This window comes from Amycolatopsis minnesotensis (assembly GCF_039529815.1).
Classification (GTDB): domain Bacteria; phylum Actinomycetota; class Actinomycetes; order Mycobacteriales; family Pseudonocardiaceae; genus Amycolatopsis; species Amycolatopsis minnesotensis.
On sequence record NZ_BAAANN010000019.1, the window covers coordinates 55,512 to 112,473 of the forward strand.

The window sequence follows — 56,962 nt, forward strand, 5'->3', positions numbered from 1 at the left end:
CCCTGCTCGGTTTCGCCAAGGAATCCGCCCCGGACCAGGCAAAGGTGCACCTGCTGCTCCGCGGCCTGGTCGACCGCTTCACCGACCTGGCAGGCAACGCGCAGGCGTTCATGGGCTCGCTCCAGCGCACGATCGATCTGCACGATGCCGACGTCGACGCGTTCCGCGCCTACAAGGACCGGCTGATCGACTACCTCGAACGCTTCATCCGCGACCTGGTGGGCACCGGCGGGAAGATCGCTTCGCTGATCGAGGAGATCGAGCACCTCGGCATCGGCAAGCTGCTCGACGTCGCGGCCTGGCGTGAGGCGGAGGACGCCGCGCCCGGCCAGGGGGACGGCGCGGACGATCCCCGGCGGCAGGAGTTCGAGCGGGTCCGGCCGCTCTGGCAGGACAGGTGGCAGGGCGTGCGAACGTGGTTCGTCAGCGCCCCGCACCACCCCAGCCAGGCGAAGCTGCTGCGGTCGCAGGCCCGCGCGGCGATCCCGCAGTTGCTGCAGGTGGTCGCGGCACTGAACGAACGGCGCTCGGGGCGATCCGATCGCTCGGCCGATTTCCGCAGCCTGGCGAGGTGGTTCGCGCAGGCCCCGGACGACGCGTCGGTGCACCGCCTGTGGCGATCCGCGTTCGGGCTGTCCGCATCACGCCACTTGACCGTCGACGCCGACACGCTCGAAGCGCGTGCCGAGGACCCGGTTCCGGCAAGCACCCCGTGGGCCGAGGCGCCGCCGCTGGAAATCAGTCCTCGCCTGAGGAAAACCGGGAGCTACGAACGGCGCGGCAAGCCCAACCGCGTGCTCGACCGCACGGAACAACGCCGCTATCTCGCCGAGCTGGCGAGCAGAGAGGCCGCCGAGACCGCGGCCGCCCGTGCCGCACTGGTCACCAGCAGGCCGACCAGGCTCGCCGATCTCGGCGAGTTGGACCCGGCGGCCTTCCGGTTGTTCCTCGCCCTGCTCGGGGACGCGCTCTCCGCCAGGACACCGGGCACGCGAACGGTCGAGACCAGCACCTCGGACGGCAGCATGGCGATCCGGCTCACCGCGCTGGAAGACGCCGGACGGGCCGAGATCCACACACCGCACGGGGTGTTCCGCGGGCCGGAGCACCTGGTGGAGATCGTCGACCTCACCGCGGCGACCGTCGAGGAGGTCAGTGCGTGAGTTCGCTCGCTGACGCGCTGTCCGCGTCCCGCACCGACGAATACCGGCGCGCCGCGCGTGCGTTGCTGCGGCGGCCGATCGTCCGGGCGGCCGGGCCGGGATCCGACGATTTCACGCTGATCCGGCGGCACGTGAGCGAGCTGCGCGGCTGGTTCGACCGGAACACCGGCTGGCGGCTGCTGGTGGACAGCGAGGTCGCGCGGCTGGTCAAGACGGTGGCGACCACGGCCGAGCACACCCACCCGGCCAGGGACGTCCGGTCGAAGCAGCCGTTCGGCAGGCGACGCTACGTGTTGCTGTGCCTCGCGCTGGCGACCTTGGAGCGCGCCGACTCGCAGATCACGCTCGGCAAGCTCGCCGAGCAGGTCGTGCTGGGCGCGGCCGATCCGGAGCTGGTGGCCGCCGGAATCGCGTTCACCCTGCAAGGCCGGGAAGAGCGCGGCGACCTGGTCTCGGTGGTCCGGCTGCTGCTCGACCTCGGTGTGCTCAGCCGCGTCGCGGGCGATGAGGACGCGTTCGTCAAGGACACCGGTGACGTCCTCTACGACGTCGAACGCCGCGTGCTCGCCGCGCTGCTGGCCGCGCCACGAGGACCGTCCACAATAGACGCGGACGGCTTCGAAGAACGGCTCGCCGCACTGACCGCGGAGCTTCCCCCGACCACTGACGACCTGCGCAACCAGCGAATCCGCCAACACCTGACCCGCAGGCTGCTGGACGAACCGGTGCTCTACTACGACGAACTCACCGAAACTGAACTCGCGTACTTGACCGGCCAGCGAGCCGCGATCACCCTGCGCATCTCCGAGTTGACCGGGCTGAAGGCCGAGGTCCGCGCCGAGGGCATCGCGATGGTCGACCCTGCCGACGATCTCACCGACGTCCGCATGCCCGAAAGCGGCACCGAAGGGCACGCCACGCTGCTGCTCGCCGAGTACCTCGCGGGCACCGGCGGCCGAGCGGTGCCGCTCACCGAGTTGTACGGCAAGGTCCGCGAATTCGCCACCGAAAACCGCACCTTCTGGCGCCGCAACGCCACCGAGCCCGGCGCCGAAACCGAGCTGACGACGCTCGCGCTGACCAGGCTGGAAGCACTGCGCCTGATCGAGCTGACCGAAGACACGGCGTCCGCCCGCCCCGCACTGAGCCGGTACGCGCTGGCCGAACCGACGATCCAGGAAAGCCGATGACCAGGGAACTTCCCGAACCCGCCCTCGAACGCTGGCAGCCGCTGCGCGCCGGGCTGGTCGACCTCTTCTACTACGACACCGAAGAGTTCTGGTTCCGCGACGGCCGATTGCTGTTGCGCGGCAACAACGGCACCGGCAAGTCCAAGGTGCTCGCGCTCATGCTGCCGTTCCTGCTCGACGGCGAACTGTCGCCGCACCGGGTCGAGCCGGACGCCGACCCGAAGAAGAAGATGGAGTGGAACCTCCTGCTCGGCGGCGCCCACCCCTATCCCGAACGGCTCGGTTACACCTGGCTGGAGTTCGGCCGCGTCGACGAGCACGGCGAGCCGCGGTTCCGCACGCTGGGCTGCGGGCTGAAAGCGGTGTCCGGCAAGGGAATCGCGCGCCACTGGTACTTCGTCACGGAGCAGCGGATCGGCGCCGGGCTGGAGCTGGTCGACGCGACTGCCACCGCGCTGAGCCGGGACAGGCTCGTCGACGCGATCGGCGAGCGCGGCACGGTCTACGACCGGGCGCGGAACTACCGGCGCGCCGTCGACGAAGCCCTGTTCGGCTTCGGTGAGCAACGCTACGGCGCGCTGGTCGATCTGCTCGTCCAGCTCCGGCAGCCGCAGTTGTCCAAGCGCCCCAGCGAAAAGGCGCTGTCCGCGGCCCTCACCGAGGCGCTGCCGCCGTTGGACCAGGCCGTCGTCGCCGATGTCGCGGAGGCGTTCCGGAGCCTGGAGGAGGATCGCGAATCGCTGCGGTCGATGACCGAAGCACATGACGCGGCGAAGTCCTTTCTCGGCCACTACAGCCGATACGCGCGGGTCGCGTCACGACGTCGCGCCGCCCGCCCGCGCCAAGCCCAGGCCGAATACCGCCGAGTCGGCGAAGACCTCGCGAAAGCCGAGACGGCCCATCAGGAGGCCGAAACCGCGCTGGCGAACGCGGAATCCCGGATCGCGGAACTCGCCACCGACCGCACCCGGTTGCAGACCCGGGACAAGACCCTGCGTGAAAGCCCGGAGATGCGCAAAGCGGAGAACTTGGAAGCCGCGGCCATCGACGCCCGCAAGCTCGCCGAAGAATCCAAGCAGCGCGCGGGCGAACTCGGCAAGGCGACTACGAAACTCGCCGCGCGCCAAGAGAACCACCGAAAAGCCACCGAGCGCCTGGCATCGGCCACCACGAATCTCGATACGGCACGCTCGTCTGCGACGGAAGCCGCGGGCACGGCACGAATCGCCGGGCCGCACGCCGAACGAATCGACGCCGCGCTCGCCTCGGGCCCGGACGTCCCCCGGCTACGCACGGAAGCCAACGAACTGGCGGTGCGCCAGCGGCACGCGGTGGAGCAAGTGGCGGGCCTGATCCGCGCTGCCGAGACGGCGGGTCAGAAGCTGACCGCCGCACGCCAGAAGGTCAATGAACTGGAGGCCGAGGCGGACGATCTCGCCGAACGCCGAGCCACCGCCGAAAACGACGTCACCGAACGCGGCGACGAACTGGTCACCGCCGTGCGAAGCCATTTCGACACGGCGACCGAACTCCGACTGGACGACCCGGCCACGACCTTCGCCGAACTGGAACTGTGGGTCGAGACCCTGGACGGCCCGAACCCGGCCACCGCCGCGGCAAGCACGGCGGGCCACGCGGCGACGAGCGCGCTCGCGCACGCCGAAGCCGAGCGCGCCGCCGAAGAACGCGTCGCCCGCCTTCGCCGCGAAGAACTGACCACCGAGATCGCGAAGCTGGAACGCGGCGAGGACAACGCCCCACCGGTGCCGCACACCCGGCAGGACGCTGACCGGACCGACCGCCCCGGTGCGCCGCTCTGGCAGCTCGTGGACTTCGCGGCCGACGTCGATCCGGCCGATCGGGCAGGTCTCGAAGCCGCGCTGGAGGGCGCAGGCATCCTCGACGCGTGGGTGACCCCGGCAGGCGAGCTGCTGGCGCCAGACACCGAAGACATCGTGCTGAGCCCGCGCGGCCAGGTCTCCGGCCCGAGCCTGGCCACGGCGTTGACACCCGCGGTGGACAGGGCGAATTCGCGAGCGAACGCGGTTTCCGACGAGACCGTGCTCGAACTGCTCGGCGCGATCGGGCTCGGCGGCGACAGCGAAACCTGGGTCAGCGCCGACGGCACGTACCGGATCGGCGTGCTCACCGGTGCCTGGCACAAACCGGTCGCCGAGTACGTCGGCCGTGGCGCCCGCGAAGCCGCCCGGCGCGCCCGGTTGGCCACGCTGCGCGCCGAACTGTCCACTGTGGAATCCGAACTGACCCGGCTCGACGAAGCGCGCCGCCTCCTGCGCACCCGCCAGGAAACCCTGGCCACCGAGGTGTCCGGCCTGCCATCCGACTCGGCGCTGCGCGAAGCACATTCCGACGTCAAACGCCTCGCCGACGAGCTGCGCCGGTTGTTCGTGAAGCAGACCGACGCCGCCACCGCGGTCAGCACCGCCGCCGAAACCGCGAACGCGGCGGACACCGCGCTCCAGGAAGGCGCGACGGACACCGGGCTCCCCGCCACCACCACGGAACTGTCCGAAGTGGAGAGTGGCCTGGCGGCCTACCGGGAGGCGCTGGCCGGGTTGTGGCCGACGATCGGTGCGAAGACCGAGGCCGACCGCGGAGCCGCGCAAGCGGCCGAAGACCTCGAAGAAGCCGAAGCCACGCTCGAAAACGCGGCCGAGCGCGCTCACACCGCGGAACAGGAAGCCACGGCCGCGGCCGAGCGGCATCAGACGTTGCGAGACACCGTCGGCGCCGCCGTCGCGGAACTCGAAGCACATCTCGCCGAGGTAGCACAAGCCTTACGCGCCAACGAAAACGACACCAAAGCCGCGAGCACTGAGCGGGACAAGGCAATCGACGCGCGAGGAAAGGCGGAGGGCCGCCGGGAAACCCTCGCCGCGGACCTGGAGGTCGCGACCACCAACCGCGCCGAAGCAGCGGACTCCCTCCGCCGGTTCGCCGCGACCGGCCTCCTTGCCGTGGCGCTGCCGGACCTGTCCGTCCCGGATCCCGGCGAGCCGTGGGCGCCGGACCCGACCGTCCGGCTGGCCAGGCGCATGAACGACGAACTCGCCGACACCCCGGACGACGACAACGCCTGGGATCGTGCGCAGAAGCGGGTCAACGACGAGCTGAAAACCCTCACCGACACGCTTTCCCGGCAAGGCAGCAGGGCATCGGGGGAGCTGCTCGAAGACGGCCTTGTCGTCGAGGTCGAGTTCCGGGGCAAGCCCGCGACCGTGCCCGAACTCGCGGGCGCGCTGGGCACCGAGGTCGGCGACCGGGAACGGCTGCTGAGCGAACGCGAACGCGAGATCCTGGAGAACCACCTGGTCAACGAGGTGGCCAGCACCCTTCAGGAACTGATTTCGGCCGCCGAAGCCCAGGTCGCGAGGATGAACACCGAACTCGACGACCGGCCGACGAGTACCGGGATGCGCCTGCGGTTGCAGTGGCGTTCGCGGGAGGACGGCCCGGCCGGGCTCGCCGCCGCGCGGGACCGGCTGCTCCGGCAGACCGCGGACGCGTGGTCCGAGGAGGATCGCGCCGCCGTCGGGGAATTCCTGCAGGCCAGGATCGCGGAGGTTCGCTCGCGAGACGCCTCCGGTACCTGGCTGGAACAGCTCACCGAAGCGCTCGACTACCGGACCTGGAGCCGGTTCGTCATCCAGCGGCACCAGAACGGCCAGTGGAAACCCGCGACCGGCCCCGCCTCGGGCGGCGAACGCGTCCTCGCCGCCAGTGTGCCGTTGTTCGCCGCCGCGTCCTCGCACTACGCGTCGGCGGGCAGCCCGCACGCGCCGCGCCTGGTCACCCTGGACGAAGCCTTCGCCGGGGTCGACGACAACGCCCGCGCGAAGTACCTCGGCCTGCTGGCCGCGTTCGACCTGGACGTCGTGATGACCAGTGAACGCGAATGGGGCTGCTATCCGGAGGTTCCGGGCCTGGCGATCTCCCAGCTCGCCCGCACCGACGACGTCGCCGCGGTACTGGTGACCAACTGGGAGTGGGACGGCCGGAAGCGCACGAAGATCAGCGCCGAGCCAGCGGCCGCGCAGGGAGGGTTGTGGAGCGGCGAATGATCACGCGGCCTCGGGCGGATCGACCCACACCACCCGCGCGGACACTTCCGGCCGCTGGACGAACCCCACCAACGCCCGCTCCGGGCTACCGACGGACATCCGCAACCCACCGTCGACGCTGATCACCTCGGCGCCGTCTTCGTCGTCGAAAGCGATGCCCCACGCGGCAATCCTGGCGTCGACGTGTTCCCCGTACTCCTGCACGACGGCGAACAACCGCGGCGCGAACGTGGCGACCATGTTCCTGACCAGGTCCTCGAACTCCGCCTCAGCACAAAGTGGACCATCCCCATCGGCTACCATCCCGACCTCCCACGGACTGTGTTTGCACCGACACCCGGTGTGCATCTAACCTGACATGGTCGACACCACGAAAAAACTGGAAATTCCATTGTTCACCCGAATGGAGGTCCACCTTGGCACAAGGAGCGGAGGGTGGCGTGTCGATCGTCCGTCGCTGGCAGCTCGCCACGACAGTGAAAGCTCTTCGGGAGCAAGCAAATCTCACCCAGGACGACGCGGTCGATCGTCTCCGGGAGGGCGGCGGCAACTGGTCGCGATCAAAGCTGTCCCGAGTTGAAAATCGCGAGCACACTCTCAAGCCTCGCGAGGTCGAGCATCTCCTCACTGCCTATCGAGTCGACGATCCTGAACTGCTGAAAGCCTTGACACAGCTCGCGATTGACTCCCGCCAGCGCGACTGGTGGCATCAATACAGGGACTCGATGCCCATCACGATCCAGCCGCTCCTGAGCCTGGAGAGTGGCCTGGTGGCTCAGCGCGACTTCCAGAACCAGCTCGTCCAGGGACTCTTGCAAACTTCCGACTACGTTCGCGCACTGATCTTGTCGATGAACTACCAGCAGTTCAGTCCTGGGGAGCTGGAACATCGTGTCGCAGTGCGGATTGCCCGGCAGCAGATCCTGTCCAAAGACAACCCGCCCACGTTTCATTTCATCCTCGACGAGTTCATCCTGCACCGGATCGTCGGCGACCGCATAGTGATGCACGATCAGCTGCGCAAGCTGCTCACGGTCGCCGAGTACCCCAATGTCACCATCCAGGTCCTGCCGAGAGACTGCGGAGGTGGCCCGGGGCTGACCGGTCCATTCGCACTGTTCACGCTGCCTGACCCGATCCCGGACGTCGGCTACTTCGAAGGGCCACCAGGGACGTTCTACATCGAGGACCGCGATCGGATCCGTTCCTGGACTCTGCGCTTCGGTATGCTTACCCAGCAAGCATTGTCCGCTGAGAAGTCCGCTGCGGTCATTGCTGAGGCGCTGAAGCAGTACCGCTAGCAAGTGCAAGGAGGTCATCACGTTGCCGCTGGTGGATTCTTTGGCCAATGTGACTTGGCGTAAGAGCAGCTACACCGATGATGACCCGGGTAACGGCAGCACCTGTGTCGAGGCGGCCGCTCTGCCCGATGGCCGGATCGCGATCCGCAACAGCAACCACCCCGACGCCGGGGTCACCTACTTCACCCGCGCCGAGATGAGCGCTTGGCTCAAGGGCGTCAAAGCGGGCGAGTTCGACGATCTCGGCTGACCCGGCCCGCCTGGCCCGCCTGCTCGGCGGCGACCTGACCTGGCTCGTCGACCGCGTCCGGCGGCGACTCGAGCGCAACGAATCCCTGGACACTTCGGTCACGCTGTCCAACGCCACCCCCGCCCAGCGCGACGCCGTGCACCGCCTGCTCGGCCGCCGCCCACGCGCCGGGACCGCACTCACCGTGTCGCTGCCCGCCGTCGACGAGGTTCTGCGCCGCTCCGGCGCCAGCCCCGACGGGCTCGCCGCCGCCGTAACCGCCCTGACCGGCCCGATCACCGACCGCGCCGCGCACACCTCCGCCCTCGAAACCGCCTGGCGACGCGCTTTCGCGCCGCTCGCCGCCATCATCGAGTCCCGCCCGCCGCTGGCGGATTGGTACGAACGCCTGCACGCGACCGGCCTGGTCCGTCGTCTCGCGGGTACTCCCGAATCCGCCGAGCCCATGCTCGCCGACCTGGCCACGGTCATCGCCGAACTGCCCGCGCCCGGCGAGCCACTCGGCACTTTCGCCGCCCGAACCGTCCGCGACGCACACGGTCTCGACGACGGCCGCCCCCTGACCACCCTCGCGCTCGGCGCCGCCCGCGCGCTCGCCGGTCTGCCGGACGCGGCCAGCCGCGAAACCTGGGCCGCGGTCGGCGTCCTCCGCGACGACGTGTCCAGCACGGTGCTCACCCTCGGCTTCCCCGGCGACCCGCACACCGCCACCGGCCGCGCGCTGGCCGCGTTCCACGCCGCCGGCCAGCCGGTCGTCCTCACCCTGCGCCAACTCGTCCGCGATCCACCCCGCCTGGTCGCCCAGCCGATCTCGATCTGCGAAAACCCCGTCGTCGTCACCACCGCCGCCGACCGCCTCGGCCCCGCCTGCACGCCACTGGTGTGCACGAACGGCCAACCCGGCGCCGCCGTGATGCTGCTCCTGCGCACCCTCGCCGACACCGGCGCCGACCTGCGCCACCACGGCGACTTCGACTGGGGCGGCATCCGCATCGCCAACGTCCTCTTCGACCGCCTGCCCGTCCGCCCATGGCGTTTCGACACCGCCACCTACCGGAACGCCGCCACACGAACCGGCGCCACCCTCACCGGCACCCCGGCCACCGCGAGCTGGGACCAGAACCTCACCCCGGCGATGACCGAACTCGGCACCAAGATCGAAGAAGAACTCGTCCTCGAAGACCTCATCACCGATCTCGGCTGAGCCAGACGGATGATTCCGCGAAGATCAGGTGAAGGGCGCCACAAACTCGGCCTTCACAGGGCAAGCCGCCGGTCCGAGCCGCGTACTCGATCAGCTCCGCGGTGGTCAGCGGCACCATGACGATGCGGGCGACACCGGAGCCGGACAGCTCGCGGTTCGCGGCTTCGCGATCGCCGACAACGGTTCGGCATAGTCGGAGAATTGCGCGAGTTCGGTGCTCACTCCGGCAAGGTAGCCAGCGCTGGTCAAGAGGTCGGCTTCGGGATGTCGAAGTAGCTCGAAAGCCGTACGGCGGGGGCGTATTCGCCCTTCACGCGCACCCGCCCGGTGACGAACATGGTGGCGACGGCCGCGTTCCCGGTGGCCATTCTGATGAAATCGTCCGCGGCCACCGTGATCGTGGTGTCCGGGGAGCGGCCGAGATCGGTGCTGGAAACGCACATGCCGTCCTCGATCACCGTCTGGAACCGATCGAACCCGTCTTCGCCGTCGCCGTTGGAAAAACGCCAGCTGACCACCAGGTCCACATTCTTCGCGCGCTCGGGCGCGAAATGCTCCGACATCCTCCTGAATATCTCGTCCAGGAAAACGGAGCGCAGTTCGGCGTGGTCCGCGATCGCTTTGAGCTGGTCCTTCGACGCGCGCTGAACGAGGTCGACGAGCGTTTCGGTGGACAGCGAGGTCAGCTCGACGCCCGCACCGGCCGAGCCCAGCATGTGCAGGGTTTCCAGGAGCTGGATGAACTGCTCCGGCGACAGCTTGCCGAGGTCGACCTTGTCCGCGAACGCGTTCACGGCGTGCCGCTCACCCGCGTGGGTGGCACGGCCGCGTCGGCCACGCGAAAAGCGCAGCCGCGTACGCCACGTGTGTTCTTCGGATCGGGAGGACACGGGAACGGAGTCTACCGCGCCGTCACGGTTTGGGGAGATCGAAGAATCCGATCAGCCCGGCGGCGAATGCCAGGTCACCCTTGATCTTGATCTTTCCGGTGACGAACAATACGGCGGGCGTCGCCTGGTGCGTGATGAGTTTGAAGAAATCCGCGGGCGCGATCGTGATGGTCACCCTCGCCCGTTCGGTCATCTCCCGGTTGACGGTGCATTCACCGTCGTCGATGACGGTTTCGTAGCGGTCGTAGCCGCCGTCGCCGTCGCCACCGGAGAGCCGCCAGTGGATGACCGCGCGCAGGCCGCGCGAGCGGTCCTTCTTCAGGTGCGCGCTCATCCGGCCGAAGATCTCCCCGAGCACGCGCGTGCGGAGCGGCTTCTCCGCGACGACGCGTTCGAGCTGGGTCTTCGACGCGCGCGACACGAGTGTGGCGAAATGCTCGGGATCGACCTTGCTCAGGTCGAGTTCCGGCGCGCGCTCGGACAGCCTGAGCAACGCCGCCAGCAGCCTGCGGAAGTCGTCCTTGCCGAGATCGCGCGGGTCGATGGCGCCGGCGAGTTCGTTCACGTCGAGCGTGGCCGGGCCCAGGTCGGCGGGCTGCAGCCGCTCCAGCGCGTCGACCAGCGCGGCGCCTCGCATCCCGCGCAGACCGGTCTCAGTGTGCTCCGACATCCGACCCCTCCATTACACCTACTGACGCGTAGGCTACGCGCCAGTAGGTTACGCGGCAAGCTGCTTGAACGCGGGGAAAATACACCTCGACCTCGTGTCCGGGTAGCGTTCACCCCCGGAAAGGAGGTCCGCGTGACCGAGGAAGTACAGCGCGCACGACGGCTGCCGAGGGCGGTTCGGGAACGGCAGATCCTGGACGCCGCGGTGCAGGTGTTCTCGCGCTACGGCTACCACACCGCGTCGATGGACGAGATCTCCGAGGTCGCGGGTGTCTCCAAGCCGATGATCTACACCTACCTCGGCTCCAAGGAAGACCTCTTCGCCAAGTGCATCCGGCGCGAGGCCACCCGCCTGCTGGAGGCCATCCAGGACGGCGTCAAACCGGAGCTGCCGCCCGACATGCAGCTCTGGCACGGCCTGCGCTCGTTCTACCGGTTCGTCGCCGACTTCCGCGAGTCGTGGACCGTGCTGCACCGCCAGGCGCTCACCGTCGGCGGGGAGTTCGCCGCCGAGATCACCGCGATGCGCACGCGCGCGATCGAACTGGTCGCCGCGCTCGTGGTCAACGCCGGCGCCCGCAAGGGCCTCGCCGAGCAGGCGGAGTTCTCCGGCGAGGGCCTGTCCGCGGCGCTCGTCGGCGCGGCCGAATCCCTCGCCGACTGGGCGCTCGACCACCCCGACGTCTCCGACGGCGTGCTCGCCTCCTGGCTGATGAACCTGGTCTGGCTCGGGTTCAACGACCTCGTCGAAGGCGACGTCTGGAAACCGACCGCGTAGTGCCGGTAGCCGCTCAGAGCGTGACGATGCTGCCCGAGAGGTGCGGCTTCGGCTTGCGCGCGTTCCACAGCTCGAAAGCGAGCCCGTCGTCGGTGCGCCACGACGTGAACGCGACCTTGGCAGGCAGCAGGATCGGCAGCTTGAACCGCACGTCCACGGTGAACGCCGAGGGGAGCCTGCCCTCGAACGCGGCCAGCGCGTGCGCCTTCGACCACATGCCGTGCGCGATCGCGGACGGGAACCCGAACGCCTTCGCGGACAGCGCGTGCAGGTGGATCGGATTGCGGTCGCCGGATGCCTCCGCGTACTTGCGGCCGATGTCGGCGGGCACCCGCCACACCGCGTTCGGCACCGGCGGCGTGAGCTGCTTCCCACCGTCGGCGCCGCCGCCGGAGCCGTCGCCGGAGCCGCCGCCGCGGCGCAGGTAGGTGCTCACGTCTGTCCACACCGGACTGTCCTCGCCGACCGGCAGCACCTCGCTGACCACGTCGAACTGGCGGCCCTTTTCGTGCGGCCGCAGGTTTTCCGCGCGCACGCGCAGGGTGAACTTCTCGTCCAGCCGCACCGGCCGGTGCTGGGTGATCCGGTTCGCCACGTGCACCATGCCGAGCAGCGGGAACGGGAAATCCCCCTCGGTCATCAGCGCCATCTGCAACGGGAACGCCAGGATGTGCGGGTAGGTCACCGGCAGCTCGTCGGAGAGCCGGAACCCGCAGACGCGGTTGTAGTCGGCGAGGTGCGCCGGGGCGATCGTCACGCCCTCGCGCACGTACTCGGTGCCGGGCAGCGCGTCGCCGTCCCTGCCGGGGCGCACGCCGCCGAGCAGCGCCTTCGAATACAGCGAGCCGAGGTTCGGCGGGGAGTCGAGCACCTTCACGGTCATCACGCCCCCAGCAGTGCCTGGCCGCACACGCGGACCACGTTGCCGTTGACCGCGGCCGAGGCCGGGTTGGCGTACCAGGCGATCGTCTCGGCGACGTCCACCGGCAGCCCGCCCTGGCCGAGGCTCGACAGGCGGCGGCCGGCCTCGCGGATGAACAGCGGCACCGCGGCGGTCATCTTCGTCTCGATGAATCCGGGCGCGACCGCGTTGATCGTGCCGCCGTGCTCGGCGAGCCGGGACGAGCTGTCGTCGATCATGCCGATCACGCCGGCCTTGCTGGTCGCGTAGTTGGTCTGGCCGACGTTGCCCGCGATGCCCGCGATCGACGAGACGCCGACGATGCGGCCGTTCGGCTTCAGCACGCCGTCGGCGAGGAACTTGTCGTTCACCGCGAGCTGGGACGCGAGGTTCACGGTCAGCACCGAGTCCCACGCGCCGTCGGACATGTTCCCGAGCGTCTTGTCCCTGGTGATCCCCGCGTTGTGCACCACGACGTCGACGCCGCCGTGCCTGCTCGTGAGGTGCTCGGCGAGCTTCTGCGGCGCGTCGGCCGCGGTGATGTCGAGTTGCAGCGCGGAACCGCCGACCTTGTTCGCCACCTTCGAAAGATCGGCGCCCTGCGCGGGGATGTCGAGCGCGACGACGTGCGCGCCGTCGCGGGCGAGCACCTCGGCGATCGCCGCGCCGATCCCGCGGGAGGCGCCGGTGACCAGCGCGATCTTGCCGTCGAGCGGCTTCTTCCAGTCCGCAGGCGCGGTGAATTCGGGCGAGCCTTTGGCGCCGATCCTGATCACCTGCGCGTCGACGAAGGCGGACTTGGCCGACAGCAGGAACCGGACGGTCGACTCGGTGGCGCCTTCGCTGCCCTCGGCGACGTAGACGAGCTGGGCGGTCGCGCCGCGCTTGAGCTCCTTGCCGACCGAGCGGACGAACCCTTCGAGCGCGCGCTGGGCGATCCGCGCCCCGCCTTCGAGGAGCTCCGGCGGGGTGCCGAACACCACGACCCGGCCCGAGTTGCCGACGCTCCGGATGACCGGGTGGAAGAAGTCGTATACCGCGCGGAGCTGCTTCGGGTCCTGCACGCCGGTCGCGTCGAAGACGAGCGCCGCGTGCTTGCCCGTCTCGACCGGCGTGGTGCGGACCTCGATCCCAGCGTCACCGAGCTGCTCGGTCAGCGTCTTTTCGAGCCTGCCGCCCGGCGCGGCGCCGAAGAGCGCGGGACCGTCGAGCGCGGGCTGGCCCGGCTTGTACCTGCGCAGGGTCGGCGCGCTGGGCAGGCCGAGTTTCGGCACCAGGAACCGCCCGACGGGCGTCTTCGTGAACTGCTGGTACCTGTCCGCCATGAAAAGCCTCCCGCATTCGGTTGCGTCACTCCCATCGTAACCTACTCGCCGGTAGGTTACGATGGGACACGGAACGGCAAATACTGTGGCGCGAACCGCTCCCGGCGGTCGCGCGGCGGGCGGGAATCAGGAGGAGCCATGGCCACGAAGAGGGCACCCGCGGTGCGCAAGGTCGCCATCATCGGCGGCAACCGGATCCCGTTCGCGCGGTCCAACGGCCCGTACGCCAACGCGTCGAACCAGGACATGTTCACCTCGGCGCTCGACGGGCTGGTCAGCCGCTACTCGCTGCAGGGCGAGGTGATCGGCGAGGTCGCGGCCGGCGCGGTGCTCAAGCACTCGCGGGACTTCAACCTCGCACGCGAGAGCGTCCTCGGCAGCGCGCTTTCGCCGAGCACGCCCGCTTCCGACGTGCAGATGGCGTGCGGCACCGGGCTGCAGGCCATCGTCACCGTGGCCAACAAGATCGCGCTCGGCCAGATCGACTCCGCGATCGCCGGCGGCGTCGACACCACCAGCGACGCCCCGCTCGCGGTGAACGACGACCTGCGCCGCATCCTCGTCAAGCTCAACGCGGCGAAGACCGTCGGCGACCGGCTCAAGCTCCTCGCCAAGATCCGGCCGGGCCACATCGTGCCCGCGATCCCGCAGAACGCCGAGCCGCGCACCGGCCTGTCGATGGGCGAGCACGCCGCGCTCACCGCGAAGGAATGGGAAGTCGCGCGCGCCGCGCAGGACGAGCTGGCCGCGACCAGCCACCAGCGCCTCGCCGCCGCCTACGACCGCGGCTTCTTCGACGACCTGGTGACCCCGTTCCTCAAGCTCTCGCGGGACCAGAACCTCCGCGGCGACTCCACCGCCGAGAAGCTCGCGAAGCTCAAGCCGGTGTTCGGCGGCCCGTCCGGCACGATGACCGCGGGCAACTCGACACCGCTGTCCGACGGCGCGTCCACCGTGCTGCTGGCGACCGAGCAGTGGGCCGCGGCCAGGAAACTGCCGGTGCTGGCGTACCTCACGTTCTCCCAGACCGCGGCGGTCGACTACGTCCACGGCGGCGAGGGCCTGCTCATGGCGCCCGCCTACGCGGTGCCGCGCATGCTCTCGCGCGCCGGGCTTTCCTTGCAGGACTTCGACTTCTACGAGATCCACGAGGCGTTCGCGTCGCAGGTGCTCGCCACCCTCAAGGCGTGGGAGGACCCGAGGTTCGCGAAGGAGAAGCTCGACCTCGACGCCCCGCTCGGCTCGATCGACCGCGACAAGCTGAACGTCAACGGGTCCTCGCTCGCCGCGGGGCACCCGTTCGCGGCCACCGGCGGCCGGATCGTGGCGACGCTCGCGAAGCTGCTGAACGAGAAGGGGTCCGGTCGCGGGCTCATCTCGATCTGCGCCGCGGGCGGCCAGGGCATCACGGCGATCTTGGAACGGTAAGTCCTGGGCGAAATCGGGCGCGAACTGTCGGTGCTCCGGCCTAGGGTGTGGCCATGGTCACCGACGTCGCGGTCCGCGCGACCGCACTGGTCAAGACGTACGGGTCCACGCGCGCACTGGACGGCGTGGACCTGGAGATCCCGGCGGGCAGGGTGCTCGGCCTGCTGGGGCCCAACGGCGCGGGCAAGACGACCACGGTCCGCATCCTGACCACGCTGCTGCGCCCCGATTCGGGCGAGGCATGGGTCGCCGGGCACGACGTGCTCGCCGATCCCGACTCGGTGCGCCGCCAGATCGGGCTGTCCGGCCAGTACGCCGCGGTCGACGAGAACCTCACCGGGTTCGAGAACCTGTACATGGTCGGCAGGCTCTACGGCCGCAAGAAGGCCGCGGCGCGCGAACGCGCCCGCGAGCTGCTGCGCCGCTTCCAGCTCGCCGAAGCGGGCGACCGCCCCGCGAAGGGCTATTCGGGTGGCATGCGCAGGCGGCTCGACCTCGCGGGCGCGCTGGTCGCCGAGCCGTCGGTGGTGATCCTCGACGAGCCGACCACCGGGCTCGACCCGCGCGGCAGGCTGGACACCTGGGCGGTGATCAAGGAGCTGGTCGCCGACGGCACCACGGTCCTGCTCACCACCCAGTACCTCGAAGAGGCCGACCAGCTCGCGGACGACATCGTGGTGATCGACCACGGCAAGGTGATCGCGAAGGGCACCGCGGACCAGCTGAAGTCGGAAACCGGCGGGGAACGGCTCGAACTGATCGTCGAATCGGCCGCCGACGTGGCCGCCGCGACCGCGGTGCTCGCCGACGTCGGCTCCGGTGAGCCCACCGCGGACGAGCACACCCGCAAGGTCGAGGTGCTCGTGGACACCGGGCCGAAGGCGCTGATCGAAGCGCTGCGGCGGCTCGACGCGCAGAACGTCACGGTCACCGACGTCGGCCTGCACCGTCCCACGCTCGACGACGTGTTCCTCTCCATCACCGGCCACGACGCGCACCAGGACGGGTTGTCATGAGTTCCTTTGCCAAAGCCCTTTCCGACGGGGGCGTGATCACCTGGCGCAACCTGATGAACGTCCGGCGCAACCCGGACTGGCTGATGGCGGCGACCCTGCAGCCGATCCTGTTCGTGCTGCTGTTCGCCTACGTCTTCGGCAACGCGATCGGCGGCGAGGGCGGCGGCGCGGGCTACCGCGAGTTCATCATCGCGGGCATCTTCGCCCAGACCGTCGCGTTCAACTCGGCGTTCACCGTGATCGGGTTCGCGAACGACCTGCAGAAGGGCATCATCGACCGGTTCCGCTCGCTGCCGATGTCGCGGATCGCGGTGATCCTCGGCCGCACCACATCCGACCTGGTGGTCAGCGTGATCGCGCTGATCGTGATGTCGCTGTGCGGGCTGCTCGTCGGCTGGCGGATCCGCGGCAGCTTCCTGGACGCGGTGCTGGGCTACCTGATCATGCTGCTGTTCGCGTGGGCGCTGTCCTGGATCGGCGCGCTGATCGGGCTGGTCGCGCGCAGCGTCGAAGTGGCGCAGAGCGCGGGCCTGATGTGGATGTTCCCGGTCAGCTTCATCTCGTCGGCGTTCGTGCCGGAGTCGACCCTGCCGGGATTCCTGCGGGCGATCGCGCAGTGGAACCCGTTCACCGCCGTGGTGAACGCGACGCGGGACCTGTTCGGCAACAAGTTCGGCCCGCCGCCCACCGGCTGGCCGGCCGAACACGCGTCCCTGTACGCGATCCTGTGCTGCTTGGCGATCATCGCCGTCTTCGCGCCGCTGGCCACCGCCCGCTACCGCCGCGTCGCCAGCAAGTAAGTAGGCACCGCCGGACGGCGGGGGCTGCCGAGGCAGCATGAGCCCCTTATGAGGGTGGAGTTCGCGGTGCTCAGGTCCCCGAGTCACAGTGACGGCGTGTGCGGGTGGCGGTCATCCGACGAGTCCGGTGGCGGCTGCGCGGGGCGCGGTGGTCCCTGAAGGTCGCCTTCGGGGAATCCAGCGCCACTTTCTCCGCCCTCGCGGCGGGCGGCGGGACGTTGCACATGCCCCGAAGGTGACCTTCGGGGCGCTCAGTGCCCTCAAGGCCACCTTCGGGGCATTGCGGGATCCCGCCAGGAGCATCGCCCGATCGAAGCGGGTCAGTTGGGCAGCACGTCTTCGGCGCGCTTGCGGGCCTTCTTCGCGGCGCGCTTGGCTCGCCAGCCGAGTGAGGGCTTGCCGTGCGTGTCGGCCGCGGACACCAGGAGGCCGCCGATCAGGCCCGCGTTCTTCAGGAAGTGGATGAGGTGCTGCTGCCGCTGAGCCGGGTCCTTCTCCTCCCAGAACGCGTGTCCGGCGAGGGTGGTCGGCACCAGGCTCCCGGCGAGCGCCAGCGACGAAAGACGAGGCAGCTTCCCGAGCGCCAGCGCGGTACCGGCGACCACCTTCACCGCGCCGTCGATCTTGACCAGGGTTTCCGGGTCGGTGGGCACCGAGTCGGGCAGCATGTCGGCTCGTTTGCCGACGGTCTTGTCGAGGAACGGCTTCGCCATTTGGGCGTGCCCTTCCGCGTGCCGCAAGGCGTTGTACCCGCCGAAGATGAAGGTCGCGGCGAGCAGGGGACGGGCAACTCGACGGAGAATCACAGTCGTGCCTTCCTCAAGTGGTGCTGGTGACCCCGAAGTTACCCAAATTCGGGGCGCCCCACGCGTCGGCACGCGAGCTAAGCAAGTATCCGGCTTTCTAACTTTTACGCTAGAAAGCCGGATACGAAGCTAGCGGCAGTCCGGATACGCCCGCGGCAGCGCGAAACCACGCGAGGCCGCGACCGCGCGGAGACGGTCGGGGTAGTCGGTGATCAGGCCGTCCACGCCGTCGTCGATGAGCTTGTTCATCGTGGCCGGGTCGTCGACGGTCCACGGGACCACCTTCATCCCGGCCCGGTGCGCCTCGGTGACCAGCGCCTTCGTGGTGAACGGCCGGTAGTCCGGGTCACCGGCGTGGCCGCCCTGCGGGTTGCCGTGCACCGGCGAAAGCGCGCTGGCACCGAACGACTTCACCGCCCGGACCGGGCTGCCGCCGAAGTCGTCGATATCGAGCCCGCCGAGCCACGGCGACTTGCCGGGCTGGCCCACCTGCAGGAAACCCGGCTCGGTGAGCGCGACGGTCGGCAGGTACGGCGCGACCTTCCGCATCAGCATGAGCGAGCCCCAGTCGAAGCTCTGGATCGTCACGTTCCGCGCGAAGCCGGACTTCGCGATCTCGGCCGCGGCCCGGTGCACGAACTGCTCCCTCGGCGCGGTTTCCTGCGGCGCCGCGGCCTCCACCTTGGTCTCGATGTTGAAGCGGATCCCCCACGCGCGGTGCGCCCGCGCGAGCGAGAACAGTTCCGCGAGCGTCGGCATCTTCGCGCCGGGGGAGAGCTGCTGGCCGGGGAAGTCCGGCTGCCGCAGCGATCCGCAGTCGAGGGTGCGCGCCTGGGCGAAGGTGAGGTCCTTGACGTACTTGCCCGCGTACGGGAACCGCGGGTCGCCCGGGGTTACGGGCGCGGTGTCCCGGCACTTGGCCGGGTCGAGCTTGCGGTCGTGCGTGATCACCTCGCGCCCGTCACGGGTGATCTGCAGGTCGAGTTCGAGCGTGGTCACGCCGAGTTCCATCGCCTTGCCGAAGGACGCCAGCGTGCTCTCCACCGTCAGGCCGATGCCGCCGCGGTGGGCCTGGATGTCGAAGTGCCGCCGCGGGTGCGCCTGCGCCACCGCCGTGGCGGATCCGGCCACGCAGGCCGCGATCCCCAAAGCCGCCAGTCCCTTGGTCGCCGCCAGTCCCATGGTCACTGCCTTCATCACGCCACCTTCTTTTCAGCGAACCAGCGCAGGCTCCCACGATCCGGTGGCGAGCAGAAGAATCCCGGCTGGCATCCAGGTGTCCGCTCGGATCGACGACACGCCATCGGGATCTATGGCGGAATATCGGACTGACCCTAGAAAGCCCGATAACTTCTTAGCGTGGACCCCATCCGCAACCCCTTCGCACCGGGCGCCGGGCAGCGCCCGCCCGAGCTGGCGGGGCGGGAACGCGAGCTGAAGGCGTTCGAGGTCGTGCTCGAACGCGTCGCGCGGGGCCGCCCCGAACGCAGCCTCGTGCTCACCGGGCTGCGCGGCGTCGGGAAGACCGTGCTGCTCGGCGAGCTGCGCGCGATGGCGATGCGGCACAAATGGGGCGCGGGCAAGATCGAAGCGCGACCGGACGCCGAGCTGCGGCGGCCGTTGTCGGCCGCGTTGCACCGGGCGATCCGGGACCTCGCGGTCCGCCACCGCGCGCCGGACCGGGTCGAGGACGTCCTGGCCGTGCTCAAGGCCTTCGCGTTGAAGGCGAACAAGCCGGACGCGAAGCTCCGCGACCGCTGGCAGCCGGGGATCGACGTGCCCGCCGCACAGGGCCGCGCCGACTCCGGGGACATCGAGATCGACCTCGTGGAGCTGTTCACCGACGTCGCCGAGCTGGCCGCCGACGTCGGCACCGGGGTCGCGCTGCTGATCGACGAGATCCAGGACCTCGGGCCGGAAGACGTCTCGGCGCTGTGCGCCGCGTGCCACGAGCTTTCCCAGTCCGGCGCGCCGCTCGTGGTCGTCGGCGCCGGCCTTCCGCACGTGCCGGCGGTGCTGTCGGCGTCGAAGTCCTACTCGGAGCGGCTCTTCCGCTACGCGCGAATCGACCGGCTCGACCGCGACGACGCCGACACCGCGGTCCTGGCGCCGATCGAACGGGAGGAAGCCGGTATCGAACCGGAGGCCCTCGACGCCCTGTTCGACGCGTCCGGCGGGTACCCGTACTTCATCCAGGCCTACGCGAAGGCGGCATGGGACGCGGCGCCCGCCGACCCGATCACGGTCAAGGACGTGCAGGTCGCGGCGCCGGAAGCGGAGTCGGAGCTCGCCGTCGGCTTCTTCGGCTCGCGGTACGAACGCGCGACACCGGCCGAACGGGAGTACCTGCTCGCGATGGCGGAGCTGACGCAGGGCAGGGACGAGGCCGCGGGCACCTCGGACGTGGCGGTCTACCTGGGGCGCAAGCCGTCGTCCCTGTCGCCGGCGCGGGACAGCCTGATGAAGAAGGGGCTGGTGTACTCCGCCGAGCGCGGCCACATCGCCTTCACGGTGCCGCATTTCGGGCACTACCTGCTCGGTCGCGCCGACGACTGACCCCACTCGGGCCCCGTCGATAGCGGTCGCTACGGCTTCCTAGCGCTTTCTAGCGTTTTGGCTATAAAGCAGCCCTGCGTTACCTGAACGTGACCGGCGCCACGAAATGTCGATGGTGAAACCTCTGATTTGCCGATGATTCATCGGCTGGTGTGCCACATCACCGGATAATCGTTGGCAACCTTGTGAAAAAAGGTGCATACTAGAGGCATCAAGCCACCGAGACAAGCAAAGGATGCAGAACTGATGAACAACATCGCCGCCAAGCTCCGTGCACGCCGCGCCGAGGTCCGCACTCGCCGCGCGCTGAGCCGCGCGATCGACACCGCGGCCACCGCGACGGTTCGTCAGGAGCTCATCGCGATCGCACAGGCTCGCCAGACCCACCTGCGCTGACCCCGATCGCCCCTGGTCAACGGCTCCGAGATTCACCCAAAAGAGTGACCTAGAGCACATCTGATCCAGGGTGTAACGCCACCCGAGGTGGCGTCGATACCCCGTATGACCCCGTGATGCTGGCGGACCCCCGACCTGGCAGCATCACGGGGTTTCCACATGTCCGGGCCCGATTCGCCCACCCTCCGGGAAATGGCCTTGCGCCAGACGCTCGCCCGGGTAACCATTGACATCGTCAACGAATTTGTTGAGGTGGTCAACGGTGCCGGTGGATTCCCTGGACAGTCAGCTCGCCGAACGGGTCGCCACGGTCCGCGCCTTCAACCGGCTCTACACCAGCGTGATCGGGGTACTCGACGAAGGCCCCAGCGACGCGGAGTACTCGCTCAGCGAGGCCCGCGTGATCTTCGAGCTGGCCCAGCGCGATACCACGCTGGTTCCCGATCTCCGGCGAGGGCTCGGGCTCGACCCCGGCTACGCGAGCAGGCTCCTCGGCAAGCTCGAAGAGCGCGGCCTCGTCGTCCGCGAACGCTGCGGCAAGGACGGCAGGCGGCACGTCGCCCGCCTCACCGAACCCGGCTGGGGCGCGTTCGAGCACCTGAACGCCCAGTCGACCGAACAGATCGGCGGGCTGCTCGAACGCTTCGACGAGGACACCCAGCGCAGGCTCCTCTCCGCGATGGGCACCATCTCCACCCTCGTCCACGACCGCGTGGCCGCGCCCGCGCTCGTGCTGCGCCCGCCGCGTGCCGGTGACCTCGGCTGGGTCGTCCACCGGCACGGCGCGCTGTACGCCAGCGAACACGGCCTTTCCGACGAGTTCGAGGCGCTCGTCGCCCGCATCGTGGCCGACTACGTCGACCACCGGGACCCCGCGCGGGAAGCCGCCTGGATCGCCGAGCTCGACGGCGAACGGGTCGGCTGCATCGTCTGCACGCGTGGCGCCGACGAGCGGACCGCGAAACTGCGGCTGCTGCTCGTCGAGCCGTCGGCGCGCGGCTTCGGTGTCGGCAAGCGGCTCGTGACCGAGTGCGTCGAGTTCGCGCGCTCGGCCGGATACGCCGCGATGGAGCTGTGGACGATCGACGTGCTGGACACCGCACGCGTGCTCTACCAGCGCGCCGGGTTCGAGCTCGTCACCTCCGAAGTGACCACGTCGTTCGGCCGCGAGCTGGTCGGCCAAACCTGGCGGCTGGAGTTGTAACCGTGTTCGTCGTGTACTGCCCGGCCTGCAACCGCCGCACCCTGATGGGCGTGGACGAGGTCGAGTGGGTGCACAACCTGGAACCGGGGATCATTTCGGTGGCGGGGCAGTGCCCGCTGGGACACCCGGTGGTGGTGCTGACCGGCGACCGGTTCACGCCGAGGCCCGACCCGCGGGTCCCGGACATCGTGCCGCCGCTGTGGGTGCGCGCCTACCGCAACCCGAGCAGGCGCTTCGCGCGGTTCCTCGCCGGGCTGCTGCGCAACTACGAAACCCAGCGGGACCTGCACGACACCTTCTTCCGCTTCTGAGCGCTCCGCACCCGGGGCTCTGGCGCCACTTTTCCCACCCCCGCGAGCGTGCGGGCACCTTCGGGACAGGCACGAGCCGGGGCATGCGCCCGACGACCCGGCCGGATGAGCGTCCGCGGTGGCGTTTCAGGTGCGGGGGACGCGGCCCATCAGGTAGAACTCGTCGTTGGGGCGCAACGCGGTGAGGTGGGCCAGGCGGTTCGACATCGCGAACAGCGCGGTGATCGCGCCGACGTCCCAGATCTCGTCCTCGGTGAGCCCTGCTTCGCGGGCCACCTCGATGTCCTCGTCGCCGAACGCCGCCGAGTCGTGCGCCAGCGCCAGCGCGAGGTCGACGATCGCGCGGCCGCGTTCGTCGAGGTCGACCTGGTAGGGATTGCTGGCGACCCGGTCCGCGAGCTGCGGGTCCTTCGCCCGCACCCGCAGGATCGCGCCGTGCGCGACCACGCAGTAGGTGCAGTGGTTCGCGCCGGAGGTCGCCACGACGATCAGCTCGCGCTCGGCCTTCGACAATCCGCCTTCGCGTTCCATCAGCGCGTCGTGGTAGTCGAGGAACGCGCGCAGCTCGGCGGGCCGGTGCCCGAGCGCGCGGAAGATGTTCGGCACGAACCCGGACTTCCCGGCGATCGCGCCGATCCGCTCGCGGAGGTCGTCGGGAAGGTCTTCCAGCTCGACAGCGCCGAACCTGCTCACATCACCCATGCCTGTCACGCTAGCCGGAAAACCGGGACAGCGGACTTCGCCGGGTACTGGCCCGATCGCGAAGTGCACGGGACGGCCGCTTCGCCGAATACTGGGTCGCTTCTCTGCCCGGCTAACCCGCGAGTGCCGTCCGGCGGGTTTCTCCGACGGCGAACATCCCGGCCACGGTCAGCGCCAGGCAGGCGAGCAGCATCACGACCACCGGGGTGGCCGAGCCGGTCGCGCGCAGGAACGCGGTGCCGACGAGCGGGGCCGCGGCACCGGAGAACATGGTCGCCGCCTGGTAGCCGATCGAGACGCCCGAGTACCGGAGTTCGGTGCTGAACAGCTCGGCGTAGAAGGCCGACTGGGCGCCGGTCAGCACGCCGTGCAGCAGCAGCCCGACGGCCACCGCGACGAAGACGGACGTGCCGCCGCGGTCGACCATGCCGAAGAACAGCGGCGACCAGCCCGCGGCCAGCACCGCGGCGGTGACCGACACCGGGCGCCTGCCGAACCGGTCGGACAGCGCGCCGCCGCCGAGCATGCCCAGCACCTGCGCGACCGAGCCCGCGGTGACCGCGGCCGTCGCGACGCCCTTCGGCACGTGCGCGTGCTGCGCGTAGACGAGCAGGAACACCGTGAACACGTAGAACGCCGCGTTTTCGCCCAACCGCGCGGCGAACGCGCTGAACAGGGGGCGCGGATGCCGCACGAACACCTCGCGCAGCGGTGCGCGTTCCGGCTTGGCGACCTCACGGAACAGCGGTGACTCCTCGACGCGGAGGCGCACCCAGAGCCCGACCGCGACGATCAGCAGCGATGCCAGGAACGGCAGGCGCCAGCCCCACGAGCCGTACTGCGCGTCGGTGGTGAGCGCGGCGACCAGGGTCAGCGCGCCGTTGGCGAGCAGGTTGCCGAGCGGGCCGCCGGTCTGCGGCCACGCGGTCCAGAACCCGCGGCGCGCGGCGGGGCCGTGCTCGGCCACCAGCACCACCGCGCCGCCGAACTCGCCGCCGAGCGCGAAACCCTGCACCAGGCGCAGCACGGTCAGCAGGATCGGCGCGGTGACGCCGATCTGCGCGTACCCCGGCAGCACGCCGATCAACGCCGACGCCACGCCCATCATCAGCAGGCTGATCACCAGCAGCTTCTTGCGGCCGAGCCGGTCGCCGAAGTGCCCGAAGACCACGCCGCCGATCGGCCGCGCGACGAACCCGACGGCGTAGGTCACCAGCGCGGCGAGCACACCGAGCAGGCCGTCGGAGCCGGGGAAGAACACCGCGGGGAAGATCGCGGTCGCGGCGCTGGCGTAGAGGAAGAAGTCGAAGAACTCGACCGTCGTCCCCACCACGCCCGCGCCGACGACACGGGCGAACCCAGGTTTGGCGCTCATCGATCAGTGCGCCGCTACCGGCCGGAGATCGTCGTCGTGCTCGTCCACGTGGTAGTCGGCCGGCTCGGTGGAATCGGTGCCGTTGCTGATCTTCAGCCGGCGCGCGAGCACGGTGACCACCACCGCGACCACCAGGTTCGCGATCAGCGCGACGAAACCGGGGTAGATCTGCACCGCCGAACCCGCGAACGGGTGCCAGCCGAAGAGCGACAGGTCGTTCAGCGGCAGCGCGGATCCGCCGAAGTGCTTCTTCCCGTTGGCCGGGTTCGGGATGCCGTACAGCATGATCAGGCCCCAGCCCATGCCGACGACCCAGCCCGCGATCAGGCCCCACCGGTGCAGCCAGCGCGTGTACAGCGAGATCGCCACGGCAGGCAGCGTCTGCAGGATCAGCACGCCGCCGATGAGCTGCAGGTCGATCGAGAACTGGGGGTCGATGAAGAGGATGAACGCGACCGCGCCGAACTTCACGATCAGCGAAGCCAGCTTCGCCTGCTTCGCTTCCTGGCCGGGGGTGGCGTCCTTCTTGAGGTACTCCTTGTAGATGTTGCGGGTCCACAGGTTCGCCGCGGCGATGGACATGATCGCGGCGGGCACCAGCGCGCCGATGCCGATCGCGGCGAAGGCGATCCCGGCGAACCACGACGGGAACTGGCTGCCGAACAGCTGCGGCACCACGGTGTTGGAGTCGGGCTGCCCGGTGGCCTGGTTGGTGATCGGCTTGACCGCCGCGGTGATCGCCAGGTAGCCGAGCAGCGCGAGCAGGCCCAGCACCAGCGAGTACGCGGGCAGCGCGACCATGTTCCGCTTGATCACGCTGCGCCCGCGCGACGCGAGCACGCTCGTCAGCGAGTGCGGGTAGAGGAACAGCGCGAGCGCGGAGCCCAGCGCGAGCGTGGCGTACTGGAGCTGGTTGTTCGTGGTGAGCAGGATGCCGTCGGTCTTGGACGGGGTGGCGTTGAACTTCGCCTGCGCGGTGTCGAAGACGTGCGCCCAGCCGCCGAGCTTCGTCGGCAGGTAGATCACGGCCACCAGGATCACGAGGTAGATCAGGATGTCCTTGACGAACGCGATCAGCGCGGGCGCGCGCAGGCCGGACTGGTAGGTGTAGACGGCCAGGATGATGAACGCGATCAGCAGCGGCAGGTGCCCGACGATGCCGGAGCCGTTGAGGCCCATCGTGCGCAGCACCGACTCGAGGCCGACGAGCTGCAGCGCGATGTAGGGCATGGTGGCGACGATGCCGGTGACCGCGATCAGCAGCGCGAGCGTCGGCGAGCCGAACCGGCCGCGGACGAAGTCGGCCGGCGTGACGTACCCGTGCGACCGCGAAACCGACCACATGCGCAGCGCGGGCAGCAGCACGATCGGGTAGACGACGATCGTGTAGGGCAGCGCGTACATGCCGAGCGCGCCGGCGCCGAACACGAGCGCGGGCACCGCGACGAACGTGTAGGCGGTGTACAGGTCGCCGCCGAGCAGGAACCAGGTGATCCACGAACCGAACTTGCGGCCGCCGAGGCCCCACTCGTCGAGGTGGTCGAGCGTGCTGCCCGCCTTCCACTTGGAGGCGACGAACCCGAGCACGGTCACCGCGAGGAACAGGACCGTGAAGATGATCAGTTCCGGCCAGTGGATGTCGTTCACTTGACGTCCCCTTCGTCGAGGTCGTCGACGTCAAGGGCGTCGCGCTTCGGGCGGGTGGTCCGCTTGTCCCTGGTGGCCGCGTAGACGATGCCGGTGCAGAGCACGCCGAGCGCCACGCAGGCGAACTGGAACCAGTAGAAGAACGGCATTCCGAACAGCCGCGGGTGGTCGATGTTGAACAGCGGCGTGACGATCACGACCAGCGGGATGATCAACAGGAGGTTCCACGGGCTGAACTGGAGCCCGGAGACCTTCCCGCTCGGTTTGCCTGCCATCTGCCTCACCTAACGCCCGTGGAACCCCGTCGGAAGAAGTTCGAACCGCGTTGACCCTAGATCGTCGCTGTGCCGTCGTCACGGGTGTTCCGTGCGGATTCGCTCACCCCTGCCACCCGACAGGCCGACGGCTTGAAGTTGTCGGGGGTACTCGCCGCCGCTATAGATGACCAGGTCGATCACGTAACGCGAGCGGACGAGGACAAGGGGCGATGAACGGATGACGAAGCTGCACCGCGCACTGCTGGTTCCGGCGGTGGCGGGCACCGTGCTGGCGGGACCGGCCACGGCGGTGACGACCGCGGCGGCGGACCCGCCGCCGCTGAACTCCACCGGGATTCCCGACCGGTACGCGAACCAGGCGCTGAACTGGCACGCGTGCACCGGTGACGAACTTCCGTCGCCGCCGCCCGCCGGTGCCGAGGGCATGGAGTGCGCGACCTACCTGACCCCGCGCGACTGGTCGAGGGCAGACGATCGGATCGACCTGACGATCGCGGTGTCCCGGTTGAAGGCGACCGGCGGCGAGGCGACCGCGAGCGTGCTCACCAACCCCGGCGGCCCCGGTGCGCCGGGACGCCTCTTCCCCGCGAGGCTGCGCAACCAGGCGAAGCTGCGCGCGAGCCAGGAGATCGTCGGCATCGACCCGCGCGGCACCGGGAAGAGCACCAACCTCACCTGCGGTGGCGCGGTCGGCACCGGGTCCTCTTTGGACCCGAGGGACCGGGACCGGGCGAACCTCGACCTGATCATGGACGCCACGAAGTACGCCGCCGAGTCGTGCCAGGTCAAGTCGGGCGAGCTGGGCCCGCTGGTGACCACCGACCAGTCCGTGCACGATCTCGACCTGCTGCGCGTGCTTCTCAAGCGCGACAAGGTGAACTGGGTCGGCTACTCGGCGGGCACCTGGCTCGGCGCGCACTACGCGCAGGCGTTCCCCGACCGCACCGGCCGGTTCGTGCTCGACTCCAACGCCGAGTTCACCACCACCTGGGAGAAGTCGTTCGCGTGGCAGCCGGTCGGGTTCGAGCGGCGCTGGCGGCAGGACTTCCTGCCGTGGCTGGCGAAGTACGACGCCCGGTACCACTTCGGCGCCACCGGCGAGGCCGCCCGCCAGACCTACGAAGAGGTCCGCTACGCGCTGTCCAAGAACCCGGTGACCATCGAAGGCGCCACGCTTTCGGCGAACCACCTGGACTCGTTCATCTCGTCGCAGCTGTACGCGAAGGCGGCCTTCCCGTCGCTCGCCGACTACCTGGCGAACGTGCGGACCCTGGCCAAGGGCGGGGCCACCGCCGACCAGAAGGCGGCGGCGACCAAGCAGGTCAAGGGGGCGAAGACGGCGCCGGAGATCACCGGGCCGCAGCCCCTCCGGGTGCCCGGTGACTACGCGGACTCCTACGACGCGAGCTTCTGGACGATCCCGTGCAGCGAGGGCGCGTGGCTGGGCAGCCGCGAGACCGCGATCGGGGAGTCGCAGCAGTTCATCGACCGCCAGCTCCCGCTGCTCGGCGCGGGCTGGCTGATCCAGCCCTGCCTGTTCTGGAAGCACCAGCCCGCACCGCTCCCGGTGCTGGACGGCAAGGGCGTGCCGCCGGTGCTGATGGTGCAGGCCGCCCACGACCCGGCCACCCCGCTCGAAGGGGCGGAGCGCGCGCACAAGGCGTTCGCCGGGTCGCGCATGATCACCGTGACGAAGGAAGGCGACCACGGTATCTACGCCGGCGGCAACGCGGCTGTGGACAAAGTCGTGGAGGACTACCTCGTGGACGGCAAGGTGCCCGAGGACCAGAGCATCCCCGGCCTGCCGCTGCCGGTGCCGCCCGAGCCGGAGAACTAGCGGACGCGCTGCCGGGGAACCCCGCCGGATCTCGGTCCGGCGGGGTTTTCCCTGTCCTGTTCCCCGTCCTGCTGCTGCCCGTGCAGCGCACCGGATACCGTCGCGCACACGGCGGCACCCAGCGCGAGCACCAGCATCGCGGCGGCTGCGAGCACCATGGTCAGACCCCTCTCCTCTACGGGGTAAGACGCTCCCGCCGCCGTCATGTTGCGAAAACCGGGGTCACTTTCCGATTTCGGCCTGGTACTCCACAGCCTGTGCACAGAGTTGTCCACAGGCTGTGGGCAACCGGGCCACTACTATGGCCGTATGGTGCGCGTCCCGTTGACCGAGGCCGAGCACGCGCGGGGCGAACGGCTCGGCGCGGTGCTCCGTAGAGCGCGCGGCGCGCGCAGCATGGCCGAGGTGGCCACCGAAGCGGGGATCTCGGTGGAGACCCTGCGCAAGATCGAGACCGGCCGGATCCCCACCCCGGCGTTCTTCACCGTGGTCGCGCTCGCGGACGCGGTCGGCCTTTCCGTCGACGCGCTGCGCGTGGCCGTCGAACAGGGGCTGGCCCGCGCGGGCTGACTTGATCCACGTGAAACCAGCCGGATTCCCGCGACGCACCCGCTCACGACCAGTGTCGGAGAACCAGCCGACCGTGGCGGCCGTCAGCGCCGCGGCCCAGATCGCGACGATCCCGGCGAGCGCCACCAGCGGCACGTCCGGCCAGCGGGGCCACGCCACCAGTGCCACCGGCACGATGACCGCGCTCAGCAGGGCGGCCACGGTGCACCTCGCCCTGGCGCGCACCCCGAGCCGCAGCACCGCGGGCGTGCCCAGTGACCGGCCGCCGACCTCGGCGGCGGACGGCGGCATCATCAGCGGATCGAGGAAGGTGACCGCGACCGTGCGGACGAGCCGCTCGTTCCACTTGTCCACGAGCTGGGTGCGGCCCGCGTTCGCGACGGCGGGGCGCCGCGGCGGACCGGGCACCCACCGGCTCCACGCCGACGCGCGCCTGGCGGTTCGTAGACGGCCGAGACGAGGCCGATGAGGTAGGCCGGTGCGGCGCAGCAAGGACTTCCACCGCAGCGCCCAGCAGGCGAACGCGAGCCCGAGCAGCACGATTGTCCATAAAGGACTGTCCGATGAGGACTCCGCGCCACCAGTCGAGCTTGCGGTAGGCGCTCGCCAGCAGGCCGCTGGCGAAGCAGGCGGCGAGCGTTTCGGCGCCGCGGAGAACACCCCGTCGAAGTGCCGCCTGCCCGGCCGCCGGACGGGGGAGCGGGTCGTCACGCGAGGTACTCCGGCCGAGCGGTTCGAGGTGCTGGACCGGGGTCAGCTCCGCGAAGAAGTCCGAATCGTCGGGCAGCACGGAAACCTTGCGGCGGAAGGCGGCCGTGCGTTCGCCGGGGTTTCGCCCGCGACCACGACGGTGCCCGAGGCAGGATTCCGCATCCCGTGGAGGCAGCGGAGCAGCGTCGACTCGCCGGTGCCGTCCGGGCCGACGACACGGCGCACTCACCCGGCCGGACGGCGAGGTCCAGGCCGCGGAACAGCCATTCCCTCGAGCGTACTGGTCAGCGCAGCAGCGGGATGACCTGGCCGAGCGCGTCGAAGTCCGATTCCAGCACGCTGACGTAGGTGAACCCGAAGCGTTCGCGGTTCGCGCGAAGCTGGTCCGCGATCTGCTCGGCGGTTCCGACGAAGAAGGTCGGCAGCGCGCCGATCTCCTCCGCCGTTTTCAGGCCGCCGAACAGCTCGGCGATCTCGTCGAGCGCGGCGGCGCGGTCGTCGGTGATCCGCATGCTCTGGATCAGCGTGTTGAACTCGACGTCCCGGCCGCCGAGCGCGCCGCGGACGTACGCGACCCGCTCGTCGAGGTCCTCGGCGGAGCAGACGAACGGGGTGCCGTCGCGGTGGAAGCCGACGCCGGCGAACCCGACGATGTCGGCGCGTTCGGCGGCGAGTTGGAGGATCCGGTTCCCGTTGCCCGCGACGAGCAGGGGAATCGGGTCCTGCACGGGGTTCGGCTCGGTTTCGTCGGCGACGAAGCGGGCGAGCTCGTCGATCGTGCGCTCCAGGTGGTCGACCCGCCTGCCCGGCGCTTCGAACGGCAGACCCGCCTTGTCGAACTCGGCCTTCAGGTACCCGGCGCCGAGCCCCAGTTCGAGCCTGCCCTCGGTGAACAGGTCGGTGCCGACGACGTCCCGCGCGAGCAGGGTCGGGTTGAAGAACGGCGCGTTGATCACGAAGGTGCCGAGCCGGACCCGCTCGGTGACCTCGGCGGCGAGCACGAGCGACGGAAACGGCGACACCATGCCGAGGTGGTCGGGCACCGCCACGACGTCGAAGCCGAGGTCCTCGGCGCGGCGGCACTTATCGACCCACGCCTTCCGCCCCGACGGCGCGATCATGTTGACACCGAAACGAAATTCCCCAGTGGTCATGCGCCACAACATACCGAGCCGAACCCCCGCGACGGCCCCGCTACGGCAAACCTCCGCCGAATGCCTGACCGCGCCCACTCCAGTCCATCCCCCACCCGATCCCGGGGGGCGTCCCCAGTCCAGTTTACCGGGGGTGGGGGTGGCGTGGGGGCCAGTAGGCGGGTTGTCCACAGGGGTGGGGCCGGTGTGGACAACTGGCGCGAAACGGGGCCCGGTGCAAGTACCGGGCCCCGTTCGCGCTTTTCGTGCTAGCCGAGGCGTTCCCTCAGCGCGGCCAGCTCGTCGTGCAGGCTCGACGGCACGCGGTCGCCGATCTTCGCGAACCACTCCTCGATGAGCGGGAGCTCCTGGCGCCACTCGTCGGCGTCGAACGCCAGCGCGGCGTCGACGTCTTCACGCGACTCCTTGATGCCCTCGATGTCGAGGTCGTCGGCGCTGGGCAGGAAGCCGATCGGCGTCTCGGTCGCGTTGCCGCGGCCTTCGACCCGCTCGAGAACCCACTTCAGCACGCGCGAGTTCTCACCGAATCCCGGCCACAGGAAGCGCTTGTCCTCGCCGCGGCGGAACCAGTTCACGTAGAAGATCTTCGGCAGCTTGTCGGCGTCGGCGTTCTTGCCGAGGTCGAGCCAGTGCTTGAAGTAGTCACCGGCGTGGTAGCCGAGGAACGGCAGCATCGCCATCGGGTCGCGACGCACGTTGCCGACCGCGCCCGCGGCCGCGGCGGTGGTCTCCGAGGACATCGTGGCGCCCATGAAGACACCGTGCTGCCAGTCGCGCGCCTCGTTCACCAGCGGGATCGTGGTCTTGCGGCGGCCACCGAACAGGATCGCCGAAATCGGCACGCCCTTCGGGTCGTCCCACTCCGGCGCGAGGATCGGGCACTGCGACATCGGCGTGCAGTAGCGCGAGTTCGGGTGCGCCGCCTTCTCGTCCGAGCCGGGCGTCCAGTCCTGCTTCTTCCAGGATGTGGCGTGCGAGGGCTGGTTCTCCATGCCCTCCCACCAGATGTCGCCGTCGTCGGTGAGCGCGACGTTGGTGAACACCGTGTTGCCCTGTTCGATGGTGCGCATCGCGTTCGGGTTGGTGTGCCAGTCGGTGCCGGGCGCGACGCCGAAGAACCCGAACTCGGGGTTCACCGCGTACAGGCGGCCGTCCTCGCCGAACCGCATCCACGCGATGTCGTCGCCGAGGGTCTCCGCGCGCCAGCCGGGAATGGTCGGCTGGAGCATCGCCAGGTTGGTCTTGCCGCAGGCGCTGGGGAAAGCGGCCGCGACGTAGTGGACCTTGTCCTCCGGCGAGATCAGCTTCAGGATCAGCATGTGCTCGGCGAGCCAGCCCTCGTCACGGGCGATCGCCGAACCGATGCGCAGCGAGTAGCACTTCTTCCCGAGCAGCGAGTTGCCGCCGTAGCCGGAACCGTAGCTCCAGATGAGGCGCTCTTCGGGGAAGTGGCTGATGTACTTGGTCGTGTTGCAGGGCCAGGCGACGTCCTTCTCACCCGGCTCGAGCGGCGCGCCGACCGAGTGCAGCGCCGGCACGAACGGGGCCTCGGAGCCGTCCGCCTTGACGAACTTGTCCAGCGCGGCCTTCCCGGCGCGGGTCATCACCCGCATCGAAGCCACGACGTAGGCGAAGTCGGTGATCTCGATGCCGAGCTTCGGGTTCTCGTCGCCGAGCGGGCCCATGCAGAACGGGATCACGTACATCGTGCGACCCCGCATACAGCCGCGGTACAGCTCGGTCATGGTCGCCTTCATCTCGACCGGGTCCATCCAGTGGTTGGTGGGACCCGCGTCGCCCTCCTCACGGGAGCAGATGAAGGTGCGGTCCTCGACCCGCGCGACGTCGTTGGGATCGGATGCGGCCCAGTAGGAGTTGGGCTTCGACTTCAGCGGCACGAACGTGCCCGCTTCCACGAGTTCGGCGTTGATCCGTGCGGCCTCTTCGTCGGAACCGTCCACCCACACCACTCGGTCCGGGGTGGTCAGCTCAGCGACCTCCCGGACCCAGGACAGCACGCCACTGTGCGTCGTCGGCGCGTTGTCCAGACCGGGGATGGCTACTGCAGTCATCTCTTCTCCTGACTTCGACGACAAGAGCCCACACCGAACAACTCTGTTCAGGTGCGGGCTCCATTGCCGGCGACCGAATGGCTTCGCGCACCGGCGGAAAACCGGTGTGCTGAATTTGGGGATTCCATGAGGGTAGCCGGGTGACCGGCAGGTAACCGAGAGCTGGCCTGTCGGTTCTCTCACAAGAACGATAAGGGAATCGATTCAGATCCGGCTGAATCGGGCCAGAGAGAAAGACTTTCCTGCCTCGGACCATGGGGCAGATCACCCAGAAGACGGATCAAGTCCGAGGTCAGCGCCTCAGAGCGGCCCGAAACCCCTGTCCGGCTGGTACTGATTCGTACCGCCTGCGTACTTCGTGGGTCACCCCGGCAAGCGGCTGCGGAGCGTGCGACCGGCACCGGTTGTTCGGCCGCGGCCGAAACCCGTTGTCCACACCCGCCCGAAACCTGTGGACAACCCACTCTCGCACGCCCGCCCACCCCGACCCCCCGGTAAACTGGGCTGGGGACGCCCCCCGGGATCGGATGGGGGATGGATCAAGGTGAACGCCCTGGCGAAGCCGGGGTCGGGTGGGGTGGGGGGCGCCGGGCCGGGCGTGGAACGCGAAGAAACCCGGCACGGCGGATGGGTCCGTACCGGGTTCCGGAGGGTGTCAGGTCAGTTCTGGCTGATCCACTGGCCGGTGACCGAATCGATCCTCGCGACCCCTTCGACGCGGTCCTGGCCACCGCCCCATGCCTGGTCGCTGTCGGCGGGGACGGACTCGCGCACGGCGCCGTCACCGGAGCCGGAGCCCGAGCCGGAGTCCTCGGTCCACTGGCCGGGGCCGGTGTGGTGGTAGGTCGTGGAGTGCCCCTGCTGGTCGACGACCACCTGGATATCGGCCTTGCCGTCACCGTCGGTGTCGGTGAACATCCGGGTGTTGCCCTGCTCGTCGGTGAGGATCGCGGTGTCGTTGGTGCCGTCGTGGTCGGTGTCCTGGGTGGCCGGGCCGACGGCGATCTCACCGTTGGGCATGTCCGCGGTCAGCTGCCCGTGCGATCCGGCATCCGAGTTTCCGCCGCCCGAGTCGTGCCCGCCGCCCGCGTCGACCCACGATCCGCTGGCCGCGTCGAACGTCGCGCGGTCGACGACGTTGCCCTGCGCGTCGGTGTGCAGGTACATGTCGGCGTGGCCGTCGTGATCGGTGTCGACGTACCCGGTCATGGTGCCGTCGGCGTTCTCCATGCGGACGGTGTCGTCGACGCCGTCGTGGTTGGCGTCGTAGTTCACCTCGCCGGCGTACTCGTGCCCGTCCACCGAGATGGCCATTTGACCTTCCGGCTGGCCGTCAGTGGTGTCCGCGCCGCCAGTCTCGTCGACCCACACGGGGATCCCCTCTTTTCTCACCGGCTGTCTGTTCTCAACAGCTCAGACTCACCGTAGGCCGGTTCGGTTCCGGGGCACAACCGGGTGCGCGGCTCAGGGCAGGCCGTACCTGCTCAGTGACTCGTCGTGGCACCAGCGGTCGTCCTTCCACTTCAGCGTGAGGATCTTCTGGTACGGCGGGCCACCCGCGTACTCACCGCCGGAGGTCTGCTGGGTGACCTGCATTTCGATGCTCGCGAAGGTGCCGGAGCCGTTGAACTGCTTGACGCTGTCGATGTGCACGTTGTCCTGGTTCATCTCGTTGAACCACTTCTGCCGCTCCTCCACCGGATCCGGCTTGCACTGCAGCGAGGCCATGGTGTCCACGTCGCGCTTGTTGTAGGCGTCGGCGTAGGCCTGCCCGACCGGGACCGGATCGGTCGGATCCGACTCGGCGGTGAGCAGGATCGCCGCGGTGACACCACCGCCGACGAGCACCACGCCGCCGATCGCCAGCCCGGCGATCAACCCCGTCTTCGGCTTCTTCGGCGGCGGAAACCGCGGCCCATACCCCGGCGGACCGTACCCCGGCTGCTGCGGATGACCGTGCCCGTACGGGCCCTGCTGCGGATAGTTCACGTGCGCTCCCCAGTTCGCCAGGTCAGGTCGGCAGGCCGGTGGCGCTCAACATGCTGTCGTGGCACCACCGGTCTTCCTTCCAGACCAGCCTCAACATGTACTTGCGGTCCCGCGCGGTGCCCGACCGCTGACTGACGTTCACCAGCACACCCGCCGATTCGTCGCGCTTCGAATGCAGCTCGACGGCGCCGCCCACGATGCCGTCTTCGTGCCACGACCTGACCCACTGGTCGACCTCGCTCCGCGACGGCGGATCGCACAGCACGGCGGCCACCATGTTCGGGTCGCGTTTCGTCACACCGTCGGAGAACTGCTGCGCGACCGGGATCGGGTCCGGCGGTTCCGAGCCCGCGGTGAGCAGGACCGCCGCCGTGACACCACCGCCGATCACGACCACGCCGCCGATCGCCAGCCCGACGATCAACCCCGTCTTCGGCTTCTTCGGCGGCGGAAACCGCGACCCATACCCCGGCGGACCGTACCCCGGTTGCTGCGGATGACCGTGCCCGTACGGGCCCTGCCGCGGATAGCTCATACGTCACCCCTGGTCGCGCACCGTGCGGATCTTCGCGAGGAACGCTTCGGCCCGGTCCCTGCCGTCGGAAACGTCCTTCAACCGCTTGACCACCACGGTCAGCTTCTTCGCGCGCTCCTGCGCGTCCATCTTGATCGTCTTGTCGACTTCCTTGAGCTCGGCCTCGATCGCTTCGATCCGACGGGCGAGCGCGTCGTCCAGTGCCAGCGAGAGCTGCTGCTCGGCCTCGATGAGCTGCTCGGCGACGAGCTGGTCCAAAGTGGACCTGGCGTCGGCGATGGATTCGACGAGCCACTGCTTCATGTGCTGCTTGTCGGCGGCGTGCTTGCGGGTGCGCGCCATCCACCAGCCGGCGCCGAGCCCGATCACGATGGTCGCGGGCAGCACCACCGGGTTCAGGATCGCGACACCGGCGAGCGGCAGGGCGGCGATCTTGCCCGCGCCGACGCCACCGGAGATGCCCATGAACACCAGCAGCTTGTCCTCCGCCGTCGGCGGCCGCTTGTCCGGCGGGCGCAGCACCACCGGCGGGCCGTCGCCCCGCGCGAACTGCGCGCGGATCACGTCCAGCTCCTCGGCGGAGAACAGCTCGGACAGCGCGACGTTGGTGACCCGGTTCAGCCGCTCCGCGAGCTGGGCGGACACCCGCCGCGACACCGTCTGCAACGCGATGTCGACCTGCTGCGGCAGCTCGGCGAGCTGTTCGCGCTTCGCCGCGTCGATCTGCTGGCGGAAGTGCGCCTGCGCGTCCCGCATCTGCCGCGACGCCTCGTGCCCGATCTCGACGCGGGTGCGCTGGACCTCGCCGCGCAGCTTCAGCTGCCAGCCCCTGGTGGAGGATCGGCGCTCGGCGGCGAGCTGGTCACGGCGCTCGCGAAGGGATTCCGCCTCCGCCTCGCCCGCCGAGAGCGCACGGCGCTCGGCCTGGAACTTCGACGTCTGCTCGGCGAGCGCGCTGGCCAGCGCGCGCAACGTGTTCGCCTCGCCGAGCATCACCGACCGGCCCACCACCAGTTCCTGCACCGCGGCCTGCAGCCCGATCACCCCGGACCGTTCCCGCAGCATCCCCGCGGCCTGTTCGTTCGGCGCCTTCGACGCCATCTCGAACATGCGGGCGGACACCGGGTGGAAGACCGCGCCCGCGAACCGGGGCGCGTGCTCGGCGAGCAGTTCCTGGTCGGCTTCGAGCACCTGGCGCCAGCCGCGGAACTGGTCGGTCTTGGTGAGCGCGAACAGCACCGTTTCGACGCGTTCGCCCATGTTGCGCAGGAACTGCAGCTCGCTGGAGGTGAACGGTGACGACGCGTCCACCACGAACAGCAGCGCGGTGGCGTTCGCGGCGGCTTCCATCGCGAGCTCGCCGTGCATCGAATCCAGCCCGCCGACCCCCGGAGTGTCCACAATGGACATTCGCTCGAGCAGTGGCACCGGGCCGGTCACCTCGACGTAGCGCGGCGGGATCTGCCCCTCCGGCAGTTCGTGCGATGCCGCCACCCAGCGCACGAGCTGGTCGAGCGGGATCGGCACCGGCGCGAGCTGGCCCGGGTAGCAGGCCTGCGCCTGCCACTGCTCGGCGTGGTCGAACGCGAGGTAGGTCGCGGTGGCGACGTCGGCGTCGACGGGGGACAGCCCCGGCGTCGCGAGCAGGGCGTTCACCAGCGAACTCTTGCCGCGGTTGGTCTCGCCGACCACCACGACCGACGGCTTGCGGCCCCTGGCGTCGCGCTGGGCCGACACCCACTTCGCGGCCTGCGGATCGATCTCGCGGAGCGTGGACAGCAGTGCCTCACGTGCCTGCTTGACCTGTGCGGGCAGGCTGAGGCCGATCGACGGTGCGCTCACCCGGCGAGACTAGCGTTTCGTGTAGACGGTCACGATGGGCGCGCGCAGAAGGTGCTCCCGATCGGCGAACCCGACGACCTCGGTCTCGGCGACCAGCCCGTCGAGCGCGGCGTCGTCGGTGGCGACCGCGCCACCCGCCTCGTGACACGCGGGATCGAACCGCTCACCGTCCGGTCTCACCGCGGTCACTCCCACGCCGGCGAGCCCGTGCTCGATGCGCTCGACGACACCGCCACTGCGGGCGCGGTCGAGCGCGTACAGGCACAGCTGGATCAGCGACTGGCGATCGGCGAGCGCCTGCTCGAGTTCGGCAGGGGCTACCGCGGGTACGGCTTCCACATCGGGCTCCGACGCAGGGGCCTCGCCACCGGTTCCCGCCGCGGCCCGATCGGCCAGCGCGGGAATCTGGCCGGTCGGCACCTCGTCCGCGGTGGCGTCCGGGTTCACCTCCTCGGTGGCGGCGCGGCGCTCGCCCTCGCCCGCCCGGAACCACGAAGCCACGTCATCCCCCTGTCGCCGCGGCGCCACCCGCCGTGTCGCGGAGTTGCTGCCAGATGAGGAAGTACGCCCGGTGCACTACGTGCGCCACCCGGCTCTGCGCCGGGGTCGCGCCGAACGAGGCGAACGAACGCCACCAGCCGGCGCGCTCGAGCGAATAGGTGACCAGCTCCTGCCTCGGCGCGCCCGGCTTGCCGAGCTGGGCGCCGATATCGGCGTTGCTGCCGACGCGGAGCACCTCTTCGGACAGGTCTTCCGGCATGTCGACGGCACCGGACGCGACCAGGGTCAGCGCTTCGAGCAGGCGAAGCTGGTGCGCTTCCGGCTTGGCGAGCAGCACCTCGATCGCGTCGTGCACGCGCTGCCGGTCGCCGGGATCACCCGAAGCGTGCGCCAGCGCGGTCACCGAGGCGAGCGCGGCGGCGGCCTTGATGCCGTCGGCGCGCGCGGCGAACACGACGCTCAGCCGCGCGCGCACCGCGGCGAGGCCGGAGGCGTCGAGCAGGAGCCTGCGCAGCGAGCCCGCGGTGATCTCGGGCTCCGCCCTGATCGCGTCGACCGCGCGCCGGATGCCGTAGAGGTCGAGCCGTTCCAGCAGCCGGAGGCGGATGCCCGATGGGACGTCGCACTCCCAGCTGGTGAAGATGTCCGCCGAGATCAGCATCGTCTCGAGGATGTCGTCGTCCAGTACGGAAAGCTGGCGCAGCGCCTCGGCGTCGGCGGAGGTGAACCCGCCCGATTCGGCGGACTCGGCGATCAGCCCGATCACCGGCAGCACGTCGGCGACCCTCGGCTTGAGCGTCGCGGCCTGCTTCTCGGCCAGCGTGGTCGCGGCCTTCCACACGTCGCCGCCGGAATCCACGACGGACTCCGGCGCGATCGTGTCCGCCTTGTTCAGCACCGCGATCGCGTTGACCGGGCCGGCCTCCCTGCTCGCGGTGGCCGCGGTGAACGCGGCGAGCGCCTGCTGGTCGTCGGCGCGGACACCCTGCGTGACCACGTAGAGCACCGCCTCCGCGCCCGCGACGGCACTGCGGGAGGTGTCGTCCAGTTCGGTGTCGTCGTCCTCGTCTTCGGCGTCCTCTTCGCCGGGCTTGCGGTGCTTGGCGGCACCGAGGAGCTGCTCGGTGCGGGAGACCGACGCCGCGTCGAGCGAGCCGAGGCCGGGGGTGTCGATCACCGTCATGCCCTGCAGCACGGCGTTCGTCAGGTACGCCTCGACGTGCGACACCTCGGAGATGTCGACGCCCAGCTCGGCCGGGATCATGCCGTCCGGGGCGAACGGCAGCACCTGCTTGCGGCCGTCGGTGAACACGATCTCGATCCGGTCGACCGTGCCGTACTGGAACCGGGTCACCAGCCGGGTGCACTCGCCGACGTCCGTCGGCGCCACCCGGCGCCCGATCAGGGCGTTGACCAGCGTGGACTTACCCGACTTGATCCGGCCGGCGACCGCGACCTGCAACGGGGCGCCGAGGCGGCGCATGACCTCGCCGAACCCGGCCGCGGTACGCGCGGACACCTGCGGCTGCAGGCGACGGCACAGGTTCGCCACCGACATCGACAGCGGCCCGGCGAGATGTCCCTGTTCCGCGGTCACGCGTCCGTGCCTCCCTCGAGCGCCGTGCGTTCTCCCCGCCTGAATCGTGCCATGCCGCTCGTCCTGGAGTCGCACATGCCGCACTACTCCAGGACGACGCGTACCGGGGCGCGGACGAACTAACGTCCACCGGGTGCGGCGGCTGAGCCTGTGGATGCGAGCTCACCCGATGGCGGGCGACAGCTTGGTCGCCGCGGTCATCGGGCTGATCGACATCACCTTCTTCGTCCTCGCGCTCAGGGAGGCCACGCCGATCGGCCCCGGGGTGCTGGTCGTGCCGGTCGACATCGCGATGGTCGCGCCGATCGCGTTCCGGCGTAAGTACCCGCTCACGGTGGCCTACCTCCTCGCCGCGATCGCGATCGCGCACAGCATGCTCAACCTGGGCATCGGCGCGCTCTGCGGCCCGGCGATCGCGCTGTACACGGTGCTGGCCTACGTCGGCAGGCGGCAGGCGATCTACTACCTCGGCGTGCTCATCGTCGTCAACGCCGCGCAGTTGCCGTTCGCGGACCGCAACGACGTCGGCCCGACCACCGTCGTGCTGGTGCTCAGCCTGGCGCTGTGCTGGGTGATCGGCGAGTTCGTCGGCGCGCGGCGCGCTTACCACGACGAGGTCGAAGCGCGGCTGCACCTGCTGGAGACCGAACGGGACCAGGCGGCCAGGATCGCGGTCGCCGAGGAGCGCAGCCGGATCGCGCGCGAACTGCACGACGTGGTGGCGCACGCGGTGAGCGTGATGGTGGTGCAGGCCGACGGCGCGTCGTACGCGATCGAAGCGAACCCGGCGCTGGCCGAACGCGCGGTGCGGACGATCTCGAAGACCGGCCGTGGCGCGCTCGCCGAGCTGCGCAGGCTGCTGGACGTGCTGCGGAGCGAGACCTCGGCCGGTGAGCCGCGGGTGCCGCAACCGGGCGTGGAGGCGCTGGCGGAACTCGTCGAGCGCGTGCGGTCGGCCGGTGTGCCGGTGCACGTCGACCTGCCGCCGAGCCTCGGTGACCTGCCGACGGGCGTCTCGCTCGGGATCTACCGGATCGTTCAGGAGTCACTGACGAACACGCTCAAGCACGCCGGGCGGGGCGCGAAGGCCGAGGTGCGGGTCCGTCGTGACGGCGACCGGGTGCTCGTGGAGGTCGACGACGACGGGGCGGGCAGGGCGTCGAGTTCGCTGGTGCCCTCGCGCGGCGCGCTGCCGGGCGGCAACGGCCTGATCGGCATGCGGGAGCGCGCGCACGTGTTCGGCGGCGATCTCGAAGTCGGCCCCGGTGACACGGGCGGGTGGCGGGTGCGCGCGAGCATCCCGGTGGAAGTGGCACAGTGACGCGGAGTCCCTGGATGTGGCGGAGGTTGGCTTGATCTCGGTGGTGGTCGTCGACGACCAGGAGCTGATGCGCGGCGGACTGCGCATGGTGCTCGGCGCGCAGGCCGACATCGAGGTGGTCGGCGAGGCAGGTGACGGCGCCGAAGCGATCCGGCTGACCGCGGACCTGCGGCCGGACGTGGTGCTGATGGACGTGCGCATGCCGGTGCTGGACGGGGTGGAGGCGACGAAGCAGATCGTCGACGCCGGGTCCGCGCGCGTGCTGGTGATGACCACGTTCGACCTCGACGAATACGTCTACGCGGCGCTGCAGAACGGGGCGAGCGGGTTCCTGCTGAAGGACACCCCGCCCGATCACCTGGTCTCGGCGCTGCGGGCGGTCGCCGGCGGCGAGGCGGTGGTGTCGCCGTCGGTGACGCGACGGCTGCTGGACCGCTTCATCGGCGCCGGAAACCAGCCGCTGCGGGACGCCGCGGTGCTCGACACGCTCACCGATCGCGAGCGCGAGGTGCTGGTGCTGATCGCGAAGGGCCTGTCGAACATCGAGATCGCGGGGATGCTGTTCCTGTCCGAGGCGACGGTGAAGACGCACGTCGGCCGCATCCTGTCCAAACTGGACCTGCGGGACCGGGTGCAGGCCGTGGTGCTCGCCTACGAAACCGGCCTCGCCAGGCCCGGCGCGGGCTAGTACAGCGGAACTTCGCCGCGAGACGGCTTTCTCGGCTCTCGCAGGCTTGTGGCATGCCCCGAAGGTGACCTTCGGGGCACACAGGTGGCAGGGTCCGGGTGCCGCCGTGGTGGCCTTCACGGCATCCGGTGCCGTCAGGGGACACCCATCCGCGAGCAGTTCGCCGCACGAGGCGGCGATTCCCCTGCGTGGTCCCTGAAGGTCACCTTCGGGGCATCCAGCGCCGCAATCTCGACCTTCGCGGCGTCAGACGCCGCGAAGGCGTCCTTGAGGGAATCTGACGCCGCGAAGGCGTCCTTCAAGGCATCGGCAGCACCATGCCGGGCGCCGCGAGGGGCGAGATTGTGGCGTCAGATTCCCTCAAGGCGTCCTTCGGGGAATGAGGGCGCGTTCGCCGCGCTTCAGGGACTTCCGGTGACACGCGGCCCGGCGGAAACGACGCTTGCGGTCAGCGGAACTCGGCGTGGTCGACCGCTTCCGGGTCCAAGCCCGCGTCGCGGACCTCGGCCATCCAGCGGCCGAAGTCGGGCTTCGAGCCGTCGGCGTCGGTGAGGTCGTACTCGTGCATGAGCGTCCACGACGCGAGCGTTCTGCCCGCGAAACGCGACACCTTCTCGTCCATGGCCAGTGCGGCCACGCCGCGGCCGAGGTAGGCCGGGGTCTCCGAGATCGCGAAGTCGACCGGCGCGGTCGTGCCGACGGCGTCGCGCCAGGTTTCCTCGGTGACGCCGAAGGTGTCGAGCATCATCTCCGAGCGGAGGAAGCCCGGGGTGACGGTCATCCCGGTGCAGTTGTCCTTCGCCAGCTCGGCGCCGAGCGCCCTGCCGATCGCGCGCACCCCGCACTTCGCCAGGTAGTAGGGGATCCCGGCGCCGACGTAGTCGTCGTTGTCGCCGTCGGTCACTTCGAGCACCAGGCCGCCCTCCTGCTTCACCACGAGCGGGAGCAGGCGGTGCAGCGCGATGAGGTGGGTGTCCAAGGCGTTGTGCACCAACAGGAGTGCGTTGTCCAAACTGGACCCCCAGTACCGGGAGAGCGGGCTCCCCGCGGAGTCGAAGTCGACGAGCGGGTCACCGCCCCAGACGTCGTCGACCAGTACGTCGATCCGGCCGGCCTCGGCTTCGATCTTCGCGCGCAGAGCGTCCACATCGGACACCGAGGTGAAGTCGCACCGGACCGCCACCCCCGTGCCGCCCGCCGCGTCCACCAGATCCGCGGTGTCCTCGATGGTTTCCGCGCGGTTCATCGGCGACGACGTCGTCCTCGTGGTGCGGCCGGTGACGTACACGGTCGCGCCCGCGCGCCCCAGCTCCACCGCGATCGCCCTGCCGCAGCCGCGGGTCGCCCCGGTGACGACCGCGATCTTCCCCGCAAGTGAGTTCACGTGCTCCCGCTCCTTTCGCGGCGCCAGCCGTCCAGCACCGCGTCGATGTCCTCGGCCAGCCGATCCGCCAGCGGACCGGACGGCCGGATGGACCAGTCCAGTGAAATCCCGTTGACCACCGCGACCAGCACCCGCGCCGCGCGCTCCGGTGACGGCGCGCTGGGCAGGTCCGCCGTGCGGAGCTGCCGCCGCAGCTCGGCCTCGATCGCGGAGAAGTGCTCGCCGAGCAGTTCCCGCAGCTCGGGATCCCCGATGTCGACGCCGAGCTGGCCGAGGTGGTTCGCGGCCTCCTCGGCGTCGCCGAGCCAGGAAAAGACGCTCACCGCGGACGTCCGCAGGCCCGTCACCGGATCCGCCGCCCGCTCCGCGTCGTCCCGCATCATCGCGACCACGCGTTCGGTGGTGCTGCGGCTCAACGCCTTCAGCAGGCCCAGCTTCGACCCGAACCGGTTCGACACCGTGCCGACCGCGACCCCGGCCGCCGCGGCCACCTGCGCGAGCGTGAACCCGGGACCGACCCGGCCGGTGACCGCGGCCGCGGCATCGAGCAGACGCTGATCGCTGATCCCCCTCGGCCTCGCCACACCGATTATTGAACCACTGTTCATTAATGGTCGCAAGCGCACCCCGGGGATGGTTCAGGGTCGGGTCAGGGTCATCACCGATCGCGCTGCGCGATCGGACCCGCGAAGCTACTACTCAAGTCGGGTGAGAAGTTCGGCCCTCGGTATGACGCGGAGTGGCCGTCCGGCTCGACAAGATGGGTACTGCCGCCAGCGGGGGTTGGCGACGCGACCAGCACGAACGCGCAAGGCCCGGGAGGCGGGGCAGGGAGACACACCGCGCCCGGACCACTGTGAGTCATCACGACACCGAGCGACCACGGGCAGCACAGCCAGGAGGAGCCATGATCGAGGCGACCAGCCTCACCAAGCGGTACGGCAAGACGCTGGCGGTGAGCAACCTTTCGTTCACCGTCGAGTCCGGCCAGGTGACCGGCTTCCTCGGGCCGAACGGGGCGGGGAAGTCCACCACCATGCGGATGATCCTCGGCCTCGACAACCCCAGCTCGGGGCGGGTGACGATCGGCGGCAAGTCCTACCACGAGCTGAAGGACCCGCTGCGCACCGTCGGCGCCCTGCTCGACGCGAAGTGGGTGCACCCCAACCGGTCCGCGCGGGCGCACCTCGCCTGGATGGCGAGGTCCAACCGGTTGCCGTCGAGCCGCGTCGACGAGGTGCTCGAGACCGTCGGGCTGACCAGCGTCGCGGGCAAGCGGGCAGGCGGCTTCTCGCTCGGCATGTCGCAGCGGCTCGGGATCGCCGCCGCGCTGCTCGGCGACCCGGAGGTGCTCCTGTTCGACGAGCCGGTCAACGGGCTCGACCCGGAGGGCATCCTCTGGATCAGGAAGTTCATGCACCGGCTCGCCGACGAGGGGCGCACGGTGTTCGTGTCGAGCCACCTGCTCTCGGAGATGGCGCTCACCGCGAGCCAGCTCGTCGTGATCGGCAAGGGCCGGCTCATCTCGCAAAGCTCCACGAAGGACTTCGTGGCGCGCGCGGCGGAGAACACCGTCAAGGTGCGCAGCCCCCAGCTCCCGCAGCTCCGCGGCGCGCTGGAGCAGGCGAGCGCCCGCATCGCCCCCGGTGAGGACGGCTCCCTCATCGTGTCCGGAATGGACAGTGAGAAGATCGGCGAACTGGCCGCGGGCAACGGCATCGTGCTGCACGAGCTGGCACCGCAGACCGGCTCGCTGGAGCAGGCCTTCATGCAGATCACCGGCGATTCCGTCGAATACCACACCGGCCTCGAAATCGAGGCGGAACAAGTGCTCGAAACCGCCGTCAAGTAGCCACCACCACTCTTCGAGGATTCGGGAAGACCCATGACTCTGCTCGCTACCGAACGCATCAAGCTGTTCACGACCCGGTCGCCGTGGTGGTGCGCGCTGCTGACCCTCGCGGTGACCATCGGGTTCGCCGCCCTGATCACCGGCACCACGGACGCGGGCGGCGGCTCGGTCGCCGCCACGCAGTTCGGCTACCAGTTCGGCCTCCCGGTGATCATGGTGCTCGCCGCGCTGTCGGTGACCACCGAATACCGCTTCGGCACCATGCGGACCACCTTCCAGGCCATCCCCAACCGCGCCGCCGCGCTGCTCGCCAAGACCGCCGTGGTCGCGCTGCTCGTGCTGGTCATCGGCGAGATCTCGGCGTTCGGCTCGTGGGGCATCGCGAACCTGCTGAAGCCGTCGGCCGACTTCGCGCTCAACAGCTCGGCCGACTGGATCAACGTGACCGGGGTCGGGCTGGTCTACGCGCTTGCCGCCGTGGTCGCGATCGCGGTCGGGCTGCTGGTCCGGCACAGCGCCGGCGCCATCGCACTGCTGATGATCTACGGGCTCGCGGTGGAGAACCTGATCCGGCTCATCCCGAACGTCGGCGACGACATCTACAAGTGGCTGCCGTTCAACGTGGCCAACAGGTTCCTCACCGGGGACGGCTCGAACCGGGGTGCCGTGCTGGACGGCCCGCCGCTGTCGACCTCGTCGCTCGGCACCTGGTGGGCACTGGCCTACTTCGCCGCCTTCGCCTTCGTGATGCTCGCGATCGCGATCACCGTCACCAGGAAGCGGGACGCGTAACCACACCGGACCAACCACAGGGAAAACCGGGCGGCGGCCGAGTCGGGGGACGCGGCAGCGACCGGAGCAAGGGGAGAGGAAGGGCCCGGGTCGCCAAGTCGGGGGGCGACCCGGGCCCTTCGTCATGCCCCGGCCCGGTTTCGCCAGAAGTTTTCGCCTGTGAGTAACAAACGAAGAGATCAACACGACATAACGGGACGCGCACTACCTCACGGCGGCGGGTTAAGACCACGTTAAGACGCTGTGGCGTCCCTCACGAGGAGCGGACAGACCGTCGTTGACCAGGTGCTATGGAAGCAACCCGGCAAGCAGCTCCGACGGAGGTGACCCTTGACGGTGGACACCGGTCAAGGTGTGGACAGTCCTGGCCCCGCGACCATTCCCGCCGCGCGCGGCTCCGCACCACGCCTCGAACCACTGGCGGGCCTGGAATGGTCCCAGGCCATCGAACTGCCGAGGATCGCCTCCTCGGCCACCAAGCCGGCCGAGATCCGGCGCGCGTGGGTGCACCGCGCATCCGAGGACCACGTGCTGGCGCTGTTCCGCTCGGTCAGCGGCGGCTCCGACCCGGTGCCGTCGCCGTGGTGGCTGCGCGCGCTCGCGTCCGGCCGCCTCGGCTCCCGTGAAGACGGCTTCCGCGTCGAAGACCGGATCGGGCAGCTGCTCGGCAGGCGTCCCGGCTGGGAGTACGTGCCGTGGGCCGCCGACGGCGAATCCGGCTACTGGGAGTTCATGCCGTCCGAGCGCGGCGCCGCCGGGCACGCCATCCCGACCACGGTGCTCAACACCGACCGGCACGCCGGCTGGATCGACGTGCTGCCCGCGCACAGCGGCACCACCCCCGAGCCGATCGCGGTCGCCGGGCTGGCCGGACTGCGCGCACGGCTCGGGGAGTTCGAAGCGGTGCGTTAACCTGCTACGTCCGAACATGGCGTGAGCAGGAGTGGAGCACCTTGCAGAGCGAGCGGCAGCCGCGCATGCGCAGCGTGGTCAGTTACGTGCAGCGCGGCGGCCGGATGACGGTCGGGCAGCAGCGCGCGTGGGACGAGCACTGGCCCGAGCTGGGCAGGAAGGTCGCCGACCTGCCCGCGGGCCCGATCGACTTCGCCGCCTGGTTCTCCCGCGACGCACCGGTGCTGCTGGAAATCGGCTCCGGGATGGGGGAAACCACCTCGCAGCTCGCCGCCGACGCGCCGGAGCTGAACTACGTCGCGGTCGAGGTCTACGAACCGGGGCTCGGGCAGCTCATGCTGCGCGCCGAGAAGCTCGGGGTGACGAACCTCCGCATGATCAACGGGGACGCGGTCATCCTGCTCACCGAGCACGTCGCCGCCGATTCGCTCGCCGGCGCGCGGATCTTCTTCCCCGATCCGTGGCCGAAGAAGAAGCACCACAAGCGGCGGCTCGTGCAGCCGTCGTTCGTCGCGCTGCTCGCGTCGCGGCTGGCGCCGGGCGCGACGCTGCACCTGGCGACGGACTGGGCGGAGTACGCGGACCAGATGCTCGAGGTGTGCACGGCGGAGCCCGCGCTCGAAAACCGGTACGAGACCTGGGCGCCGCGGCCGGAATGGCGGCCGGTGACGAAGTTCGAGAACCGCGCCGAGGTGGAAGGCCGCGTCAGCAGGGATCTGATGTTCAAGCGGGTGTAGAAGAAGCACCGGGGTCGTCCTTCCCCCGACGAAAGGACGACCCCGGTGCTTCTTCTTGTTCGGAACGCGCCCCCGCGTTCCTCACTCGTCGCCGAGCGGCTCCGCCTGCACCCGTTTCAACGCGGGCGTGCACACCGACGCGGCCAGCACGGCGACCCCGATCCCGAGCACGATCGGCGCCGCCAGCCAGGGGCTGAGGACGATCGACCTGGGGTCGACCACGCTGAACAACCCGAGCCCGACCAGGACGCCGACCACCCCCGCGCCGATAGTGGCGACCATCGCGGGCAGCGCGGCCTCCATCCGCAGCGCCCGTGACAGCACCCTGACCGGTGTCCCCGCCGCCATCAGCGCCCCGAACGTGCGGCGGCGGTCCATCACCGACCCCGCCGTCGCGACCGCCGCGCTCGCCCCCGCGAGCAGCCCGGCCGCGACCAGCCCGATCACCGTCACCCGGCGCAGGTCGCCGAGCTCGTTCTGCTGGCCGTCGAGCTTGAGCTCCCGGCTCTGCACCTGGTCACCCGCGGCCGCGCCGCTCAGCGCGGTCCGCACCACCTCGCGGTTCTCCGGCGTGGTGGGCACCGCGACCGTCACCCGCTCCGGCTGGAACCCGGCCGGCACCGCGCCGGGGTCCACCACCGCCGATCCGCTCAGGTTCTTGTCCTGGTGCGACATCACCGCGGCGTGGGTTCCCGCGGCCAGCGGCAGCCCCTTCTCGTCGCTGGCGCTGGCGATCCGCAGGGTGCCCGCGTCGACGGCGTAGTCGCTGTAGACCGTGGGACCGCGGTCGCAGGTACCGAGCTGGAACCGGGTGAGCGCCTGCGCGTCGGCGCACGAAAGCACGAGCGCCGACTGGGTCCCGCCCGTCGGGTTGTTCAGCGTGACGCTGGGGACCCCGACCGCACGCGCCCCCTGGCCGTAGCGGGTGAGGTTCCCGTTCGCCTGCTCGGCGACCTGTGCCGCGTGCGCGGCGTCGGTTTCGACGTAGAGCACGGAATCCTGGAACGAGCGCCCGCCGCCCGCGAGGGATTCGAGGCTCGGCATGATCGTCAGCGCCAGCGACCCGGCGAACACGGCGAGCACCACCCCCGCGGATGCCCGGTACGCGCCCTTCGGGTCGTCACGGAGACGGCGCCCGGCGAGCAGCCCGGCAGGCCGCCGCCACGAGCGGACGAAGGTGCCGCCCACCGCGGCGGTCACCCACGGCCCGATCACCGCGGCCGAGCCGACCACCAGCGCGAGCCCGAACAGCACCACCATCGGCCCCGAACCCGGACCCGAACTGGACACCGCGAAGGCGAAGAACGCCCCGGCCGCCGGCAGCGCCAGCAACCGCCACCAGTGCGGCTTCTTCGGCGTGTGCGAAGCGACCGCCCCGAGCGGCGTGCTCAGCACCCGGCGCAGGCCGAGCACCCCGGCCAGCACCACGAGCGCCGGGATCGCCACCACCAGCACCGCGGTCAGCACCGGCGGCAGGGTGAAGTCCGTCGCCTGCCAGGTACCGCCGTCCCACGGCACGAACGTGGCGAGCCCGGCCAGCGCCGGGCTGACCGCGAGCCCGGCCAGTGCGCCGACCGCGGAACTCAGCGCGGTTTCCGCGGCGACCATCCCGGCCACCTGGCCGGGGGTGCCGCCCGCGAGCCGGAGCGCGGCGAGCCGTCGTTCCCGGCGCGCGGCGGTCAGCCTCGCCGACGACGCGACCAGCACCAGGCTCGGCACCAGCAGCACGACCACCCCGACACCCGCGAGCAGCTGCAGCATCGGGTCCGGGCTGGCTTGCCGGTCGCTGAAGCCCAGCACCGGGTTCGCCTTCGCGGACATCTGCTCAGGAGTGTGCCCGACGAGTGCGACGAGCTGCTCCGGGAACATCAGCGCGTCCTGGCCGAGCGCGTCGACCGGTTTGCCGAACCGGTCGCCGAGCTGCGACGGCGGCAGCGCCTGGAGCTTCTTGCCCAGTTCGGGCGAGACGACCACTTCGCCGGGACCGGGCACCCGCGGCACCCCCGGCGGCAGCTCGACCGACCCGGGATCGCCGAGCGCGGCGACGTCGACGCGAACGATCTTGTCCCCGTTCGAGTAGTCCGCGCTCTGGTCCATCAGCATCACCGGTTGCGCCGACCCCGTGGCGGCGACCTGCTGCCATTCCGCGCGCTGCGCCCTGACCTGGGTGGCGAACGGCAGTGCCACCAGCAGCAGCACGAGCCCGGTCGCGACCGCGACCCCGGCGGCGGTGAGGATCGCCGAGGTGCGGGTGCGCCGGTCCACCCGCAGCACCCGCCACGCGATCTTGAACGCGTTCATGCCGCGGTCACCGCGTGCTCGATGCGACCGTCGCGGATCGCCACCGTCCTCGGCATGGAGTCGGCGAGCTCGCGGTCGTGGGTCACCACGATCACCGCGGCGCCGCTGTCGTTCGCGGCGACGAGCAGCGCGTCCATGGTGTCCTTGCCGGTCCTGGTGTCCAGCGCGCCGGTCGGCTCGTCGGCGAAGATCACCTTCGGCCGGTGCGTGAGCGCGCGGGCGATCGCGACGCGCTGCGCCTCGCCGCCGGACAGCTCACCCGGCCGCCTGCCCTCCTTGCCGCCGAGGCCGAGCCTGGCGAGCCATTCGCGCGACGCGGAAAGCGCCTCCTTGCGCTGCCTGCCGCCGAGCAGCAGCGGCAGCGCCACGTTCTCCTCCGCGGTCAGCTCGGCGACGAGCATCCCCGACTGGAAGACGAACCCGAACTCGGTGCGGCGCAGCTCGCTGCGCTTCTTCTCGCCGAGCTGGTCGATGCGCTGCCCGCCGAGGTGGATCTCACCCGCGTCGGCGCGCAGGATCCCGGCGAGCACGTGCAGCAGCGACGTCTTGCCGGAGCCGGACGGGCCGACGATCGCGATCGCGTCACCCGCCGCCACGTCGATGTCGATCCCGGCGAGCGCGTGCTGGGTGCCGTACCGCTTCACCAGTCCGCGGCCCGACAGCACCGGGTGCATCGGGCCGGGAGTCCGGAATGGACCTTGAGGGTGCACGGGACTTCTCCTCGCTGAAGGCTTTTGCTGATGGCGATCAGCGTCGCGGAGCGCGGGGGGTGTCCACTTCGGGCAGACGGCCAGGCTCACCCGCGCGCCCCTCGGCCGATCGGCCGAGGGGAAACGGGCCGTGCGGCCAAGGTGCGGGCCGGTCGCACTCCTCTACCGTTGTGGGGTGTCGGACGCCCCAGGACCCCTTCAGCAGAAGGCGCTCGCCTTCTTCCGGTGGCTCGGCCTGCCCGGGATCGCCCTGTTCGGCGCGGCACTGTGCGATCTGCTGATCATCGTGCCCGCGGCGCTGGACGACGTTGGCTCCCGCGGGGACGACCTCGTGGTGCTGCCGGGGGTCATCGGGATGGTCGCGTGCGCGCTGTGGGCGAGACGGCGGCCCGCGGTCGCGGCGGTCGCGGGCGCGGCGGTGCTGGTGCTCTCCAGCGCGCTCATCCGGTTTTCGCCGTACCTGCCCTATTCGACGCTGCTGCGGAACGTGACGCTGAGCGAAACCGTGGCGGGGTTCGAACTCGTCATGCTGGCCGTGCGGCGCCTGCGGCCCGGCGTCGCGTTCGCGACGAGTGCGTCGCTGGTGATCGGGTGCCTGATCGCGGTCGTCGGCCGCCGTCCGACCGCGCTGACCGCGTCGGGCGTCCTGACCTCGCTGGTGGCGGGGGTCGCGGTGCTGGTCGTCGCCGTGGCGGTGGGGGTGCAGACCAAGGAGGGCAAGCGGAAACCCTCGAAGATCGGCCTCACCGGGGAGCTGCTGCGCGAGCACTGGCCGATCGCGGGAGCGCTGAGCCTCGTCGGGTTCCTCGACGTGTCCTGGACGATGACCTCCGAGAACCAGCGGGGCGTGCCGCTGCTGCTGTTCTCCTTGGCCGCCGCGGCGATGGCCATGCTCTCGCACCGGCAGCCGGTGCGCGCGGCGATCATCCTCGCGGGCGTGATGCTCGCCAGTGCGGTCCTCGCGCCGCTGCTGGACGTGCGGAGCACGATGCTGATCGGCGGCGGGGTGCCGGTGACCCAGGTGCTCGCGGGCGTGCTCGTGGTGGTCAACCTCGTCCGGTTCGAGCCCAAGCGCACCGCGTGGTCGCTGATCGGGGTCCTCAGCGTGGTGGTCGCGCTCGCCGCGGGGCTCAACGGTTCGGTGACCGGCCGCGGTGAGCGGCACCTGTTCCAGCCGAACGTGATGCGCTCGCTGTTCGTGTTCGCGCTGCTGCTGCTCGGCATCGCGGTGGCGCTCGGGCTCTACCTGCGCTCGCGCGATTCGGAGCGCAAGCAGGTCGTGAAGGCCGCGGTGACCGACGCGCAGACCTCCGAACGGATGGCGCTCGCGCGCGAACTGCACGACGTGGTCGCCCACCACGTCACCGGGATCGTGGTGCAGGCGCAGGCCGCGAAACTGATGGGGGAGAAGGATCCCCTGGTCGCGGTCGAGGCGATGGGCCGCATCGAGCACGCGGGCACCGAGGCGCTGGTCGCGATGCGGCGGCTGGTGCGCAGCATGCGCGGGGACGCCTCGGCGGCCGGCGGCGACGTCACCGAACAGGCCACCACCGATCTCGCCGCCGACCTGCGCAAGCTCGTCGACGAGGCGAACCACGGGGTGCCGACCGAACTCGACCTCGACCTGCCCAGCCCGGTGCCGCACGAGGTGGCGCGCTCGGCGCTCCGGCTGGTCCAGGAGTCGCTGACGAACATCGGCAAGCACGCCGCGGACGCGACGGAAGCCGTCGTGCTGGCGCACCTTTCCGGCGAAGAACTGCACCTGTGGGTCCGCGACGACGGCCGCGCGCGAACGCCTGGCGAGGACCGGCGACCGGCGGGCGGCAGCGGCGGATACGGTCTCATCGGCATGCGCGAACGGGTCGAACTGCTGCACGGCAGGCTCGACGCCGGACCGGCACCGAACGGCGGCTGGCGCGTGGAGGCGTGGCTGCCGCTGGCCTGACGACGTGCGTTTCCCAGCGGAGTCAGCGACAAGCACTGACGACGTGCGTTTCCCAGCGGAGTCAGCGACGAGCAAGGAGAAGAATGACGATCCGGGTGCTGATCGCCGACGACCAGGAAATGGTGCGGATGGGGTTCCGCATGATCCTGGCCGCGCAGGACGACATCGAGGTGGTCGCGGACGTCGCGGACGGGATCACGGCGGTCGGCAAAGCACGCGAGCTGCGGCCCGACGTGTGCCTGCTCGACATCCGCATGCCCGGCCTCGACGGGCTGGAGGTCGCCCGTCAGCTCGCGGGCCCGGACGTCACCGATCCGCTGAAGGTCGTCGTGGTGACCACGTTCGACCTCGACGAGTACGTGCACACCGCACTGCGCAATGGCGCGAGCGGCTTCCTGCTGAAGGACGCGGGGCCCGCGCTGCTGATCGAAGCGGTCCGCGCCGCCGTCCGCGGTGACGCGCTCGTTTCGCCGCAGATCACCGTGCGCCTGCTGAAGCACTTCGAAGGCAAGCCGGCCCGCCGCGCCGTCGAGCAGCCGGCCGATCCGCTGACCGCGCGCGAGCTGGACGTCGTCAGGTCCGCGGCGCGCGGGCTGACGAACACCGAGATCGGCGAGGAGCTGTACCTGTCGCTGTCCACGGTGAAGACGCACCTCGCTTCGGTGCAGGGCAAGATCGGTGCCCGCAACCGGGTGGAAACCGCCGCCTGGGCTTGGCGATCCGGACTCATGGACGACACCGACGCTCCATAGAATGCTCGGTTATGACCTTCCGCCGCCGCCTGCGCGCTCCCGTCGTCCTGCCAGCCGATCCGACCTGCTCGGTGCTCCGTGACGCGGTCGTGGACATCGACGAGACGGGCCGCATCTCGTACTGCGGGCCCGCCGCGACGGCACCCGAAGACGACGGCGTGCTCGTCACCGATCTCAGCGGGATCCTGCTGCCGGGACTGGTGAACTCGCACGCGCACAGCCCGATGACGCTGCTGCGCGGGATGGGCGGCGAGCTGCCGCTGCTGCGCTGGCTGCAGGAGATCATCTGGCCCGCCGAAGCGAAGCTGCGGCCGGAGGACATCCGCGCGGGCATGCTGCTCGGCTCGGTCGAAATGCTGCGGCACGGCGTGACCACGAGCGCCGAGATGTACTTCGATTCCGAGCAGCTCGCGGACGCGGTGCTCACCACCGGCGGGCGGGTGCTGCTCGCCCCGCCGATGATGGACCTGCCGGGGATGGACTGGCGCACGATGCTCGACGGCATCAGCCGCTGGATCGACACCGACGGGCTGCGGTTCGGGCCGGGCGACCGGGTGGAAGTCGGCTACGGCCCGCATTCGGCGTACATGCTCGCGCCGGAGGCGTTGCGCGCCATCTCGGAAGCCGCGGCCGCGCGGGGCGCGCTGGTGCAGATCCACGTCGCGGAAGCCGCCGCGGAGGACGAGAAGCAGCGCGCGGAGCACGGTTCGGTGCCGCGCCTGCTGGACGAGGTCGGCATGCTGGCCGGCCGCACGATCGCCGCGCACGCCGTCCATCTGTCCACGGAGGACATCGAGCTGTTCGCCGCGCGCGGCACTGGTGTCGCGCACTGCCCCGGCTCGAACGCGAAGCTCGCCTCCGGGATCGCAAGGCTGCCCGAGATGCGCGCGGCCTCGGTGGCGGTCGGGCTCGGCACCGACGGCCCCGCCAGCAACGACGACCTCGACCTGTGGGAAGAGGTGCAGCTCGCCGCGATGTTCGCCCGGCTGTCCACAAAGGACTCCACCGTGCTCGGGGCGGGCGCGGCGCTGCTGATGGCCACCCGCGGCGGCGCGGAGGCGCTCGGCCGCGACGATATCGGCGCGCTGGAAGCGGGGCGGTGGGCCGATCTGGTGCACGTCGACACCGACGACCCGGCGTTCGCCACCGGCCTCGGCGTGCCGGACGGCCAGCTCCTGCAGAACCTGGTGTGGGCGGCGGGTTCGCGCCGGGTCCGCGACGTGTGGGTCGCGGGCGAGCAGGTCGTCGGCGAGGGCGAATCGCTGCGCGTGGACAGGGCGAAGGTCCAGGCGAGTGCCGCCGAAGCGGCGGCACGGCTGCGCGTCTGACGCCGCGACGGAGACCTTCCGGGCATCAGCGTCGCCATGTTGCGCGCCGCGAAAGGCGAGATCGCGGCATCAGATTCCCCGAAGGGCGCCGATCGGCGCGGCGGGCGCGGCCGAAGCCGTGCCCGTCATCGCCATGCCGCCCGCGGCGGCGAGCGCCGGTGCCGCACCGGCGGCGATCTTCCCCGGTTTCCTCTGCTGTCCTCCAGCGTTCGTCGAGGAGCGGCGTAACCGAACCCCGGTACGGCCACAGATAACCAGATGATCCGCTGGCGAGTGGGCGATGTCCGAAACTGGCCTACTCGGGCGGCTTCGGCACCCTGGTCCGGCGGTAGAGCTGCACGAACCCGGCCAGCAGGCACAGCGCGCCGCCGCCGACCGCGCCCTGCGTCACGCCGAGCAGCAGGTCGTCCCTGGTGAAGCTGCCGGGATCGCGGACCTCGGCAGGCCGGTCGCAGTGCAGCTTCGCGGTACCGGTGAACCAGGCGCGGTCGTTCGTGGTGCTGCCGCTACCGCGCTCGGCGGCCGAATGACCGTAGACCCGGTAGGTCTTCGGCGGCCCCGACGGCGGCGTCAGCGTGCAGCCGAACAGGTCGTCGGTGTAGGAGCGCAGCGCGATCCGGTCACCCTCGTCGAACTCCATCGAAAGGTCCGCGTCGATCGGCGACCAGTCCGAGCCGAGCGCCTTCGCGCCGAGCACCGCGGTGGAGGTCACCAGGAACCCGATCAGCGCGACGCCGCCGAAGAAGATCGCCAGCACGAACCAGCGCAACACCTTGGGCCTGTCTGCCGGATCACGGCCCTGAACGGTCACACCGACAGAAGCTAGCGCAAACCGGGCACCGTCAAGCGCGCGGTACCGGGCGCAGCACGAGCTCGGTCAGGTGCGCGTCCGGCGTCGCGGAGACGGCGGTGACCACCGCGGTGGCCACCGAGTCCGGCCGCAGGTACTGCTCGGGCGCGTAGTCCTTGCCCTCGCCCGCGATCACGGCCTGCTGCATCTCGGTGTCGGTGCGCCCGGGGAAGATCGACGTGACGCGCAGCTTCGGCTCTTCGGCGCGCAGCACGTCGGCGAACGCGCGCAGCCCGAACTTGCTCGCCGCGTACGGGCCCCAGCCTTCCCGTGCGGCGAGGCCCTGCCCGGAGTTGACGAGCACCACGTGCCCGCCCGCGGCGCGCAGCGCGGGCAGGAGGTGCCGGGTCAGCTCGACCACGGCGAGCAGGTTGACCTCGAAGTTCCGGCGCCACACCGACGCGTCGGCCGCCTCGACGGTGCCGAGGTCCGCGACGCCGGCGCAGTGCACCAGCACGTCCAGCTCGCCGATGTCCGCGGTCGCCGCGCGCAGCGCTTCGGCGTCGGTCAGGTCGACCGGCCACGGCTCGGTGCCGGGCAGATCGGCCGCGAGCCGTTCGAGTGCGCTCGCGTCGCGGCCGCCGAGCAGTACGCGATGGGTCGGCTCCAGCGCGTGCGCGACCGCGGCGCCGATGCCGCGCGACGCGCCGGTGACCAGTGCGGTCGGGGTGTCCGTCATACGACCCACCGTAGATCCCCCTTGACTCGGCGACCGTCGCGGCGTGAGATCCCCGCTGTGACCTCCGCGAAGATCGAACCCGGCAACCGCGTCCTCGGCAAGGTGGCGCTGCGCATCATGCCGTTCCTCGGCCTGCTGTACTTCGTCAACTACCTGGACCGGGTGAACATCGGGTTCGCCGGCCCCAACGGGATGAACTCCGAGCTGGGGCTCACCGCGACCGCGTTCGGCTTCGCCTCCGGGGTGTTCTTCCTCGGCTACCTGGTGCTGGAGGTGCCGAGCAACCTGGCGCTGCACCGCTTCGGCGCGCGCCGCTGGCTGGCCAGGATCATGATCACCTGGGGGATCGTCGCCACCGTGATGGCGTTCGTGCCGAACCCGACGACGCTGATCATCCTGCGGTTCCTGCTCGGCGTCGCCGAGGCCGGTTTCTTCCCCGGCATCATCCTGTACCTGACCTACTGGTTCCCGGCCTCGCAGCGCGCGAAGGCGGTCGCGCTGTTCATGGCCGCGGTGCCGGTGTCCTCCGCGGTCGGGTCGACGGTGTCGAGCCTGCTGATCGCGCACGGCGGCGGCGTGTTCGGGCTCTCCGGCTGGCGGTTCATGTTCCTGGTCGAGGGCGTGCCCGCGATCCTGCTCGCGGTCGTCACCTGGTTCTACCTGACCGACCGCCCCGAAAAGGCCAAGTGGCTCACCGCCGAAGAACGCACCTGGCTCACGAACGAACTGGAGGCCGAGCGGAAGGCGACCGAGGCCGAGCACCACTGGCCGCTGCGGAAGGCGCTGACGCACCCGCGGATCCTCGGGCTGGCGTTCGTCTACTTCGGCATCGCCTACGGGCTCTACGCGCTCGGGTTCTTCCTGCCCACCATCATTTCCGGCTTCTCGCAGCAGTTCGGGTCGAAGCTCAGCACGACGCAGGCGGGCCTGGTCACCGCGATCCCGTACGTCGTCGGCGCCGTGGTGATGGTGCTCTGGGCCCGCCACGGCGACCGCACCGGCGAGCGGAAGTGGCACGTGGCGCTGCCGATGCTGCTCGGCGGGTTCGCCATCCCGGTCGCGCTGTACCTCGGCAACCCGTACGCCGCGATGGTCGCGGTCACCGTGTGCGCGGTGGGCGTGTGCGCCGCACTGCCGACGTTCTGGGCGCTGCCGTCGAACTTCCTCTCCGGCGCCGCCGCGGCGGGCGGGATCGCGCTGATCAACTCGCTCGGCAACATCAGCGGGTTCGCCGCGCCGTACGTCACCGGGTGGCTGCGCGATCTCACCGGGAGCCAGCGCACCGGTTTGTGGGTCGTCGGCGCCTGCATGGTCGCGGGTGCCGTCGTCGCGCTCGTCCTCGGCGCGAAACCGAAGAAGACCGCGTTCCTCGACAAACCGTGATGCCCTGAAGGTGCCCTTGAGGGAATGTGGTGCCCCGAAGGGCACCTTCAGAGCATGGGGGACCTGCCGCGGGGCGTGGCCATCGGCGGCACGAACCTAGCGGACGCCGATGCGGCCCGCGAGGCCGAAGAATCCCTTCTTCCACACCGAAACGATCGCCGGGCGCGGCTGCGCGGTGCCGCCGTCCGGCCAGTGCGAGGTCGGGTTCGCCGAACTGGCCGCGTTCTCACCGGGGTGCTGGACCGCGA

At 70.2% G+C, this 56,962-nt stretch carries 55 protein-coding genes (2 of these 55 only partly in view); 28 read left to right on the plus strand and 27 right to left on the minus strand.

Annotated elements, in window-relative coordinates; genetic code table 11:
• The 3 genes in view from ABD256_RS23620 to ABD256_RS23630 are tightly spaced (each overlapping or abutting the next) and all read left to right on the plus strand, a layout consistent with a single transcriptional unit that may run on beyond the window.
• Positions 1-1,163, plus strand: partial view of a TIGR02677 family protein gene (locus ABD256_RS23620; protein ID WP_344422738.1) — the 3' portion only. Its footprint begins 382 nt before the window's first position; only the last 1,163 of its 1,545 coding nucleotides appear in the window; its start codon lies beyond the left edge, outside the window; the stop codon is at positions 1,161-1,163.
• Complete coding sequence (locus tag ABD256_RS23625) at positions 1,160-2,353, plus strand: TIGR02678 family protein (protein WP_344422741.1); 1,194 nt, start codon at positions 1,160-1,162, stop codon at positions 2,351-2,353. Before ABD256_RS23620 ends, ABD256_RS23625 begins: the two co-directional genes overlap by 4 nt.
• Positions 2,350-6,435: a TIGR02680 family protein gene (locus ABD256_RS23630; protein WP_344422744.1), complete on the plus strand. Its 4,086-nt coding sequence runs from the start codon at positions 2,350-2,352 to the stop codon at positions 6,433-6,435. Before ABD256_RS23625 ends, ABD256_RS23630 begins: the two co-directional genes overlap by 4 nt.
• On the opposite strand, the gene ABD256_RS23635 is transcribed toward ABD256_RS23630, so the two are convergent.
• On the minus strand, positions 6,436-6,738 hold the full coding sequence (locus ABD256_RS23635; protein ID WP_344422746.1) for a hypothetical protein: 303 nt from the start codon (positions 6,736-6,738) through the stop codon (positions 6,436-6,438).
• A gap of 137 nt (positions 6,739-6,875) precedes the next feature.
• On the opposite strand from ABD256_RS23635, the gene ABD256_RS23640 reads away from it, so the two are divergent.
• From ABD256_RS23640 to ABD256_RS23650, 3 genes are read left to right on the plus strand one after another with little or no spacing between them, the layout of a single operon-like run.
• Complete coding sequence (locus tag ABD256_RS23640; protein WP_344422749.1) at positions 6,876-7,736, plus strand: helix-turn-helix domain-containing protein; 861 nt, start codon at positions 6,876-6,878, stop codon at positions 7,734-7,736.
• Positions 7,737-7,767: 31 nt separating this feature from the next.
• Complete coding sequence (locus tag ABD256_RS23645; protein WP_344423063.1) at positions 7,768-7,986, plus strand: DUF397 domain-containing protein; 219 nt, start codon at positions 7,768-7,770, stop codon at positions 7,984-7,986.
• A 34-nt stretch (positions 7,987-8,020) separates the two neighbouring features.
• Complete coding sequence (locus ABD256_RS23650; protein WP_344423066.1) at positions 8,021-9,190, plus strand: TIGR02679 family protein; 1,170 nt, start codon at positions 8,021-8,023, stop codon at positions 9,188-9,190.
• Positions 9,191-9,435: 245 nt separating this feature from the next.
• On the opposite strand, the gene ABD256_RS23655 is transcribed toward ABD256_RS23650, so the two are convergent.
• Together ABD256_RS23655 and ABD256_RS23660 are read right to left on the minus strand one after the other, a co-directional pair.
• Positions 9,436-9,984 (minus strand): SCP2 sterol-binding domain-containing protein, encoded by a 549-nt coding sequence (locus ABD256_RS23655; RefSeq protein ID WP_344422752.1) that lies wholly within the window; start codon positions 9,982-9,984, stop codon positions 9,436-9,438.
• Between the two features lie 118 nt (positions 9,985-10,102).
• Complete coding sequence (locus ABD256_RS23660) at positions 10,103-10,750, minus strand: SCP2 sterol-binding domain-containing protein (RefSeq protein ID WP_344422755.1); 648 nt, start codon at positions 10,748-10,750, stop codon at positions 10,103-10,105.
• Positions 10,751-10,882: 132 nt separating this feature from the next.
• Here ABD256_RS23660 and ABD256_RS23665 point away from each other — a divergent pair, with 132 nt between their 5' ends.
• Entirely contained in the window at positions 10,883-11,527 is a 645-nt protein-coding gene (locus ABD256_RS23665; protein ID WP_344422758.1) for a TetR/AcrR family transcriptional regulator, read from the plus strand.
• A gap of 13 nt (positions 11,528-11,540) precedes the next feature.
• Here the strand turns inward: ABD256_RS23665 and ABD256_RS23670 are convergent, their stop codons facing one another.
• Both ABD256_RS23670 and ABD256_RS23675 read right to left on the minus strand, forming a co-directional pair.
• Complete coding sequence (locus ABD256_RS23670; RefSeq protein WP_344422760.1) at positions 11,541-12,410, minus strand: MaoC family dehydratase; 870 nt, start codon at positions 12,408-12,410, stop codon at positions 11,541-11,543.
• A complete protein-coding gene (locus ABD256_RS23675) occupies positions 12,410-13,753 on the minus strand; it encodes a 3-oxoacyl-ACP reductase (protein WP_344422763.1) in 1,344 nt (447 codons plus the stop codon). Before ABD256_RS23675 ends, ABD256_RS23670 begins: the two co-directional genes overlap by 1 nt.
• A gap of 138 nt (positions 13,754-13,891) precedes the next feature.
• Here ABD256_RS23675 and ABD256_RS23680 point away from each other — a divergent pair, with 138 nt between their 5' ends.
• The 3 genes from ABD256_RS23680 to ABD256_RS23690 are packed head-to-tail and all read left to right on the plus strand — an operon-like array spanning position 13,892 to position 16,997.
• Positions 13,892-15,181: an acetyl-CoA C-acetyltransferase gene (locus ABD256_RS23680; RefSeq protein ID WP_344422766.1), complete on the plus strand. Its 1,290-nt coding sequence runs from the start codon at positions 13,892-13,894 to the stop codon at positions 15,179-15,181.
• Between the two features lie 53 nt (positions 15,182-15,234).
• Positions 15,235-16,197 (plus strand): ATP-binding cassette domain-containing protein, encoded by a 963-nt coding sequence (locus tag ABD256_RS23685; RefSeq protein WP_344422769.1) that lies wholly within the window; start codon positions 15,235-15,237, stop codon positions 16,195-16,197.
• Positions 16,194-16,997, plus strand: coding sequence for an ABC transporter permease (locus ABD256_RS23690; RefSeq protein ID WP_344422772.1), 804 nt, complete (start codon positions 16,194-16,196; stop codon positions 16,995-16,997). Before ABD256_RS23685 ends, ABD256_RS23690 begins: the two co-directional genes overlap by 4 nt.
• Before the next feature lie 320 nt (positions 16,998-17,317).
• Here ABD256_RS23690 and ABD256_RS23695 read toward each other — a convergent pair whose 3' ends face one another.
• Positions 17,318-17,803 (minus strand): DoxX family protein, encoded by a 486-nt coding sequence (locus tag ABD256_RS23695; RefSeq protein ID WP_344422775.1) that lies wholly within the window; start codon positions 17,801-17,803, stop codon positions 17,318-17,320.
• Positions 17,804-17,932: 129 nt separating this feature from the next.
• On the minus strand, positions 17,933-19,000 hold the full coding sequence (locus ABD256_RS23700; RefSeq protein ID WP_344422778.1) for a glycerophosphodiester phosphodiesterase: 1,068 nt from the start codon (positions 18,998-19,000) through the stop codon (positions 17,933-17,935).
• Between the two features lie 162 nt (positions 19,001-19,162).
• Between ABD256_RS23700 and ABD256_RS23705 the strand changes: the two genes are divergently transcribed.
• From ABD256_RS23705 to ABD256_RS23720, 4 genes are all read left to right on the plus strand, one after another.
• A complete protein-coding gene (locus ABD256_RS23705; RefSeq protein ID WP_344422781.1) occupies positions 19,163-20,359 on the plus strand; it encodes an AAA family ATPase in 1,197 nt (398 codons plus the stop codon).
• A 246-nt stretch (positions 20,360-20,605) separates the two neighbouring features.
• Entirely contained in the window at positions 20,606-20,755 is a 150-nt protein-coding gene (locus ABD256_RS23710) for a hypothetical protein (protein WP_344422784.1), read from the plus strand.
• A 262-nt stretch (positions 20,756-21,017) separates the two neighbouring features.
• Complete coding sequence (locus ABD256_RS23715) at positions 21,018-21,959, plus strand: bifunctional helix-turn-helix transcriptional regulator/GNAT family N-acetyltransferase (protein WP_425546505.1); 942 nt, start codon at positions 21,018-21,020, stop codon at positions 21,957-21,959.
• Positions 21,960-21,961: 2 nt separating this feature from the next.
• Entirely contained in the window at positions 21,962-22,270 is a 309-nt protein-coding gene (locus ABD256_RS23720; protein ID WP_344422787.1) for a hypothetical protein, read from the plus strand.
• 126 nt (positions 22,271-22,396) lie between these two features.
• Here ABD256_RS23720 and ABD256_RS23725 read toward each other — a convergent pair whose 3' ends face one another.
• The 4 genes from ABD256_RS23725 to ABD256_RS23740 all read right to left on the minus strand — a co-directional run bounded on the left by ABD256_RS23725 (position 22,397) and on the right by ABD256_RS23740 (position 26,269).
• Entirely contained in the window at positions 22,397-22,972 is a 576-nt protein-coding gene (locus ABD256_RS23725) for a peroxidase-related enzyme (RefSeq protein WP_344422789.1), read from the minus strand.
• Between the two features lie 112 nt (positions 22,973-23,084).
• Complete coding sequence (locus ABD256_RS23730) at positions 23,085-24,347, minus strand: MFS transporter (RefSeq protein ID WP_344422793.1); 1,263 nt, start codon at positions 24,345-24,347, stop codon at positions 23,085-23,087.
• A 3-nt stretch (positions 24,348-24,350) separates the two neighbouring features.
• On the minus strand, positions 24,351-25,994 hold the full coding sequence (mctP, locus tag ABD256_RS23735; RefSeq protein WP_344422796.1) for a monocarboxylate uptake permease MctP: 1,644 nt from the start codon (positions 25,992-25,994) through the stop codon (positions 24,351-24,353).
• Complete coding sequence (locus ABD256_RS23740) at positions 25,991-26,269, minus strand: DUF3311 domain-containing protein (RefSeq protein WP_344422799.1); 279 nt, start codon at positions 26,267-26,269, stop codon at positions 25,991-25,993. Before ABD256_RS23740 ends, mctP begins: the two co-directional genes overlap by 4 nt.
• A gap of 220 nt (positions 26,270-26,489) precedes the next feature.
• Between ABD256_RS23740 and ABD256_RS23745 the strand changes: the two genes are divergently transcribed.
• Complete coding sequence (locus tag ABD256_RS23745) at positions 26,490-28,109, plus strand: alpha/beta hydrolase (protein ID WP_344422801.1); 1,620 nt, start codon at positions 26,490-26,492, stop codon at positions 28,107-28,109.
• On the opposite strand, the gene ABD256_RS23750 is transcribed toward ABD256_RS23745, so the two are convergent.
• Positions 28,106-28,267, minus strand: a complete 162-nt coding sequence (locus ABD256_RS23750; RefSeq protein ID WP_344422804.1) for a hypothetical protein — start codon at positions 28,265-28,267, stop codon at positions 28,106-28,108. The two genes, ABD256_RS23745 and ABD256_RS23750, sit on opposite strands and share 4 nt — an antisense overlap.
• A gap of 151 nt (positions 28,268-28,418) precedes the next feature.
• Here ABD256_RS23750 and ABD256_RS23755 point away from each other — a divergent pair, with 151 nt between their 5' ends.
• The 3 genes from ABD256_RS23755 to ABD256_RS44465 are packed head-to-tail and all read left to right on the plus strand — an operon-like array spanning position 28,419 to position 29,694.
• The gene (locus tag ABD256_RS23755) at positions 28,419-28,679 is read left to right on the plus strand and encodes a helix-turn-helix domain-containing protein (RefSeq protein WP_344422807.1); all 261 of its coding nucleotides are present in this window, start codon (positions 28,419-28,421) and stop codon (positions 28,677-28,679) included.
• A 52-nt stretch (positions 28,680-28,731) separates the two neighbouring features.
• Complete coding sequence (locus ABD256_RS23760; protein WP_344422810.1) at positions 28,732-29,148, plus strand: hypothetical protein; 417 nt, start codon at positions 28,732-28,734, stop codon at positions 29,146-29,148.
• Positions 29,149-29,157: 9 nt separating this feature from the next.
• Complete coding sequence (locus tag ABD256_RS44465; protein WP_425546506.1) at positions 29,158-29,694, plus strand: hypothetical protein; 537 nt, start codon at positions 29,158-29,160, stop codon at positions 29,692-29,694.
• On the opposite strand, the gene ABD256_RS23770 is transcribed toward ABD256_RS44465, so the two are convergent.
• From ABD256_RS23770 to ABD256_RS23805, 8 genes are all read right to left on the minus strand, one after another.
• On the minus strand, positions 29,675-30,544 hold the full coding sequence (locus ABD256_RS23770) for a TIGR03621 family F420-dependent LLM class oxidoreductase (protein WP_344422817.1): 870 nt from the start codon (positions 30,542-30,544) through the stop codon (positions 29,675-29,677). The two genes, ABD256_RS44465 and ABD256_RS23770, sit on opposite strands and share 20 nt — an antisense overlap.
• 248 nt (positions 30,545-30,792) lie before the next feature.
• On the minus strand, positions 30,793-32,616 hold the full coding sequence (locus ABD256_RS23775; RefSeq protein WP_344422820.1) for a phosphoenolpyruvate carboxykinase (GTP): 1,824 nt from the start codon (positions 32,614-32,616) through the stop codon (positions 30,793-30,795).
• Between the two features lie 660 nt (positions 32,617-33,276).
• On the minus strand, positions 33,277-33,930 hold the full coding sequence (locus ABD256_RS23780) for a DUF6802 family protein (RefSeq protein ID WP_344422824.1): 654 nt from the start codon (positions 33,928-33,930) through the stop codon (positions 33,277-33,279).
• A 150-nt stretch (positions 33,931-34,080) separates the two neighbouring features.
• A complete protein-coding gene (locus ABD256_RS23785) occupies positions 34,081-34,605 on the minus strand; it encodes a hypothetical protein (protein WP_344422827.1) in 525 nt (174 codons plus the stop codon).
• Positions 34,606-34,627: 22 nt separating this feature from the next.
• The gene (locus tag ABD256_RS23790; RefSeq protein ID WP_344422830.1) at positions 34,628-35,140 is read right to left on the minus strand and encodes a hypothetical protein; all 513 of its coding nucleotides are present in this window, start codon (positions 35,138-35,140) and stop codon (positions 34,628-34,630) included.
• A 3-nt stretch (positions 35,141-35,143) separates the two neighbouring features.
• Positions 35,144-36,982: a dynamin family protein gene (locus ABD256_RS23795; protein ID WP_344422833.1), complete on the minus strand. Its 1,839-nt coding sequence runs from the start codon at positions 36,980-36,982 to the stop codon at positions 35,144-35,146.
• Positions 36,983-36,991: 9 nt separating this feature from the next.
• Positions 36,992-37,429: a nucleotide exchange factor GrpE gene (locus tag ABD256_RS23800; protein WP_425546510.1), complete on the minus strand. Its 438-nt coding sequence runs from the start codon at positions 37,427-37,429 to the stop codon at positions 36,992-36,994.
• A gap of 55 nt (positions 37,430-37,484) precedes the next feature.
• Positions 37,485-39,041: a dynamin family protein gene (locus ABD256_RS23805; RefSeq protein ID WP_344423076.1), complete on the minus strand. Its 1,557-nt coding sequence runs from the start codon at positions 39,039-39,041 to the stop codon at positions 37,485-37,487.
• A 193-nt stretch (positions 39,042-39,234) separates the two neighbouring features.
• Here ABD256_RS23805 and ABD256_RS23810 point away from each other — a divergent pair, with 193 nt between their 5' ends.
• Both ABD256_RS23810 and ABD256_RS23815 read left to right on the plus strand, forming a co-directional pair.
• On the plus strand, positions 39,235-40,401 hold the full coding sequence (locus tag ABD256_RS23810; RefSeq protein WP_425546511.1) for a sensor histidine kinase: 1,167 nt from the start codon (positions 39,235-39,237) through the stop codon (positions 40,399-40,401).
• A 31-nt stretch (positions 40,402-40,432) separates the two neighbouring features.
• Positions 40,433-41,089, plus strand: a complete 657-nt coding sequence (locus ABD256_RS23815; protein ID WP_344422836.1) for a response regulator — start codon at positions 40,433-40,435, stop codon at positions 41,087-41,089.
• A gap of 448 nt (positions 41,090-41,537) precedes the next feature.
• Here ABD256_RS23815 and ABD256_RS23820 read toward each other — a convergent pair whose 3' ends face one another.
• Together ABD256_RS23820 and ABD256_RS23825 are read right to left on the minus strand one after the other, a co-directional pair.
• Complete coding sequence (locus ABD256_RS23820) at positions 41,538-42,473, minus strand: SDR family oxidoreductase (protein WP_344422839.1); 936 nt, start codon at positions 42,471-42,473, stop codon at positions 41,538-41,540.
• Complete coding sequence (locus ABD256_RS23825; protein WP_344422842.1) at positions 42,470-43,057, minus strand: TetR/AcrR family transcriptional regulator; 588 nt, start codon at positions 43,055-43,057, stop codon at positions 42,470-42,472. Before ABD256_RS23825 ends, ABD256_RS23820 begins: the two co-directional genes overlap by 4 nt.
• Before the next feature lie 323 nt (positions 43,058-43,380).
• Between ABD256_RS23825 and ABD256_RS23830 the strand changes: the two genes are divergently transcribed.
• From ABD256_RS23830 to trmB, 4 genes are all read left to right on the plus strand, one after another.
• The gene (locus ABD256_RS23830) at positions 43,381-44,325 is read left to right on the plus strand and encodes an ABC transporter ATP-binding protein (protein WP_344422845.1); all 945 of its coding nucleotides are present in this window, start codon (positions 43,381-43,383) and stop codon (positions 44,323-44,325) included.
• Between the two features lie 33 nt (positions 44,326-44,358).
• Complete coding sequence (locus ABD256_RS23835) at positions 44,359-45,117, plus strand: ABC transporter permease (protein ID WP_344422848.1); 759 nt, start codon at positions 44,359-44,361, stop codon at positions 45,115-45,117.
• Between the two features lie 330 nt (positions 45,118-45,447).
• Entirely contained in the window at positions 45,448-46,029 is a 582-nt protein-coding gene (locus ABD256_RS23840) for a hypothetical protein (protein WP_425546507.1), read from the plus strand.
• Positions 46,030-46,070: 41 nt separating this feature from the next.
• Complete coding sequence (trmB, locus tag ABD256_RS23845; protein WP_344422851.1) at positions 46,071-46,766, plus strand: tRNA (guanosine(46)-N7)-methyltransferase TrmB; 696 nt, start codon at positions 46,071-46,073, stop codon at positions 46,764-46,766.
• Positions 46,767-46,847: 81 nt separating this feature from the next.
• Here trmB and ABD256_RS23850 read toward each other — a convergent pair whose 3' ends face one another.
• Positions 46,848-49,067, minus strand: a complete 2,220-nt coding sequence (locus ABD256_RS23850; protein ID WP_344422854.1) for an FtsX-like permease family protein — start codon at positions 49,065-49,067, stop codon at positions 46,848-46,850.
• Positions 49,064-49,741: an ABC transporter ATP-binding protein gene (locus ABD256_RS23855; protein WP_344422857.1), complete on the minus strand. Its 678-nt coding sequence runs from the start codon at positions 49,739-49,741 to the stop codon at positions 49,064-49,066. The genes ABD256_RS23850 and ABD256_RS23855 overlap by 4 nt, the downstream gene beginning before the upstream one ends.
• A 211-nt stretch (positions 49,742-49,952) precedes the next feature.
• Here ABD256_RS23855 and ABD256_RS23860 point away from each other — a divergent pair, with 211 nt between their 5' ends.
• The 3 genes from ABD256_RS23860 to ABD256_RS23870 all read left to right on the plus strand — a co-directional run bounded on the left by ABD256_RS23860 (position 49,953) and on the right by ABD256_RS23870 (position 53,802).
• Positions 49,953-51,722 (plus strand): sensor histidine kinase, encoded by a 1,770-nt coding sequence (locus tag ABD256_RS23860; RefSeq protein WP_344422860.1) that lies wholly within the window; start codon positions 49,953-49,955, stop codon positions 51,720-51,722.
• Between the two features lie 83 nt (positions 51,723-51,805).
• The gene (locus ABD256_RS23865; protein WP_344422863.1) at positions 51,806-52,474 is read left to right on the plus strand and encodes a response regulator; all 669 of its coding nucleotides are present in this window, start codon (positions 51,806-51,808) and stop codon (positions 52,472-52,474) included.
• Positions 52,475-52,485: 11 nt separating this feature from the next.
• Positions 52,486-53,802: an amidohydrolase family protein gene (locus tag ABD256_RS23870; protein ID WP_344422866.1), complete on the plus strand. Its 1,317-nt coding sequence runs from the start codon at positions 52,486-52,488 to the stop codon at positions 53,800-53,802.
• 295 nt (positions 53,803-54,097) lie between these two features.
• Here the strand turns inward: ABD256_RS23870 and ABD256_RS23875 are convergent, their stop codons facing one another.
• Both ABD256_RS23875 and ABD256_RS23880 read right to left on the minus strand, forming a co-directional pair.
• The gene (locus ABD256_RS23875; RefSeq protein ID WP_344422869.1) at positions 54,098-54,613 is read right to left on the minus strand and encodes a hypothetical protein; all 516 of its coding nucleotides are present in this window, start codon (positions 54,611-54,613) and stop codon (positions 54,098-54,100) included.
• Between the two features lie 31 nt (positions 54,614-54,644).
• Positions 54,645-55,331, minus strand: coding sequence for an SDR family oxidoreductase (locus ABD256_RS23880; protein WP_344422872.1), 687 nt, complete (start codon positions 55,329-55,331; stop codon positions 54,645-54,647).
• A 117-nt stretch (positions 55,332-55,448) separates the two neighbouring features.
• Between ABD256_RS23880 and ABD256_RS23885 the strand changes: the two genes are divergently transcribed.
• On the plus strand, positions 55,449-56,714 hold the full coding sequence (locus tag ABD256_RS23885) for an MFS transporter (RefSeq protein ID WP_425546512.1): 1,266 nt from the start codon (positions 55,449-55,451) through the stop codon (positions 56,712-56,714).
• A gap of 96 nt (positions 56,715-56,810) precedes the next feature.
• Here the strand turns inward: ABD256_RS23885 and ABD256_RS23890 are convergent, their stop codons facing one another.
• A protein-coding gene (locus ABD256_RS23890) for a PhoX family protein (RefSeq protein WP_344422879.1) crosses the window boundary here: on the minus strand, positions 56,811-56,962 show its end. Its footprint extends 1,948 nt past the window's final position; the window shows 152 of its 2,100 coding nt (coding positions 1,949-2,100); the start codon falls outside the window, past its right edge; its stop codon occupies positions 56,811-56,813.

Coding starts and splice junctions, on each gene's coding strand:
- ABD256_RS23660 (WP_344422755.1), bottom strand. CDS start 10,750: ATGTCGGAGCACACTGAGACCGGTCTGCGCGGGATGCGAGGCGCCGCG.
- ABD256_RS23675 (WP_344422763.1), bottom strand. CDS start 13,753: ATGGCGGACAGGTACCAGCAGTTCACGAAGACGCCCGTCGGGCGGTTC.
- ABD256_RS23680 (WP_344422766.1), top strand. CDS start 13,892: ATGGCCACGAAGAGGGCACCCGCGGTGCGCAAGGTCGCCATCATCGGC.
- ABD256_RS23830 (WP_344422845.1), top strand. CDS start 43,381: ATGATCGAGGCGACCAGCCTCACCAAGCGGTACGGCAAGACGCTGGCG.
- ABD256_RS23870 (WP_344422866.1), top strand. CDS start 52,486: ATGACCTTCCGCCGCCGCCTGCGCGCTCCCGTCGTCCTGCCAGCCGAT.
- ABD256_RS23710 (WP_344422784.1), top strand. CDS start 20,606: ATGAACAACATCGCCGCCAAGCTCCGTGCACGCCGCGCCGAGGTCCGC.
- ABD256_RS23880 (WP_344422872.1), bottom strand. CDS start 55,331: ATGACGGACACCCCGACCGCACTGGTCACCGGCGCGTCGCGCGGCATC.
- ABD256_RS23855 (WP_344422857.1), bottom strand. CDS start 49,741: ATGCACCCGGTGCTGTCGGGCCGCGGACTGGTGAAGCGGTACGGCACC.
- ABD256_RS23805 (WP_344423076.1), bottom strand. CDS start 39,041: ATGTCGGTGGCGAACCTGTGCCGTCGCCTGCAGCCGCAGGTGTCCGCG.
- ABD256_RS23635 (WP_344422746.1), bottom strand. CDS start 6,738: ATGGTAGCCGATGGGGATGGTCCACTTTGTGCTGAGGCGGAGTTCGAG.
- ABD256_RS23725 (WP_344422789.1), bottom strand. CDS start 22,972: ATGGGTGATGTGAGCAGGTTCGGCGCTGTCGAGCTGGAAGACCTTCCC.
- ABD256_RS23775 (WP_344422820.1), bottom strand. CDS start 32,616: ATGACTGCAGTAGCCATCCCCGGTCTGGACAACGCGCCGACGACGCAC.
- ABD256_RS23745 (WP_344422801.1), top strand. CDS start 26,490: ATGACGAAGCTGCACCGCGCACTGCTGGTTCCGGCGGTGGCGGGCACC.
- ABD256_RS23835 (WP_344422848.1), top strand. CDS start 44,359: ATGACTCTGCTCGCTACCGAACGCATCAAGCTGTTCACGACCCGGTCG.
- ABD256_RS23790 (WP_344422830.1), bottom strand. CDS start 35,140: ATGAGCTATCCGCGGCAGGGCCCGTACGGGCACGGTCATCCGCAGCAA.
- ABD256_RS23740 (WP_344422799.1), bottom strand. CDS start 26,269: ATGGCAGGCAAACCGAGCGGGAAGGTCTCCGGGCTCCAGTTCAGCCCG.
- ABD256_RS23755 (WP_344422807.1), top strand. CDS start 28,419: ATGGTGCGCGTCCCGTTGACCGAGGCCGAGCACGCGCGGGGCGAACGG.
- ABD256_RS23865 (WP_344422863.1), top strand. CDS start 51,806: ATGACGATCCGGGTGCTGATCGCCGACGACCAGGAAATGGTGCGGATG.
- ABD256_RS23810 (WP_425546511.1), top strand. CDS start 39,235: ATGCGAGCTCACCCGATGGCGGGCGACAGCTTGGTCGCCGCGGTCATC.
- ABD256_RS23685 (WP_344422769.1), top strand. CDS start 15,235: ATGGTCACCGACGTCGCGGTCCGCGCGACCGCACTGGTCAAGACGTAC.
- ABD256_RS23750 (WP_344422804.1), bottom strand. CDS start 28,267: ATGGTGCTCGCAGCCGCCGCGATGCTGGTGCTCGCGCTGGGTGCCGCC.
- ABD256_RS23770 (WP_344422817.1), bottom strand. CDS start 30,544: ATGACCACTGGGGAATTTCGTTTCGGTGTCAACATGATCGCGCCGTCG.
- ABD256_RS23850 (WP_344422854.1), bottom strand. CDS start 49,067: ATGAACGCGTTCAAGATCGCGTGGCGGGTGCTGCGGGTGGACCGGCGC.
- ABD256_RS23885 (WP_425546512.1), top strand. CDS start 55,449: ATGCCGTTCCTCGGCCTGCTGTACTTCGTCAACTACCTGGACCGGGTG.
- ABD256_RS23630 (WP_344422744.1), top strand. CDS start 2,350: ATGACCAGGGAACTTCCCGAACCCGCCCTCGAACGCTGGCAGCCGCTG.
- ABD256_RS23730 (WP_344422793.1), bottom strand. CDS start 24,347: ATGAGCGCCAAACCTGGGTTCGCCCGTGTCGTCGGCGCGGGCGTGGTG.
- ABD256_RS23700 (WP_344422778.1), bottom strand. CDS start 19,000: ATGAAGGCAGTGACCATGGGACTGGCGGCGACCAAGGGACTGGCGGCT.
- ABD256_RS23690 (WP_344422772.1), top strand. CDS start 16,194: ATGAGTTCCTTTGCCAAAGCCCTTTCCGACGGGGGCGTGATCACCTGG.
- ABD256_RS23780 (WP_344422824.1), bottom strand. CDS start 33,930: ATGGCCATCTCGGTGGACGGGCACGAGTACGCCGGCGAGGTGAACTAC.
- ABD256_RS23670 (WP_344422760.1), bottom strand. CDS start 12,410: ATGACCGTGAAGGTGCTCGACTCCCCGCCGAACCTCGGCTCGCTGTAT.